Below are 56,361 nucleotides of genomic sequence, written 5' to 3' on the forward strand. Positions count from 1 at the left end.
GGCGCCGGGGCTCGATCCGTCATCAGCCGGTCAGAAGAAGACCGACCGCCGCTTCAGCAGCATCCGGTACAGCTCGTGCTGGATGCTCTCCCGCACCTGGTCCGCCAGGTTGAAGACGACCATCGGATCGTCCGCCGCCCCCTCCCCGTAGCCGTCCGTCGGCACCGGCTCCCCGAACCGGATCGACCACTTGGACGGCAGCGGCACCGCCCCCAGCGGCCCCAGCCAGGGGAACGTCGGCGTGATCGGGAAGTACGGCAGGCCCATCAGCCGCGCCAGCAGCCGGGCGTTGCCGAGCATCGGGTAGATCTCCTCGGCCCCCACCACCGCGCACGGCACGATCGGACGCCCCGTCCGCAGCGCCGCCGAGACGAACCCGCCGCGCCCGAACCGCTGCAGCCGGTACCGCTCGCCGAAGGTCTTGCCGAGCCCCTTGAAGCCCTCCGGCAGCACCCCCACGATCTCGTCGGCCTCCAGCAGCCGCAGCGCGTCCTCCGGGCAGGCCAGGGTGTGGCCGGCCTTGCGCGCCAACTCGCCCAGCACCGGCAGCTGGAAGACCAGGTCGGCGGCGAGCAGCCGGAGCGCGCGGCGCGCCGGATGGTGGTCGCGGAGCGCGACCTGGATCATCAGCGCGTCCAGCGGCAGGGTGCCCGAGTGGTTGGCGACCACCAGCGCGCCACCCTCGTCGGGAATGTTCTCCAGGCCCTCGACGTCGACGCGGAAGTAGTGGTCGTAGAGCGGCCGCACCGCGGAGAGCAGCACGTTGTCGGTGAGGTCCGGGTCGAAGCCGAAGTCGTCGACCTCGTAGCAGCCGGAGAGCCGCCGGCGCAGGAAGTCCACGCCGCGCAGCAGCGCCTCCTCCAGCCCGCCGGGGCCCGGCACGCCGTCGCCCCCGTCGCCGTCCACGCCGTCGCCGTCCACGCCCGTGTCCGCCTCCGCCGCGTCCTCGGGGTCGGGCGCCGGGCGCAGCGGCCGCGGCACCGCGCCGTCGCCCCGGCCGAACGGGATCACCTTCGCATCAGCCACGGATCCAGCCTCGCACGTCCGACCACCCGATCCCCCAACTCCGACCGAGCAGCCCCCGCCCGCGGGCCGCGGAGTAGTCGGCGAGCGTCTCGGCGGTGGTGTACTGCGGGGCGAAGCCCAGCACCTCGCGCATCCGCGTGGTGTCGACGACCCGGCCGTGGGTGAGCAGCCGGATCTGCTCCGGGGAGAAGTCGGTGGCGCCGACCGTCCGCGCCGCCTGCCCGGAGGCGGTGACGGCCGGCAGCGGCAGCGGCAGCATCGGGCGGCCCAGGCGCCGGGCGGCCTGGGAGAGCAGCAGCACGCCGTCCCCGGCGATGTTGAAGGTGCCGTCGGCGGAGGTGGCGGGGACGCCGCGGCGCGGCCGCAGCGCCACCGCGCGCAGCACGTCCACCGCGTCGTCCTCGTGGACGAACTGCAGCCGCGGGTCGAAGCCGAGCACGGTGGGCAGCACCGGCAGGGCGAAGTAGCGGGCGAGCGGGGAGTCGGCGGCCGGGCCCAGCACGTTCGCCAGGCGCAGCACGCACACCGAGACATCGGGCCGGCGCCGGGCGAAGCCGCGGACGTACTCCTCGACCTCCACCGCGTCCCGGGCGTAGCCGCCGGAGGGCAGCACCCGGGCCGGCATGTCCTCGGAGTAGAGCGCGGGGTCGCGGGCGGCCGAGCCGTAGACGCTCGTCGTCGACTTGACGACGAGCCGTTGGACCGACGGGGTGCGGGTGCAGGCGGCCAGCAGCTGCATGGTGCCGATGACGTTGGCCTCCTTGACGGCGCTGCGCACCCGGGGGCCTGCGGACCCCAGCGGGGTGGCGTTGACGTTGAGGTGCACCACGGTGTCCGCGCCGGCCGCGGCGACGGTGGCCGCGATGCCGGGGCGGCGCAGATCGGCGCGGACGAACTCGGCGTCGCCGAGCCCGTCGGGCGGCGGCTCGACGTCCACGCCGATCACCCGCCGCACCCCGGGCGCGCGGACCAGGGCGCGCGCCACCCGGCTCCCCAGGTGCCGTGCGACGCCGGTCACCAGGACCGTGCTGCCCGCCATCCGCCGCTCTCCTCCTCAGGCCGCCTCGCGCGGGCCTCGTGCCGCGCTCGGGAAACACCACAAGCCGCCGACCCCGCTTCTACGGGGCAGGCGGCTCGGGGACGCGATGCGCAGGGCCGACGGGCCCCGTGCTCACTTCTTGTTGCGACGCTGGACGCGCGTGCGCTTCAGCAGCTTGCGGTGCTTCTTCTTGGCCATACGCTTGCGGCGCTTCTTGATGACAGAGCCCACTGACAACCTCGCTCACATCGAGACACGGTGCCCCCGCGCCTCAGGTGCGCGGCACGGGGGAAGTGGTCAGGGGCAGGCGCCCACACGACCGACCCCCGAAGCGTACAGCGGCGCCCGCGGCGCAGGCCAACCGGGGTCGGTCCGCGCCGCGGGCTGGGTGGTGCCGGCTACGCCGTCTCGCTGCCGACGTAGGAATCACGCAGGTAGTCGTGCACGGCCTGCTCCGGAACGCGGAACGAGCGCCCCACCCTGATCGCTGGGAGCTCACCGTGGTGCACCAGGCGGTACACCGTCATCTTGGACACGCGCATGACCGAGGCCACTTCGGCGACGGTCAGGAAGTTGACCTCGTTGAGAGGCCGCTCTGCATCTGCCATGACACACCGAACCTTTCGTGCTCGCCGGGCACCGGCTTCCCCTCCGGTGTCAATATGCCGACATGCACGCCCTCCCCAGACTAGTGGCGCGTGGTACCAGTGGGAAGACGAGTAACCAACGCCTGTTTACGCTGACAATCCGGCAGATTCCAGGATGTACCGGGCAATTGGCGAGTAGAAGTTGGCTGAAAGTCCGTCATCCAGGGGCACGGCAACCGCGACCCGGCCCTCCGCTTCGCCGACGAACAGCGCCGGATCATTGGAGTCCGCGAAGCCGATCGCCTCCACTCCGGCCTGTCCCGCGGCGCACACCCAGCCGTGGTCGCCGATCACCAGGGCCGGCGGAGGGGACCCGTCCGCGGCGAGCGCGGCCAGGGCGGCGCGCACCGGGAGCGGCGAGTGGCTGTGCGCCGGCGCACTCGGACGCGGCCCGTCCGCCTGAGCGCCCGTCAGTTGTCCGAGGTCTTCGGGGCTGGAGTGGTCCGGGTGCCCCGGGGGTGGCGCCGGGGGGTTGGCGAGGTGCAGCACTCCGCGCCGCTGCCGCAGCACCCGGGGCCGCGGCCCCGCCCCGGTGCCCACGGTGAGGACGGTGCCCAGGGCGGGCAGCAGCACCGGGCAGCCGACCCGGGCCAGCGCCCTGACCAGCGACGCGTGCAGGGCGAGGAGGCGGGCGGGATGACCGGTGCCGCAGAGCACCGGCGCGCGGTCGCGGGCGGTGGCGGCGAGGCGCACCGCGAAGGCGTCCAGCGCGTCCAGGGTGCGGTCGGGGTCGATGCGGTCGACACCCGTCCGGTAGGTCGGATCGGGGTGCACGCCCACCCGACGGTGCATCAGATCGAGAATCGCGTCCGGGCCCCAGTCGCCCTGCGGATCGAGGCCGAGGAGATACGCCGGGTCGCGGTCGGCGAACCGTCGGTAGTGCCGGAGGTTGTTCTCGCGCGGCGTGGCGACGTTCCCGGCGAGGCACCGGGAGATCAAGTGGCGCCGGAGGCGAACTCGCGAGGGCACGCCCTCGATTGTGAACGAACTGTGCAGGTCGCACCGGGCCTGCGGCGTGTTTCGGACGGAGTTCGGGAGAACGCGCTCCGTGACCGACGCTCCTGGGGCTGCCGGCTACGGCAGCATCCCGTGGTGCGGCCAGACCGCCCGGCGCACCGCGATGATCGCCTGATCGAGGCGGGAGGCGGGGTCGAAACCGTCCTCGTGGAAGTCGAGATAGGCGGTGTCGCCGCCCTCGCCCATGGTGAACGGGGCCTCCTCGCCGCTGAGTCGGCGGGCCTCCAGCCGCCACTCCGGCGGGACGGAGGTGTCGGCGGCCAGCGGGTGCCCGGCCGCCTCGGCGGTCAGATGCGTCCAGGCCCGGGGGACGGTGCCCACCACGTCGTACCCGCCGCCGCCGAGCGCCACCCACCGCCCGCCGGCGTGGCGGTGCGCGAGGTCGTGGCAGGCGGCGGCCGCGGCGCGCTGCCCGTCGACGGTGAGCATCAGATGCGCCAGCGGGTCGTCGAGGTGGGTGTCGGCGCCGTGCTGGGTGACGAGCACCTCCGGCTGCCACTCCGCGAGGAGCTCGGGGACCACGGCGTGGAAGGCGCGCAGCCAGTCGCGGTCCCGGGTGCCGGGCGGCAGCGCCAGGTTGACGGCGGTGCCCTGGGCGTCCGGGCCGCCGGTCTCCTCGGGCCAGCCGGTCTGCGGGAAGAGCATCGCGGGGTGCTCGTGGAGGCTGATGGTGAGCACCCGCGGGTCGTTCCAGAAGGCGGCCTGCACGCCGTCGCCGTGGTGCACGTCGCAGTCGACGTAGGCCACCCGCGAGACACCGCGCTCGAGCAGCACGGCGATGGCGACGGCCGGGTCGTTGTAGACGCAGAAGCCGGAGGCCTTGGCGGCCATCGCGTGGTGCAGCCCGCCGGCGATGTTGACGGCGTGCGTCGCCTCCCCGCTGCGGACGGCCTCCGCGGCGGCGGCGGACTGGCCGGTGATCAGCGCGGAGGCGCGGTGCATCGCGGGGAAGGCCCAGTTGTCGTCGGTGCCGATGCCGAACTCGGGCGCGGGGGCGGCGGCCTTGACCGCGTCCAGGTAGGCGTCGGTGTGGACGAGCCGCAGGGTGGCGTCGGCGGCGGGCGGCGCGGCGCGCACGTCCACGGGGACGTGCAGGGCGTCGATGAGGTCCATGGTGAGGCGCAGGCGGAGCGGGTTCATCGGGTGGCCGTCCCCGAAGTCGTACTCGGTGACGGCGTCGTCCCACATCAGCACCGCATTGCATGCGTCCTCGCCCATGGGGCAAACCTATCGCCCGGCGGGCGTCCCGAAGGGGCGCGGGGCTCTGCCGACGGGCGGCTCCGCCGCGTGGGCGCGCGCGGGAACAGCGGACCGTTCGCCCGGCGAGCGACCCGGCACCCCGCGGCGCGGCTCCGCGGTCACCTGTCAGACGCGCGCGTTGGCGGCCAGCACGACCTTCGCCTGGTGGGCGACCTGCTGTTCGACGGGGATCCAGCGCGCCCGGGTGGCGCGCCCGTACTCCTCCGCCCACTCCTCCACCAGCGAGCCCACCGCCCGCGGCGCCACCCGCCCCAGCATGGCGGCGGCGCGCAGCGGCAGCCGGTGGGCGATGATCGCCAGGTCGGCGACCCGGCCGCGGGTCGCCGCCGCGCCCGACCCGCCGCGCCGCGGCAGCGCCGACGCCGCGGTGATGCCGATCCGCACCGTCTCGTGGACGGCCCGCAGCAGCTCGCCGTCCTCGACGTCCACCCCGTCGGCGAGCGCGGCGACCCGCGCGCTGCGCTCCCCCAGCATCCGGGCGGCGTCGTGCAGTTCGCGGTGCGGGGCGTGGTGCGGGGCGGGGTCGCCGACCGCGTCGGAGCCCCACATCGGCGCCTCGACGATCGCTGTGACGCCGCCGTAGCGGGCCGGGTAGGTCCAGGTGGGCCCGGAGACCCCGAGGCCGAGCGGCACCACGTTCTGCGGGCGCCCGGCCGGCATCACGTAGTGGCCCGGCCCGGCGGTCGGCCACTGGTGGGCGTCGGGCGCGGCGAGCGCCACCGGCATGTCGTGCTCGGCGGCCGACTTGCCGAGCGGCTCGGCGAGTCCGGGGATGTCGGCGGTGGTCTGCACGAAGGTGCCGCCGACATCCACGCCGTGCAGCGAGCACATCAGCTGCGGGCGGAGCCGGTCCAGGGCGGCGGTGAGCGCCCGGGTCTCGGGGTTGCGCTGCGGCAGCCACTCGGCCTGGTCGGGGAAGGCCGGCCGGTAGAAGTGCCGGTGCATGGAGGCGAGGGTGACGGGCCGGGTGGTCCAGCCCTCGTTGCGGGCCGCGGCGTCCGGGTCGATGCAGGGGACGAGGTGCCAGGCGGTGCCGTCCCGCAGCCGCGGATCGGCGAGCACCGCGTGCGCCAGCCGCAGCGAGGTGGGGCCGCCCACCGGCTCGTTGGCGTGCGGCCCGGCCACCACCAGGACGTTGCGCGGGGCGGGTTCGCCCACCGAGAGCATCGGGATGGGGCGGCCGGCGCGCGAGCGGCCCAGCGTCTCCAGCCGGCACAGCCCGGGGTGGCGGCGCGTCAGTTCACCGGCCTGGTCGGCGAGTTCGACGAGGCTGGGGTAGCGCTGCGAGGGGGCCCCGGCGGCGCGGGGCCCCGGCGGCGGGCACCGTCGCGGACGGTCGGGCCGCGCGCCGCGCGCCTGCGGGGCCTGCCCCGACGGCGCGCGGCGCGCGGCCTGTTCGGGCTGATCGATCCGCCGATCCGATGCGACGCCCACCACGGAACAGCCCGCCCCCTTCGTCATCTCCCACGTCACGGCGGTACCTCGCCCGGCCGATGGATGCCAACGGACTACCTCACCGCGCAGATCGGCAAACGCAGGGCGGCCGTGACCGCCGCCACGCGAGCGACACCGCCACCCGATCGGCGGCCCGCGTGCTGCACATCGGCTCAGTTGTAGTGGGAGGAAAGGAACTTGGCCAGATCCTGCATGTCATCAAATCGCATGTTCGCATCGGACAATCGAGCCGCCGGGGTCATCGCAGTGAAGCCGTACACGTCCATTCCGGCGGCCCGGGCCGCCGCCACACCCAGCGGGCTGTCCTCCACGACCAGGCAGCGCGCCGGGTCGGCGCCCATCTTCTCGGCGGCGTGCAGGAAGAGATCGGGCGCCGGCTTGCCCCGGCCGACGTCCTCGGCGCTGAAGATCCGCGCGTCGGTGAAGTGCGGCAGCAGGCCGGTCCTGGCCAGGGCGACCCGGATCCGCTGGTGCGTCCCGGAGGAGGCGACGCAGTACGGCACGCCGAGCCCGTCCAGGGTGCCGAGGAGCTCGGGGGCGCCGTCGACGGGGGTGAGCTCGCGCGCGAAGGCGTCGAAGACCCGGGCGTGCAGGGTGGCGTCGAAGTCCTCCGGCAGGCGCTGCCCGCTGCGCTCCCGGACCAGGTCGTGGACCCGGTGCACGGCGGCGCCCATGTAGTCGCGCAGCGAGTCCTCGTAGGAGGTGGGGTGCCCCAGCTCGGTGAGGTAGCCGGCGAGGATCCGATTGGAGATCGGCTCGCTGTCGACGAGGACACCGTCGTTGTCCAGGATGATCAGGTCGTAGCGCATGGGGCCACGGTAACGGCGCGGAGGTGTACGGTTGGGCCATGAACGTGTGCATGCTCTCCAAGCGACTCGGCTGGTGGCCCGCCTGACGGCGGCCATCCCCTCGCGCATGCACAGGCCGCCGCTCGACCGGCGGCCTTTTTTTGATGTCCGGCCTCCCGGCGAGCGGCGGTGCGCACCACCCCCCACTCGCCCCCTGACGGGAAGGAACGGACGACATCATGCGGATCTTCAGCGGCGTCAAGCCCACCGGACACCCGACGCTCGGCAACCTGCTGGGCGCGATGCAGCGCTGGGCCCGGATCGACCAGTTCCGCTCGGACGACCCCGGCGACGCGCTGTTCTGCGTCGTCGACCTGCACGCCCTGACGGTCCCCCATGAGCCGGCGGCGCTCCGGGAGCGCACCCGCGAAGTGGCGACGCTGCTGCTGGCGACCGGGCTCGACCCCGAGCGCTGCACGGTCTTCTGCCAGTCGCACGTGGCGGCGCACACCCGGCTGACCTGGATCATGGAGTCCGTCGTCGGCGACGGCGAGCTGCGGCGGATGGTCCAGTACAAGGAGAAGTCGGCGCGCCAGGAGTCGGTCAGCACGGCCCTGTTGACCTATCCGGCGCTGATGGCCGCGGACATCCTCGCCTACGGCGCGGAGGAGGTGCCGGTCGGCGACGACCAGCGGCAGCACGTCGAGCTGGCGCGGGACCTGGCGGTGCGGTTCAACACCCGCTACGGCGAGGTCTTCCCGGTCCCGCGCGCGGTGCGGCCGCCCGCGGGGGCGCGGGTGATGAACCTCCAGGTGCCGACGGACAAGATGGGCAAGTCCGACGACACCGCGGTGCAGGGCATCATCTACCTGCTGGACCCGCCGGACTCGGCCCGCCGCAAGGTGATGCGCGCGGTGACGGACGGCGGCCGGGAGGTCGTCTACGACCCGGAGGCGAAGCCGGGCGTGGCCAACCTGCTGGACATCCTCTCCGCGTGCGGGGACGGGACGGAGCCGGCCGAGCTGGCGACGCGGTACGCGTCGTACGGGGCGCTGAAGTCGGACGTCGCCGACGCGGTGGTCGCGGTGCTGGAGCCGCTGCAGGCGCGCTACCGGGAGTTCGCCGACGACCCGGCCACAATCGACAAGATCCTCCGCGCCGGCGCGGACCGCGCGTCGGCCCTCGCCGACCCCTACGTCTCCGCAGCGTACGACGCCATCGGCCTCCTCCCCCCACGCTGAACACCCCCGGCGCCCTCGCCGCGCCGAGCCCGGGTGGGGTGCCGGGGCGGAGGGGCGGCGGGGGCTAGTCGCCGGCGAGCTCGCGGGAGCGGTCGCGGGCCGCCTCGATGGCGGCGATCAGCGCGGCCCGCACCCCGTGCACCTCCAGCTCGCGCACCGCGGAGATCGTCGTGCCCGCCGGCGACGTCACCGCCTCGCGCAGCTTCACCGGATGCTCCCCCGAGTCCCGCAGCATCGCCGACGCCCCCACCGCCGCCTGCACGATCAGGTCGTGCGCCGCCGCCCGCGGCAGCCCCAGCAGGATCCCCGCGTCCGTCATCGCCTCCACCAGGAAGAAGAAGTACGCCGGCCCCGACCCGCTCAGCGCCGTCGCCGCGTCCTGCTGCGCCTCCGGCACCCGCATCGTCTTCCCCACCGGGGAGAAGATCGCCTCCGTCCGGGCCAGGTGCTCCTCCGCCGCGTGCGCCCCCGCCGAGATCACGCTCATCCCCTCGTCGACGAGGACCGGCGTGTTGCACATCACCCGCACCACCGCCGTGCCCGCCGGCAGCCGCCGCTCGATGTTGGCGGTCGTCACCCCCGCCGCGCCCGAGATCACCAACCGGTCGGCGATACCGTCCACCGGCGCCAGCTCGGCCAGCAGCGCCGCCATGTCCTGCGGCTTCGGCGTCAGGATCAGCGTGTCGGCGCGCTCCACCGCCTCCGCGTTGGAGACCGCCTCGACGCCGTACCGGTCGTGCAGCTCCTTGGCCCGCTCCGGCCGACGCGTCGTCACCAGCACGTCCCCGACCGGCGTCCCGGCCCGCAGCACACCCGAGACGATCGCCTCGCCGATCTTGCCGGTGCCCAGCACCGCCACCCGCTGCCGCTCCATCAACAACCTCTCCTCAGTCTCTCGACGCCGCGGAACGCAGAAAGAACGCCAGATTGGACGGCTGCTCCGCGAGCCGCCGCAGGAAGTAGCCGTACCACTCCGCGCCGTACGGCACATGCACCCGCACCGTCTCGCCGCCCGCCGCCAGCCGGGTCTGCTGCTCCGGCGCCACCCCGTAGAGCATCTGGTACTCGTACGAGCCCAGCGGGCGCTCGTACCGCGCCGCCAGCGCCGCCGAGATCCGCAGCAGCCGGGCGTCATGGGTGGCGATCACCGGGTGGCCGTCGCCGGCCATCAGCATCCGCAGGCAGCGCACGAAGGAGCGGTCCGTCTCGGCGCGGTGCGCGAACGCCACCGACTCCTGCTCGGCGTACGCCCCCTTGGAGAGCCGCACCCGCACGCCCGCGCCGGTCAGCTCGCGGCAGTCGCCCTCCGTGCGGCGCAGCCGCGACTGCAGCACCACGCCCACCGTCGGGAAGTCCGCGCGCAGCTCGCGCGCGATGGCGAGCGTCGACTCGGTGGTGGTGTGGTCCTCGGTCTCCAGGGTGACGGTCGCCCCGGAGCCGGCCGCCGCCGCGCAGATCGCGTGGGCGTTCTCCAGCGCCGTCTTCTCGCCGTGCCGGGGCAGGAACTGCCCCACCGCCGAGAGCTTCACCGAGACGTCCACCGCGCCCTCCGGCGCGCCCAGCGCGCGGGAGCGGCGCAGCAGGTCGACGTAGATGTCCCGGACGGCCGCCGCGCGGTCCCGGCTGAGGGTGTCCTCGACCAGCGGGTCGAGCCCCACGGCGAGGCCGCGGGTGAGCAGCCGGCCGGCCGTGCCGAGCGCGGCGGACGGGGTCTCGCCGGCGACGAAGCGGTGCACCAGCCCCCGGGTGAGGGGCGCGGACTGCACCATCTCCTTGGTGCCGCCGCTGTCGGACAGCGCCAGCAGCATGCGACGCAACAACGTGGACCTCCTTAAGGACCGTCTACGGCACCAGCCTATGGGGTCCGCCGATCACGGGGTGCGTCGGCGCAGGGTGGCGGCCCCGAGGAGGAGGGCGAGCAGGATGCAGCCGGTCAGCACGCCGATGTCCCGCCAGTAGAGCCCGGCGGGGTGCGCCTCGGCGGCGACCCGCTGCATCCCGTCGATGGCGTAGGAGACCGGCAGCGCGTCCGAGACCGCCCGCAGCACGCCGTTCATCTGGTCGCGCGGCACCAGCAGCCCGCCGAGCAGGAACTGCGGGAAGACGAAGGCCGGCATGAACTGCACGGCCTGGAACTCGGTGGCGGCGAAGGCGCTGACGAAGAGCCCGAGCGCGGTGCCGAGGACGCCGTCCAGGACGGCCACCACGCCGAGCAGCCACACCGGCCCGGCGGTCTTCATCCCCAGCCCCCACACCGAGACGGAGGTGACGACCACCGCCTGGACGACGGCGACGGCGCCGAACGCCAGCGCGTACCCGGCGAGCAGGTCGAGCTTGGCGGCGGGCATCGCCAGCAGCCGCTCCAGGGTGCCGGAGCGCCGCTCGCGCAGCGTGGTCACCGCGGTGATCAGGAACATCACGATCAGCGGGAAGGTGCCGAGCAGCGACGGCCCGACGCGGTCGAAGGTGGTCTTGTCGTCGAAGACCCAGGCGAGCAGCGCCTGGAGGACGCACGGGACGACGATCATCAGGGCGAGCGAGCGCGGATCGTGCCGCAGTTGGGTGAGGACGCGGTGGGCGGTGGCGAAGGCGACGGGCGGGTTGAGGAGCATGGCGGGGTGTCTCACTCTCCGGTCCGCGAGCCGCCGGCCGCGGCCTCGTCCACCAGGTGCAGGAAGGCGGCCTCCACATCGGGCGCGCCGGTGCGGCGCAGCAGCGCCGCGGGCTCCTCGTCGGCGAGCAGCCGGCCGTCGCGGAGCAGCAGCAGGCGCTGGCAGCGCTCGGCCTCGTCCATCACATGGCTGGAGACGAGGACGGTGGCGCCGGCCGCGGCGAGGCGGCCGAAGTGCCCCCACAGGTCGCGGCGGAGCACCGGGTCCAGGCCGACGGTGGGCTCGTCGAGGACGAGCAGCTCGGGGCGGTCCGTCCCGGCCGGGCCGCCGCCGAGCAGGGCGGCGGCGAGCGAGACGCGGGAGTGCTGGCCGCCGGAGAGGTCCCGGGCCAGGGCGTCGGCGTGGTCGCCGAGGTCGACCTCCGCGATCGCCCGGTCGGCGGCGGCGCGCCGCCGGCCGCGGCGCACGCCGCGCACCGCGGCGAAGTAGCGGAGGTTCTCGCGCACCGTCAGATCGCCGTAGACGGCGGGGTCCTGGGTGACGTACCCGATGCGGGACCGCAGCGCGGCTGCCCCGGCGGGCGCGCCGAGCACGGTGAGTCCGCCGGAGACGCGCGCCTGGACGCCGACCAGGGCGCGCATCAGCGTCGTCTTGCCGCACCCGGACGGCCCGAGCAGCCCGGTGAGGCTGCCGGCCGGCACCGCGAAGTCCAGCTCCCGCAGCACGCTGCGACCGCCGCGCTCCACGCCCAGCCCGCGCGCCTCCACCGCGATATTCATCACGCGATGAATCTCCCGCCCGGTATTCCCCGCGTCAACGCCCCGGGTCGCCCCGTCGGGGCGGCCTTTCGTCCCGAGGGCCGTGGCCGGACGCGGTGAACGTATCCGGCCACGGCACCGAGCGGGCTTGGCTAAGGCGTCAACCGGTGCAGGTCGCGGGGGAACGCCACCGCGGAGCGGACGTTCTCCGCGCCCACCACCCGCGCCGTCCACCGCTCCAGGCCCAGCGCGAAGCCGCCGTGCGGCGGCATCCCGTGCGCGAACGCCCGCAGGTACCCCGCGTACGGCTCCACCGGCTCGCCCCGCGCCGCCAGCGCCGCCAGGTACTCCTCGTAGCGGTGCAGCCGCTGACCGCCCGTCACCAGCTCCAATCCCCGGAACAGCAGGTCGAAGCTGTTGGAGTGGGCCGGCCGAGCCGGGTCCGGATGGGTGTAGAACGGCCGCTTCGCCATCGGGTACCCGGTCACGAACAGGAACTCGCTGCCGTGCTCGCGCAGCGCCCACGCGCCCAGTTCCCGCTCGTCCGCCGGCGCCAGGTCGATCTCCGTGGCCGGACGCCCCAGCATCTCCAGCGCCTCCGCGAAGTGCACCGACGGGATCTCCGCCGGCACCTCCGGCAGCCGCGCGCCGACCCGGCGCACCGCCTCCCCCGCGCGCTCCCGCACCGAGGCGACCATCCCGACCAGCGCCTCGCGCAGCACCGCCATCACGTCCCGGTGGTCCGCGACGAAGCCCAACTCCGCGTCGAGGCTGGTGTACTGCGCCAGATGGCGGGCCGTGTCGCTGGGCTCGGCGCGGAACACCGGCCCCACCTCGTACACCCGCTCGAAGACGCCGACCATCGCCTGCTTGTAGAACTGCGGCGACTGGGCGAGGAACGCCCGCTTCCCGAACCAGTCCAGACCGAAGACGTTGGCGCCCGACTCGGTCGCCGACGCCGTCACCTTGGGCGTGTGGACCTCGGTGAAGCCCAGCCCGTCCAGCGCCGCCCGGAACCCGGCCGCCGACGCCGCCGAGATCTCCAGCGGCGCCCGCAGATGCGGATGCCGCAGCGCCACCGGCGCGTTGTCGAGGATCGTCGCCAGCCCCGCCTCCGGCGCGGTCGGCCGCCACAGCTCGAACGGCGGCGCCTCGGCCGGCCCGGAGAGGGCCGTCACCTCGGCGTCCACCAGCTCCGCGCCGCCCGGCGCCTGCGGGTTGGCGGAGACCGTCCCGGTCACCGCGACCGGTGTCTCCTCGGGAAGCGCCACCGGCTCCTTGAGCACCACCTGCGCGGTGCCGGAGCGGTCGCGGACGATCAGAAAGGTCACATGCTTCAGCACACGCTGCCGGTGCAGCCATCCGTTCAGCCGGACGAACCCACCGGCGTGCTCCGCCACTTCGGAGGCGAGAACACGCGTCGTCGTCTGCTGGATCATCACAGTCAACCCCTCGGGGTCTCGTAACGATCCCTTGGGGGCGCGGGCGAGAAGGGCACTCGCGGTACCACCGCACCTTCGCCGCCCCCGGCGAGCGGGGGCGACCTCAACGGGCCCGGTGACGGGGGCCGGCCGGCGGGGCATTTCCTCCCCGCACTCGGGAGTGTCTTCGCGCCGGAACCACGGGACCGCCTTCCCAGCTGCCGGCGGCTCTCTTCACCCGCGGACGTCCGCGCTACTCGTCTCCGTCTGCGTTTGACCGGAAGGTACCCCGGGCCGATCGGGGGCGGCAACCGAATACCCCGGTACTACCCCGGATTTCGCCCCGCCGGGCGATGTGCCGCGGCGGCCCCCGCGCGCACCATCGGGGGGTGGCCCCCGACCCCGCGCCCCTCGCCCTCTTCAACCGCATCCGGGCCTTCGCCGTCCCGGAGAGCCCGCTGCGGCAGCTGCACGGGAAGCGGCTGGCGCTGCTCATCGCGCTCGAGGGCCTGATGGTGCTGCTGTGGCTGCCGAGGATCGGCGACAGCTCCGGGGCGGACCCCGGCACCCGGTTCGCCGCACCAGTCCTGCTGGTGATGGCGCTCACCCCGGGGCTGTCGCTGCTGCGGCCGCGCACCGCCTGGTGGATCTCGCTGGCCGGCATGCTCGTCCTCTACCTGGGCTCGGACCTCAGCGGCCCGGACGACCCCTTCGGGCGCGACTTCGGCGGCATTCCGGCGTGGGTGCACGCGGGGACGCTGCTCGCCGTCGCCGTCTCCTGCGGCTGGCGGTTCCAGGCCGCCGCGCTCGCCGTCGAGCTGGGCTGGCAGGCCGTGGTGCCCGCGCTCCTCTCGCTCGTCCTGATGCCCGGCCCCGGCCACCCGATGTCGGCCGACCTGGTCGTCCCGCTGCTGCTCCTCGGCCCCGGCGTCTACCTCGCGGTCCGCCGCGAGATGCGGACCCGGGTGCGGGCCCAGGAGGCGCTCACCGAGGAGGAGCGGGCCGCCCGGATGCTGCTGGAGGAGCGCGCCCGGATCGCCCGCGAGCTGCACGACGTCGTCGCCCACCACATGTCGGTGATCGCGCTGCAGGCCAACAGCGCCCCGTACCGCCTCGACGAGGAGCTGTCGGCGCCGGTGGCCGCGGAGTTCGCCTCCATCACCGAGTCGGCGCGGCAGGGCATCGGCGAGATGCGGCGGCTGCTGGGGGTGCTGCGGGCGGACGGCTCCGCGGCGGCGACGGCGCCGCAGCCGGGGCTCGCCGACCTGCCGGCGATGCTGGACCGCACCCGGGCGGCGGGGGTGGCGGTCGACGCCGAGCTGGTCGGCGCGCAGTCGCCGGCGCTCTCGCCGGTGCTGCAGTTGACGCTCTACCGGCTCGTCCAGGAGGCTCTCGGCAACGCGGTCCGGCATGCGCAGGGTTCGTCCGTCCGGGTCCGCCTCACCGCCAGCCGGGAGGACCTCACCGTGACCGTCGCCAACTCCGCGCCGCTTGCCCCCGTTCCGGTGCCGTCCGATCCGGCCGGCGGGCACGGGCTGCGCGGCATGCGGGAGCGGGTGACGGCGCTGGGCGGCGAGTTGACGGCCCGTCCGACGGCCGACGGCGGGTTCGCCGTCCGGGCCCGGCTGCCGCGCTCATGACGGCGGCGGCCGTGCGGGTGCTGATCGCCGACGACCAGGCGATGGTGCGCGGCGCGCTGGCGGCGGTGCTGGCCGCCCAGTCCGACATCGACGTGGTCGGCGAGGCGGCGGACGGCGAGCAGGCCGTGCGCCTCACCGGCCGCCTCCATCCCGACCTGGTGCTGATGGACGTCCGGATGCCGGTGCTGGACGGCCTTCAGGCCACCGCCCGCATCCTCGGGGACCCGCGCGGCCACCGGCCGCGGGTGCTGATGCTGACCACCTTCGACCTCGACGACTACGTCTACGAGGCGCTGCGGCTGGGCGCGGGCGGGTTCATCCTCAAGGACGCCACCACCGACGACCTGCTCTCCGCCGTGCGCATCGTCGCCTCCGGCGACGCGCTCCTCGCCCCGTCCGTCACCCGCCGCCTCATCGAGGACTTCGCCCGGACGCGGCCCGCGGGGCCGAGGCCGTCGGCGCGGCTGAACGCGCTGACGGAGCGTGAGAGGGAGGTGCTGACGCTGGTCGCCCGGGGGCTGTCGAACCGGGAGATCGCGGCGCGGCTGGTGCTCGCCGAGCAGACCGTGAAGACGCACTTCGGCCGGGTGCTGTCGAAGCTGGACCTGCGGGACCGGGCCCAGGCGGTGGTCTTCGCCTACGAGTCGGCGCTGGTGGCACCGGGCCCGAGGGCGTGACGCGCCCCGTCAGGGGCGCGGGGAACTGCGCGGGTGACCGCGGCCGACCGGCAACGTTCAGCGGCGCTTGGCCTTCGCCTTCGCCTTCACGCGCCTCGCCTTCGGCTTCGCGGCCTTCGCCCGCGCATGCTCCAGCGCGCGCCGCGCGCCCGTCTCGCCGGGGGCCTCGACGAAGCCGTGCACCGCGTGGGCGAGCAGCCAGCCGACGAAGCCGAGGATCATCAGCGGCGTCTGCGGGTTCTTGCGCGCCGACCCCTTCGCGGCCTCCGCCTCGGCCGCCTCCGCCTTCGCCGCCGCGGACTGGCGGACCACCACGCCCGCGGCCGGGCGCGAGCGGCGGTCCGCGTCCAGGCGCGTCCACGTCCGGCCCGCCGCCACCGCCGAGCAGATCCCGACGCCGAGCGTGCCCAGCAGCGACAGCAGCGGGCTGCCCTCGCCGACGCTGAGCCCCTGGAGGCCGAAGCGCAGCACGAACGCCCCGGCCGCCGCGCAGATCAGCACGGCCACGACGAACCCGGTGCGGCGCGCCCAGTACGCGCCGCCGCGATCCACCCACGTCGTGCCGAAGAAGCGCAGCGGCTCGGGCGTGGGCTCAGGGGGAGTCGACATGTCCCTTATGGTAGGCGGCCGCGCGGACCGGTCTCAGCCACCCAGCAGGGTGACGTCCCGCACGGCGCCCTTGTCGGCGGACGTCGCCATCGCGGCGTAGGCGCGCAGCGCGGCCGAGACCGGGCGCTCGCGGTCCTTCGGCCGGTAGCCGCCGCCCGCCTCCAGCGCGGCGCGCCGCGCCGCCAGCTCCTCCTCGGGGACGTCCAGCGCGATCGACCGGCCCGGGATGTCGATGACGACGCGGTCGCCGTCCTCGACGAGCGCGATCAGCCCGCCGCCCGCCGCCTCCGGCGAGACGTGCCCGATGGAGAGCCCCGAGGTACCGCCGGAGAACCGCCCGTCGGTGACGAGCGCGCACGCCTTGCCGAGCCCGCGGCCCTTCAGGTACGAGGTCGGGTAGAGCATCTCCTGCATGCCCGGCCCGCCCTTCGGCCCCTCGTAGCGGATGACGACGACGTCACCCTCCTTGACGTCCTTGTTGAGGATCCGCTCGACGGCCCGCTCCTGGGACTCGCAGACCACGGCCGGCCCGGAGAACGTCAGGATCGACTCGTCGACGCCGGCGGTCTTCACCACGCAGCCGTCGACGGCCAGGTTGCCGGAGAGCACGGCGAGCCCGCCGTCCTTGGAGTAGGCGCTCGGCACCTCGCGGATGCAGCCGGCGGCCGCGTCCTCGTCCAGCGACTCCCACCGCTCGGCCTGGCTGAAGGCGGTGGCCGAGCGGCGCCCGCCGGGGGCGGCGTGCCACAGCTCGACGGCCCGGTCGGACGGCGAACCGCCGCGCACGTCCCAGGTCTTGAGCCACTCCTCCAGCGACGGGGCGTGCACCGCGTGGACGGACTCGTTGAGCAGCCCGCCGCGCTTCAGCTCGCCCAGGATGGCGGGGATGCCGCCGGCCCGGTGCACGTCCTCCACGTAGTAGGTGCGGGTGGGCGCCGCGTTGGGCGCCACCTTGCACAGGCACGGCACGCGGCGCGAGAGCGCGTCGATGTCGTCCATGGTGAAGTCCAGCCCGGCCTCCTGGGCGGCGGCGAGCAGGTGCAGGATCGTGTTGGTGGAGCCGCCCATGGCGATGTCCAGCGCCATGGCGTTCTCGAAGGCGGCGCGGGTGCCGACGTTGCGCGGCAGGACGGAGTCGTCGTCCTGCTCGTAGTAGCGGCGCGTCAGCTCCATGACCGTGGAGGCGGCGTCCTCGTAGAGCGCCTTGCGGCCCTCGTGGGTGGCGACCAGCGTGCCGTTGCCCGGCAGCGCCAGGCCCAGCGCCTCGGTGAGGCAGTTCATCGAGTTGGCGGTGAACATGCCGGAGCACGACCCGCAGGTCGGGCAGGCGTTCTCCTCGATGCGCAGCATGTCCTCGTCGGAGACCGACTCGTCGACGGCGTCGGAGATCGCGTTGACCAGGTCGAGCGTCCGGACGGTGCCGTTGACCAGCGTCGTCCGCCCGGCCTCCATCGGGCCGCCGGAGACGAAGACCGTCGGGATGTTGAGCCGCATGGCGGCCATCAGCATGCCCGGGGTGATCTTGTCGCAGTTGGAGATGCAGACCAGGGCGTCGGCGCAGTGCGCGTTCACCATGTACTCGACCGAGTCGGCGATCAGGTCGCGGGACGGCAGCGAGTAGAGCATCCCGCCGTGGCCCATCGCGATGCCGTCGTCCACCGCGATGGTGTTGAACTCGCGGGGGATGCCGCCGGCGGCGCGGACGGCGTCGGAGACGATCCGCCCGACCGGGGCGAGGTGGGTGTGGCCCGGTACGAACTCGGTGAAGCTGTTGGCGACCGCGATGATCGGCTTGGCGCCGATGTCGGCGCCGGGCACCCCGGAGGCGCGCATCAGCGCGCGGGCTCCCGCCATGTTGCGGCCGTGGGTGACCGTTCGAGACCTCAGACTCGGCACGGCTGCTTCACCTACGTTTCTGTTCTCCTCGAAGGACCAGTGGGTAACGCCCGAGCCTACGCCTTCACGCCCAGCCCCTGATACGAACGTCCACATCCCGGACCTTCGGCCGGCCTCGGCCCCGGCCCGCCGCCTCAGCCCACCAGACAGCTCTGCAGGGCGGGCGCCACCTCCGCGGCGAACGCGGTGCGCGCCCGGTCACCGGCCGATCGCCGCCGCCGGGGTGCCCAGGTTGGCGCGGGCGAAGCGCAGCGCCTCCGCGAGGTCCTCCTCGCGCTCCGGGCGGCTCAGCCGGCGGGTGTTGATCTCGACGACCACCTGACCCTCGAAGCGCCGCGCGCCGAGCCGGCGCAGCACCTCGGCGCAGGGCTGGGTGCCGCGGCCGGGGACCAGGTGCTCGTCCTTGCCGGAGCCGGTGCCGTCGCCGAGGTGCACATGGGCGAGGCGGTCGCCCATCCGCTCCAGCATGGCGAGGGTGTCGGTGCGGGCCGTGGCGGCGTGCGAGAGGTCGAGGGTGTAGTGCGGGTAGTCCTCGGTGGTGGGGTCCCAGTCGGGGGCGTAGGCGAGGGCCGCGCGCTCCCGGTAGCGCCACGGGTACATGTTCTCCACCGCGAACTTCACGCCCGAGAAGCCCGATTCGTCCGACATGCGGCGAATGCCGGAGACGAAGTCGCGGGCGTACTGCCGCTGCCAGCGGAACGGCGGATGGACGACGACCGTGCGCGCGCCGAGCTCCAGCGCGGCGTCCCGGGAGCGCTCCAGCTTCCCCCACGGGTCGCTGCCCCAGACCCGCTGGGTGATCAGCAGGCAGGGCGCGTGGATCGCCGTCACCGGCAGGCCGTGGTACTCCGAGAGGCGGCGCAGCGCCGCGACGTCCTGGCTCACCGGGTCCGTCCACACCATCACCTCGACGCCGTCGTAGCCGAGGCGGGCGGCCAGCTCGAAGCCGGCGATGGTGGACTCCGGATAGACGGACGCGGTGGAGAGGACCACCGGCGGCGAGCCGGGTGCCCCGCCGCCCCCTGCTCCCGCCCCCGCCGCCGGGGCAGCGAGACGGGTGGCGGTCCGTTCCGGTGTGTCAGCCATCCCGTCAGACTAGCCGCCGCGCAAGGGGCGGAAGTCCGCCCCGTGACCCGCCCCACGCGTGGTGAACGGCACATGCCCGAAGGCCGCCAACGGCGGGGCGCGCCCGGTCTGCGGTTTCCTTCTCCTAACCTGTCCGACGTGACAAAGGCGACCAAGGCGGCGGACCCGAGCACCCCGCGCGCCCCCGAAGTGCCCCTGGACTACCCGCGCTTGTGGGTGGAGTTCCCCGACCCCGGCAACGAGGAGCAGGTCTACCGCTGCGACCTGACGTGGCTCACCTCGCGCTGGACCTGCATCTTCGGCAAGGGCTGCCACGGCATCCAACCTGGGCGGGCCTCGGACGGCTGCTGCTCGCTGGGCGCGCACTTCTCCGACGAGGACGACGAGCGGCGCGTGCTGGAGCACGCCGCCCGGCTCACCCCGGAGACCTGGCAGTTCCACGGCCTCGCCGCGGAACTCGGCATCGTCGCCGACGACTCCGAGGAGGAGGACGAGGACCTCGACGAGGACGAGGACGACGACGAGGAGGCGGACGAGGACGACGACGAGCCGACCCGCCGCACCCAGGTGGTCGACGGCGCCTGCATCTTCCTCAACCGCCCCGGCTTCCCGGCCGGCGCCGGCTGCGCGCTGCACACCCTCGCCGTCCGCGAGGGCCGCGAGCCGCTGGAGACCAAGCCGGACGTCTGCTGGCAGCTGCCGGTGCGCCGCACCTTCGAGTGGGTGGACCGCCCGGACGGCACCCAGGTGCTGGTGATCTCCATCGGCGAGTACGACCGCCGCGGCTGGGGCGCCGGCGGCCACGACCTCAACTGGTGGTGCACCAGCAGCCCGGAGGCCCATACCGGCGGCGAGCCGCTCTACGTCAGCTACCGCCCGGAGCTGGTGGAGCTGATGGGGCGGGCCGCGTACGACGAGCTCGTCCGGCTCTGCAAGGAGCGGCTGGCGGCGGGCCGGGACGGCGTCCCGATGCCCGCGCCGCACCCGGCGGACCCGCCGCTGCGGATCGGCTGAGCCCGCGACCACCCCAACGGGCGTACGCCCGAACGCCCGTCCGTCAGCCGGGGGTCACTCCCCCAGCACGGACGGGCGCTTCGCCGCCCAGGCGAGGGAGTCCGCGATGCCCTCGCGGAGCGTCTTCGCGGCCCGCCAGCCGAGCAGCCGCTCGGCCTTGTCGACGCGGGTGTAGCAGCCGATGACGTCGCCCTCCCGGCGCGGGGCCTCGACGACCTCCAGCGTCCCGCCGGTCACCTCGTCGAAGGCGGCGACCAGTTCGCGGACCGTGGTCCCCCGGCCGGTGCCCAGGTTGATCACCGGGTGCGGGCCCTCCTCCGCGACGATCGCGTCGAACCGGTGCAGGGCGGCGGCGTGCGCCTCCGCCAGGTCCCAGACGTGGATGTAGTCGCGGACCGTCGACCCGTCGCGGGTCGGCCAGTCGGTGCCCATCAGCACGTACGGCTCGTGCTTCTCATGGGCCTGGATGAGCCGGCCGAGGGCGTGGCTGGGGTAGGGGTCCTGCAGTCCGGTGCGCAGCTCGGGGTCGGCGCCGACCGGGTTGAAGTAGCGCAGCGAGAGCACCCGCAGCGGCTCGGCCGCGGTGATGTCGGCGAGCGCCTGCTCCAGCATGAGCTTGCTGCGGGCGTAGGGGTTCGTCGGGTTGGGGGCCGACTCCTCGGTGACGGTGAAGTCCTCGCCGGGCTCGTAGAGCGCGGCGGTGGAGGAGAAGAGGAACCGCCGCACGCCGTGCCGCAGCAGGGTGCGGACCAGCGTCAGGGGCTTGGCGACGTTGGTCCGGTAGTACGTCAGCGGATCGGCGACCGACTCCGGGACGACGATCCGCGCGGCGCAGTGCACCACGGCCTCGATGTCGGGGTGCTCGGTGAGGATGCGCTCCACCAGCGCCTCGTCCGCGATGTCGCCGCGGTAGAGGACCCGGCCGTCGCCCAGCGGGTCGCCGAACTCGGCGCGGCCCCGGCTGAGATCGTCGAGCAGGACCGGGACGTCGCCCTCCTGCAGCAGCCGCGTCGCCACGGTGCTCCCGATGAACCCGGCCCCTCCGGTGATCAGAACCTTCATCCCGCGACCCTAACGCGGGCAGGCCGCACGGCGGTCCGGGTGGGGTGCCGGGCTTCAGGGCGGCGGGCCCGTCACCGCGCCGACGGCGACCCCGACGGCGTGGGCGAGGCCGCGGACGGCGTCGGGGTCGGCGTCGGCGGCTCCGTGGGAGGAGCGCTCCGCCCCTCCCCGCTCACCGTCACCGACCGACCGCTCGGCGGGAACTCCACCTCCGCCGACCACTGCCCCGCCGGCGCCGCCTCCCGGTCCGCCGAGATCACCACCCGCACCGCGCCCCCCGGCGCCACCCGCCCCGAGGACGGCTGCACCGCCAGCCACACCGCCGACCCCGCCCGCGGCACCGCCCGCCAATCCACCGCCGCGTCGCCCCCGTTCCGCAGCGTCACCACCGTCCGCCCCCCGGAGACCACCGCGCTCAGCGCCAGCCGCCCCGCCCCCGAGGCCCCCGCCGAGGACGACGCCGACGCGGACGGCGTCGCCGTCGCCGTGCCGTCCGGCCCGCCGGAGGAGCCGCCGGACCCGGCCGACGCGGCCGCCCCCGTCCCGTGCTCCAGCGGCGAGTCTCCCGAGACGTCGCCCACCCGGTCCGCCGAGGAGACCCCCACCCGGGCCCGGAAGATCGACACCTCCGGCGGGTCGTCGGAGAGCCGGAAGGAGCGGTCCACCGCCCAGAGCACCACCAGCGGCGCCGCCACCAGCAGCAGCGTCGCCGTCATCACCAGCGCCCGCCGGAGCACCGGGCGCCCGCCCGGCCCGCGGAAGGCGCCGCGGGCCGGGCGGCGCACCGGAAAGCCGCGCCGGTCGAACTCCGGCGCCGCCGCCCCCTCCTCGGCGGCCCCGGAGTCCGTTCCCGCGCCGCCGCCCCGCCGGCCGCGCCGTCCCGCGCGGCGGGCCAGCCGGCCGCGCCGTCCCGCGCGGCGGGCCAGCCGGGCCCGCGTCGAGGCGGGGCCGCCGTCGCCGCGCGCCTCCTCGGGCGCGGCGATCACCGGCAGCGGCTCGGCCGGCGCGCCGGCCGCCACCCCGGCCTCGCGCAGCGCCGCGCAGCGCGCGCAGCCCTCGGCGTGCCGGACCAGTTCGCGGCGGAGCGCCGCGCCGACCAGCCCGGTGCGGCTGTCCGCGATCCGGGTGAGGCCGGGGCAGCCGCCGCTCTCCGCGACGGCCAGGGTCGCCCGGGTGCGCTCCACCTCCGAGGCGGCGCCCGCCAGCAGCTCGCGCGCCCCCGTGGGGCCGGAGTCCGCCATGCCGAGCACCGCGGCCACCTCGTCGGGCTCCAGGCCGTGCCGCACGGCCAGTTCGAGCGCCTCGCGCTGCCGCGCCGAGAGCCCGGCCGCCTCCGGCCAGGAGAGCAGCCCCAACTCGGCGCGGCGGCGGCGGCGTTCGCCGGGCTCGGCCACCGCCGCGGCGCGGGTCAGCGCGGCCGGGTCTCCTCCGACGGCGGCGAGCCGGCGCAGGCACTCGTCGCGCGCCAGGGCGTAGAGCCAGGCGCGCAGCAGCCGCTCGTCGGCGAGCACGCCGTGGTGCTCCACCGCCAGCCGGAGCACCCGGGACGAGGCGGCGGCGGCCGCCTCGTGGTCGCTGAGCACCGACAGGCAGTAGGTGAACAGCCCGTCCGCGCAGACCGCGTAGGCGGCGCGCACCCGGCTCTCCCCGTCGGAGGGGCCTGGGGAGGAGCCGTCGGGGGCGTCGCCCGACGTGCCGTCCGCCGATCCTTCGGTGCCCGTGCCGGCCGCGTCGTCGGACGCGAGCCGGTCGCCCAGGCGCCCGCCCGGCCGGCCCGTCCGCGCGTGCGCCTGCACATGCACCTTCCCTTGCGCACCAGTCGTCACCGAAGCGACGGTAGTTTCGCAAATCCGTCAAACCCCCTCCGCCGGGCCGACCTTCACACTTTCGTGGGAAGGGTGGAGTCAACCCGTGTCCCCCGGGGGAAGGGCCGGGCCGGCGCCGCGCAAACGCCCCGGCCGGACCGCGGGCGGGGGCTGTCGTACCCCGCCGCTACCGTTGCCCCCATGGCCAAAGCCAAGGACCGCGCCGCGCGCCCGGCATACCGCTGCACCGAGTGCGGCTACTCCACCGCCAAGTGGCTCGGCCGCTGCCCCGAGTGCCAGTCGTGGGGCACGGTCGAGGAGCACGGCGCCACTCCCATCCGCACCACGGCCGCCGGCCCGGTCTCCTCGCCGGCCCGCCCCATCCGGCAGGTGGACGGCACCTCCGCGAGCTTCCGCCGCACCGGCGTCGCCGAGCTCGACCGCGTGCTGGGCGGCGGCATCGTCCCCGGGGCCGTGGTGCTGCTCGCCGGCGAGCCCGGCGTCGGCAAGTCCACCCTGCTGCTGGACGTGGCCGCCAAGGCGGCGAGCGCCGACGGCCCCACCCTCTACGTCACCGGCGAGGAGTCGGCCGGCCAGGTCCGGCTGCGCGCCGACCGCATCGGGGCGCTCGCCGACCACCTCTACCTCGCCGCGGAGACGGATCTCGCCGCGGTCCTCGGCCACCTCGACGACGTCAAGCCCGCCCTGCTGATCCTCGACTCGGTGCAGACCGTCTCCTCCGCCGAGCTGGACGGCGCCCCCGGCGGCATGGCCCAGGTCCGCGAGGTGGCCGGCGCGCTGATCCGCGCCTCCAAGGAGCGCAACATGGCGACGCTGCTGGTCGGCCACGTCACCAAGGACGGCTCCATCGCCGGCCCCCGGCTGCTGGAGCACCTCGTCGACATCGTGCTCGGCTTCGAGGGAGACCGGCACGCCCGCCTCCGGCTGGTGCGCGGCATCAAGAACCGCTTCGGGGCGACGGACGAGGTCGGCTGCTTCGAGCTCACCGACGAGGGCATCACCGGCCTGCCCGACCCCAGCGGCCTCTTCCTGACGCGCCGTGACGAGCCGGTGCCCGGCACCTGCCTGACGGTCACCCTGGAGGGCCGCCGCCCCCTCGTCGCCGAGGTGCAGGCGCTCACCGTGGCCACCGAGATCCCCACCCCGCGGCGCACCACCTCCGGCCTCGACTCGGCGCGGATGTCGATGGTGATGGCCATCGTCCAGAACCACGGCGGCCTCGACCTGGGCAAGCGCGACATCTACACCGCCACCGTCGGCGGGGTGAAGCTCACCGAGCCCTCCGCCGACCTCGCCGCGGCGATGGCGCTCGCCTCCGCGGCGGCCGATCAGCCGCTGCCGTCCAACCTGGTGGCCATCGGCGAGCTGGGCCTCGCCGGCGAGGTGCGCCGGGTGACGGGCATTCAGCGCCGCCTCGCCGAGGCGCAGCGGCTCGGCTTCACCCACGCCCTCGTCCCGCCGGACCCCGGCAAGATCCCCGCCGGGATGCGCGTCAAGGAGGTCCCCGACATCGGCGCGGCCCTCAAGACGCTGCCGCGGCGCGCGGCGAAGCCGCGCCGGGAACCCGCTGCCTGACAACGCTGCCCGCACTCCGCGGAGGAGGGCCGTGCCCGGGTAAACTCTGCCAGGATCCGTCCCATCCGACCGGAGGAGCAGCGGTGCCACCCAACGACCGGGCGGAGAGAAACAGCAGCGCGGAGGACGCCGTCCGCGCGGTCGCCCCCGGAACGGCCCTCCGCGACGGCCTGGAGCGCGTGCTGCGCGGCAACACCGGCGGCCTGATCGTGCTCGGCTTCGACCACGCGGTCGAGGAGCTGTGCACCGGCGGTTTCGTGCTGGACGTCGAGTTCAGCGCCACCCGGCTGCGCGAGCTGTGCAAGCTCGACGGCGCCGTGGTGCTCGACCAGGACATCACCAAGATCGTGCGGGCCGGGGTGCAGCTGGTGCCCGATCCGTCCATCCACACCGACGAGACGGGCACCCGGCACCGCACCGCCGAGCGCGTCAACAAGCAGACCGGCTTCCCGGTGGTCTCGGTGAGCCAGTCGATGCGGCTGATCGCGCTCTATGTGGAGGGCCGGCGGCGGGTGTTGGAGGACTCCGCGGCCATCATGTCCCGCGCCAACCAGGCGCTCGCCACGCTGGAGCGCTACAAGCTGCGGCTGGACGAGGTGAGCGGCACGCTCTCCGCGCTGGAGATCGAGGACCTGGTCACCGTGCGGGACGTCTCCGCGGTCGCCCAGCGGCTGGAGATGGTGCGGCGCATCGCCGTGGAGATCAACTCCTATGTGGTGGAGCTGGGCAGCGACGGCCGGCTGCTCTCCCTCCAGCTGGACGAGCTGATCTCCGGTCTCGACCCGGAGCGCGAGCTGGTCGCCCGCGACTACCTGCCGGAACGCTCCTCCTCGGGCTCCGGCTCGGCGCGCCGCCCGCGGCGGGCCGAGGGCGTCGCCGGCGTGCTGCACGACCTGGACGCGATGGCGCAGACGGAGCTGCTGGAACTGCCCATGGTGGCGCGGGCGCTGGGCCACGGCGGCTCGCCGGACAACCTGGACGACGCGGTGAGCCCGCGCGGCTACCGGCTGCTGGCGAAGGTGCCGCGGCTGCCTCCGGCGATCGCCAAGCGGCTGGTGGAGCACTTCGGCGGGCTGCAGAAGCTGCTGGCGGCGAGCGTCGCCGACCTCCAGGCGGTGGACGGCGTCGGCGAGGCGCGGGCCCGCTCGGTGCGGGAGGGGCTGTCGCGGCTCGCGGAGTCGTCGATCCTGGAGCGCTACGTCTGACGGCGGGGCGTCAGTTCGGCGGGGCGGCTACCACTTCAGGGTGAAGTCGGTGGAGACGGTGCCGAATCCGGCGAGGGACATCTTCACCGTGTAGTCGCCGCCGGGGACGCGGCCGAGCTGCGCCGGGTCGCACTGGCTGCCGTCGGACTGCAGCTTGGCCCACTGGAAGAGCTGCTGGACGGTGGCGTCCGCGCCGACGCCGAGCAGCAGCGTCTGGCGGGTGGCGGCGCACCTCGCGGAGTCCCACAGCACGGTGGAGCCGTTCTTGGCGGTGACGGTGACGTGCGGCGTCAGGTCGATCTTGCACGCCTGGCCGCCGGCGTTCACCGCCTTGAGCAGGAACCGGGCGCGGGTGTCGGGGCCGAACCGGTCCTGCGCGGGGCCGGCGGCGAGGTAGGGGCGCAGGCTGAGGGTGACCTGGGCGGAGGAGCAGGACGTCCACGAGGCGACGTCCTGCGCGCCGGAGCCGCCCATCCCGGCCTGGGCGCCGGAGCCGCCGTTCCCCGTCGACCCGCTCGACCCGCTCGACCCTCCGGCGCCCGAACCGCCGTTCCAGCCCGAGTGGTTGGAGGGCAGCGGCGACGGCGAGCCGGCGCCGGCCGTGCCGGACGGGCTCGGCGACGCTCCGCTTCCGCTGCCGCCGCCTCCGCCGGGCTCGGTGGTGATGGCCGAGCCGGTGGGCGTGGGGCCGGGCGTGATCGAGGCCGTCGGCTTGCGGCCGGGCGGGCCGGAGGCGCCGTCCTTGCCGCCGCTTCCGCCGGACAGCAGGCCCCACACCACCAGCGCGGCGACCAGAAGAAGGACGCTGAGCACGACGATGCGGCGCCGCCAGTAGATCGACGACGGCAGGGGGCCGACAGGGCTGCGGAAGTTGTCCACGGTGCAACTCTACGAGAGTTCGTCATGTGAGGTTTGAGGCACGGCAGTTGTCCACCGTAACGGTTCCCCCACCGCCCGCCCGCGGCGAGCGGGAACCACGACCACCAACCGCCCCCGCCGGTGCCCGCGCGCGACGCGCGGCCGCCGGGGCGTGACAGACTCGGGGGGACATGGACTCCGCCGAACTGCACGCCACCGTCGCCGCCTGGTACCGCGAGAACGCCCGCGTGCTGCCGTGGCGCGAGCCAACCGCCTCGCCGTGGGCCGTCATGGTCAGCGAGTTCATGCTCCAGCAGACGCCCGTCGCCCGCGTGCTGCCCGTCTGGGAGGCGTGGATGGCGCGCTGGCCCACCCCCGCCGCCCTGGCGGCCGAGCCGCCCGGCGAGGCCGTCCGCGCCTGGGGGCGCCTCGGCTACCCCCGCCGCGCCCTGCGCCTGCACGCCGCGGCCACCGCCATCCGCGCCGACCACGGCGGCCGCGTCCCCGACGACCACGCCGCGCTCCTCGCGCTGCCCGGCGTCGGCGCCTACACCGCCGCCGCCGTCGCCTCCTTCGCCTTCGGCCGCCGCCACGCCGTGCTGGACACCAACGTCCGCCGCGTCCTGGCCCGCGCCCTCAGCGGCTCGCAGTACCCGCTGAACGCGGCGACCGCCGCCGAGCGCGCCCTCGCCGAGCAGCTCCTCCCGCATCTGGAGGGCCCCGCCAACGCCCCGGCCGGCGCCCCCGACGCGCCCGTCACCGCCGCCGAGTGGGCCGTCGCCAGCATGGAGCTGGGCGCGCTGGTGTGCACCGCCCGCTCGCCGCGCTGCGCCGACTGCCCGCTCGCCGACGCCTGCGCCTGGACGCGGGCCGGCCGCCCGGCCCACGACGGCCCGCCGCGCCGCGGCCAGAGCTACGCCGGCACCGACCGGCAGGCCCGCGGCCGCCTCCTCGCCGTGCTGCGGGACGCCGACGGGCCCGTCCCGCAGGCCCGCCTCGACGAGGCCTGGGGCGAGCCCGTGCAGCGCGCCCGCGCCCTCGACGGACTCGTCGCCGACGGCCTCGTCGAACCCCTCGACGACGGGCTGTACCAGCTCCCGACCGGCGTCCCCGCGGCGAATCCGACCCCCTGAAACCCGGGCAAACACCCCCAGAAGAACGCCCTTGGTCAACTGTTACCAAACCGCAGGCCGCCTGCCGCCAACCCGTGCGCCCATCACAGAAGTCGCTGTAACCCACCCTCCGTAGCGTCGATCGCGTCAATCGGAACCACTCAAGGGGTGCGGCATGGACGCAACGACCACCGCGGTGCTGGAGCGGCCGGGCTACTTCCCGACCGGCGGCCCCGACCACGCCGACGGCGGCGGCGACCTCTCCGACCGCGAAGAGCCCCGATTCGAGGACTGGGTCCGCGAGCGCCAGGACATCCTGCTGCGCAGCGCCCGCCGGATGACCGACAACCATGCCGACGCCCAGGACCTGCTGCAGACCGCCCTCGCCCGCACCTTCCCGATGTGGGACGGCATCACCGACAAACGGCACGCCGACGCCTACGTCCGGCGCGTCCTGGTCAACACCCGCACCTCGCTGTGGCGTTCCCGCCGCCTCCAGGAGTACGCGGTGGCCACCGACGAGCTCCCCGAGCGCCCCATCGAGGACGGCACCGAGCACCACGCCCAGCGCGACCTGCTGCAGCGCGCCATGGAGCGGCTCAGCGCCCGCCAGCGCCACGTGGTCGAGCTGCGGTACTACCAGGACCTCAGCACCCCGCAGACCGCGTCCGCCCTCGGCGTGTCCACCGGCACCGTCAAGTCCACGCTGCACCGGGCGCTTACCCTGCTGCGAGAGGAGATCCAGCGCCTCGGCGGGGACCTCTCCTACGGCACCGCGCCGGGGAACCTCCGCGCGGGCATCGGAAATGAGTCCGGTGTGCAGCAGAATGGCAGCCAGGAGCACCACCGGCAGGACACCGAGCACCACCAGGACGAGCGAGACCACCACCCGTACGACGAGCGGAACCACGACCACCGGAGCGCGCCCGTGCTGAACCTGGCCACCCTGCCCGGCCAGACCCACCGCGCGCCGGTCTCGGAGCGAGCGGCATGAGACAGGAGCAGATCCGCGCCCCAGGGGCGTTCGGCGGCACCGGCGATCCGCCGTACTCGTCCGCCTACCCCGCCGCGTCCGCATCCGTCTCCGGCTCCTCCGCCGGCCGCGGCGGCGACACCCTTGGCTCGGCGGCCGCCTCCCCCGGCACCGGGCCGGCCGACCGCCGGCGCCGCACCACCCGCACGCTCTCCGCCGTCCTGGTCTCGATCGCCGCGCTCGCCGCCGTGGTCGGCGCCGTCGTGGCCCTCTCCACCGGCAACAGCGGCCGCGTCCGCGTCGAGGGCCCCGCGCCCACCGGCGGGTCCGCCCCGGCCTCGCCGCAGGTCCCCGTCCGCACCATCACCCCGATGACCACCACCGAGCTCGCCCACCTGGTCACCCGCCAGCCCGGCATCCCCGACAGCGTCAAGGACGACGTCAACCTCTGCGGCGACCAGGGCGACCATGTCACCGCCCAGTACGGCGACATCACCAAGAGCGGCGTCAACGAGGTGCTGATCAACATCCGTTCCTGCGCGGACGACACCGGCACCGCCGTCTACGCCTTCGCCAACCGCTACGGCAAGGACGAGATGGTCTTCAGCATCGCCCCGATCGACGGCGTCCGCGCCGCCATCGTCAAGGGCGACATCGTGGTGAGCCGCGACGAGACCGGCGCCACCCCCGCGCCGTCCGACAGCAAGCAGGCGCGCACCTCCGCGGCTGCCACCGAGACCGTCCGCTACAGCTGGAACGGCGTGCACTTCCAACCCGTCGACACCGACACCGAGGACGGCCCCGGCCGCTGACCGGGCCCTCCGTCCCGACGCCCCCTACCCGCCCCGCCCGCCCGAACGAGGAACGACACCACACCATGGCCGAGACCCACGTGCTCTTCGTCGAGGACGACGAGGTCATCCGCGAGGCAACCCAACTCGCGCTGGAACGCAACGGGCTGCGCATCACCGCCGCCCCCGACGGCCTCACCGGCCTGGAGCAGTTCCGCGCGGGCAAGCCCGACATCGCGCTGCTGGACGTGATGCTCCCCGGCATGGACGGCGTCAGCCTCTGCCGCTCCATCCGCGAGGAGTCCACCATCCCGGTCATCCTGCTGTCCGCCCGCGCCGACCCCATCGACGTGGTGCTCGGCCTGGAGGCGGGCGCCGACGACTACGTCACCAAGCCGTTCGACACCTCGGTGCTGGTCGCCCGGATCCGCGCGGTGCTGCGCCGCTTCGACGCGGCCGGCGCCCGCGGCGGCGCCACCGCGTCCGGCACGCCCGGCGCCGCCGGAGACCCGGACGACGGCCCGTCCGTGCTGCGCTTCGGCGAGCTGGAGGTCGACCCGGACGGCATGGAGGTCTCCCGCGCCGGCAAGCCCATCGCCCTCACCCCCACCGAGATGCGGCTGCTGCTGCAGTTCGCCTCCACCCCCGGCACCGTCCTCAGCCGCGAGACACTGCTCCAGCGGGTCTGGGACTACGGCGACTGGGACGGCGACACCCGCGTCGTCGACGTCCATGTGCAGCGCCTCCGCACCAAGATCGGCTCGGACCTGATCGAGACGGTCCGCGGCTTCGGCTACAAGCTCAAGGCCCGCTGAACCGATATCCGAGACGTGAGACCGACGTGACCCCCTCCGCCACCGCGATGCTGCGGCGCCTGACCCGCCGGCTTCCCGCCCGCAGCGGGTCGCTGCGCTGGAAGGTCAGCACCGCCATCGCCGTGGTGTCCTTCCTCATCGCGCTCGCGCTCAGCCTGCTGCTGCACAGCGCCACGCACCGCGCGCTCGACGACAACGTCCGCTCCACCCAGGACGACAGCCTCACCTACGCCATCCGCCTCTACATGGTGACCGGCCAGCCCGGGCTGCACGCCACCCTCGACGACCCCGAGCTGCCGCACGAGCTGCGCCAGGCGATCCGGCCCGGCAAGCGCGCCACCTACATCGACAACTCGCAGAGCCCGCCGGTCGCCTGGGCCGCCGCCGACATCGACGGCCACACGCTCTCCACCGAGGGCGTCATGACCAACACCCAGGACATCCTGGGCGACCTGGACACCTACCTGGTGGGCGGCTCCGCGGCGCTCGTCCTCACCGGCACCGGGCTGGGCCTGTTCATCGGCGAACGGCTCTCCCGCCGGCTGCGGGTGGCCGCCGACGCGGCCCGCACGGTCGCCGCCGGCGACCACTCCATCCGCGTCCGGGACGCGGTCGGCGGCACCGCCCGCGACGAGACCACCGACCTCGCCAACGCCATCGACTCCATGTCCGAGGCGCTGCGGGAGCGGCTGGAGGCCGAGCGGCGGGTCACCGCCGACATCGCGCACGAGCTCCGCACGCCCGTCACCGGCCTGGTGACGGCCGCCGAACTGCTGCCCCCGGGACGGCCGTCGGAGCTCGTCCAGGACCGCGCCAAGGTGCTCCGCACCCTCATCGAGGACGTCCTCGAGGTGGCCCGCCTGGACGGCACCTACGAGCAGCCGGTGCTCTCGGAGTTCTCGCTCGGCGAGTTCGTGGAGAGCCGGCTGGCCGCCTCGCACTCCGGCGCGAAGATCGAGGTGCGGGACGAGGCGCGGGTGCTCACCGATCCGCGGCGGTTGGAGCGGATCATCGGAAACCTTGTCAACAACGCCCGCAAGCACGGCCGACCGCCGATCGAGGTGACGGTCGACGGCCCGGTGGTGCGGGTGCGCGACCACGGTCCGGGCTTCCCGGACGTGCTGATCGCGGAGGGCCCGCAGCGCTTCCGCACGGGCCGCGCGGAGCGCGGCATCGGCCACGGGCTGGGCCTGACGATCGCGGTGGGCCAGGCGCGCGTCCTGGAGGCTCCGCTGGTGTTCCGGAACCATCCGGACGGGGGCGCGCTCGCCATCCTCGACCTGCGGCATGCCCGCGTCGACGTCCCGGAGTGACCCTGATTGCGCCGTTACGCAACCGTGCGCCTTCCGCTGGCGCACCGCGCGTTCCCGGTGCTCCGGCCGCAACCGCGGCACCCTAATGTCCCTTGCGTCGACCGGCGGACGGTGCCCGCGGTTACGGGCCCGCGGCACCGACGGCAGACTGCCGGCCGACGCAGGTAGGGAAGATCGGTACGGGCCGCCGCTCCCGGGGACAGGAACGGCGGCCCGTGTCGTACTCCCCCGCCGGCCGGCCACCGACCCGCCGCGCACCAAGCCCACCCCGGATGGGGTGCCGGGCCGATGGCGCGGCGAGAGCGGGCCCGGCGCACCGGTCAGACCGAGACGCCCCGGCTCCGCAGGAACGCCACCGGATCCACCGCCGACCCGTAGTCCGCCGTCGTCCGCACCTCGAAGTGCAGATGCGGACCGGTCGTGTTCCCCGTCGCCCCCGACACCCCGATCGCCTCGCCCTTCCCGACCGACTGCCCCACGCTGACGCCCACCGACGACAGGTGCGCGTACTGCGTGTACCGCCCGTCCGCGTGCTTCACCACGATCGCGTTGCCGTAGGCGGCCCCGTCCCCGCCCCCGTTCGCGCCGGCCTTCACCACGACGCCCTTCGCCGCCGCCCGCACCGTCGTCCCGCTCGGGACGACGAAGTCCTCGCCGGTGTGCCCGTGCGACCACAGCGAGCCGCCCTGGCCGAACGACGAGCCCAGCGAGTACCCGCCGGCCACCGGCAGCGTCCACCCCGACGCCGCCCGCGCCTTCGCCTCCGCCGCCGCCCTGACGCGGGCCGCGCGGTTCGCGGCGGCGATCCGCTCGCGCTCCGCGGCGCGCTCCCCGGCTGCCTTCTCGGCCCGTGCCGCGGCCGCCTTCGCGGCCCTGGCGGCCCGCGCCGCCTTCTCCGCCCGCGCCACCGCCGCGGCATGCGCCGCGTCCACCCGCGCCTTGTGCGGCGCCGCGGCGGCCATCATCGCCTTCTCCTCGAACGCCTCCGCGGCGTCGCTCTGCCACCCCTCGGGCGCCGTGCTCGCGTGCGCCGCCGGAACGGCCGGCGAGGCCGACGCGGACGAAACCGACGAAGCCGACGACGACGCCGCGAACGCCGTCCCACCGCCCAGCGCGGCCGCGGCCGCACCGGCCGTCAGGGTCAACGTCAGAACGGACTTGGGGAACGGGTACTTCACGATGGATCAACCACTTCACTCGGGGACGTCCGCCGTACCCAACAGGACGAAAGTCCTGCGCTCAACGACTCCGCTACGACCCCGCGTCGTAGTCGGGCGCCCGCCACCGCCCAACTCCCCGCCCGCCCGGGGGAGTCCGACTCCTACCGCCGCCCGTGCGTCCCACGCCACATATGACATGACCCTCATGACGAAGGGCCCCCCGCTCCCGAAGGAGCGGGGGGCCCTGCGCGGTCCTCGGGCCGTCAGGCCCTCGGCCGGGTCAGTCCTTGCTGAGGTTCGGACCGGCCGCCGCCACCGGCGGGGTGTCCGAGACCACGGCCTTCTCCGTGCCCGTGAACGTGAACTCGTCCTCGCCCGACTCGGGGTTGCGGGCGATGTCCACCACGATGATCTGGCCGGAGTGCAGCTCACCCATGAGGATCTTCTCGGACAGCATGTCCTCGATGTCCCGCTGGATGGTGCGGCGCAGCGGCCGGGCGCCCATCACCGGGTCGTACCCGCGCTTGGCGAGCAGGTCCTTGGCGGCGTCGCGCAGCTCCAGGCCCATGTCGCGGTCCTTGAGGCGCTCGTCCACCTTGGCGGTGAGCAGGTCGACGATGTCGCGGACGTTCTGCTGCGTCAGCTGGTGGAACACCACGATGTCGTCGACGCGGTTGAGGAACTCCGGACGGAAGTGCTGCTTGAGCTCCTCCGCGACCTTGTTCTTCATCCGCTCGTAGTTGGTCTGCTCGGTGCCCTTGGACGCGAATCCGAGGTTGAAGCCCTTGGAGATGTCCTTGGTGCCCAGGTTGGTCGTCATGATGATGACCGTGTTCTTGAAGTCGACGACCCGGCCCTGGCTGTCCGTCAGACGCCCGTCCTCCAGAATCTGGAGCAGGGAGTTGAAGATGTCCGGGTGGGCCTTCTCGACCTCGTCGAAGAGCACCACGGAGAACGGCTTGCGGCGCACCTTCTCCGTCAGCTGGCCGCCCTCCTCGTAGCCCACGTATCCGGGCGGGGAGCCGAACAGCCGCGAGACGGTGTGCTTCTCGCTGAACTCCGACATGTCGAGCTGGATGAGCGAGTCCTCGTCGCCGAAGAGGAACTCGGCCAGCGTCTTGGAGAGCTCGGTCTTACCGACACCCGACGGGCCGGCGAAGATGAACGAACCGCCGGGGCGCTTCGGGTCCTTCAGGCCGGCACGGGTGCGGCGGATCGCCTGGGAGAGCGCCTTGACGGCGTCCTCCTGGCCGATGATCCGCTTGTGGAGCTCGTCCTCCATGCGGATCAGGCGCGAGGACTCCTCCTCGGTCAGCTTGATCACGGGGATGCCGGTGGCGATCGCCAGCACCTCGGCGATCAGCTCCTCGTCGACCTCGGCGACGACGTCCATGTCGCCGGCCTTCCACTCCTTCTCCCGCTTCGCCTTGGCCTGCTGGAGCTGCTTCTCCTTGTCGCGCAGCCCGGCGGCCTTCTCGAAGTCCTGCGCGTCGATCGCGGACTCCTTCTCGCGGCGCACGTCGGCGATCTTCTCGTCGAACTCCCGCAGGTCCGGCGGGGCCGTCATGCGGCGGATGCGCATCCGCGAGCCGGCCTCGTCGATCAGGTCGATCGCCTTGTCCGGGAGGTAGCGGTCGGAGATGTAGCGGTCCGAGAGGGTGGCGGCGGCCACCAGGGCGGCGTCCGTGATGGAGACCCGGTGGTGGGCCTCGTAGCGGTCGCGCAGCCCCTTGAGCATCTCGATGGTGTGGGACAGCGACGGCTCCGCGACCTGGATGGGCTGGAAGCGGCGCTCGAGGGCGGCGTCCTTCTCCAGGTACTTGCGGTACTCGTCGAGCGTCGTGGCACCGATCGTCTGCAGCTCGCCGCGGGCCAGCATCGGCTTGAGGATGCTCGCCGCGTCGATCGCGCCCTCGGCGGCGCCGGCGCCGACCAGGGTGTGCAGCTCGTCGATGAACAGGATGATGTCGCCGCGGGTGCGGATCTCCTTGAGCACCTTCTTCAGGCGCTCCTCGAAGTCACCGCGGTAGCGGGAGCCGGCGACCAGCGCGCCCAGGTCGAGGGTGTAGAGCTGCTTGTCCTTCAGCGTCTCCGGGACCTCGCCCTTGACGATCGCCTGCGCCAGGCCCTCCACGATGGAGGTCTTGCCGACGCCGGGCTCGCCGATGAGCACCGGGTTGTTCTTGGTGCGGCGCGAGAGCACCTGCATGACCCGCTCGATCTCCTTCTCGCGCCCGATGACCGGGTCGAGCTTGGATTCGCGGGCGGCCTGCGTCAGGTTCCGGCCGAACTGGTCGAGCACCAGGGAGGTGGAAGGGGTGCCCTCCGCCGGACCGCCGGCGGTGCCGGCCGTCTCCTTGCCCTGGTAGCCGGAGAGCAGCTGGATGACCTGCTGCCGCACCCGGTTCAGGTCGGCGCCCAGCTTCACCAGGACCTGGGCGGCGACGCCCTCGCCCTCGCGGATCAGGCCGAGCAGGATGTGCTCGGTGCCGATGTAGTTGTGGCCGAGCTGCAGCGCCTCGCGCAGCGACAGCTCCAGCACCTTCTTGGCGCGCGGAGTGAAGGGGATGTGCCCGGACGGGGCCTGCTGGCCCTGCCCGATGATCTCCTCGACCTGCTGGCGAACCGCCTCGAGCGAGATCCCGAGGCTCTCCAGGGCCTTCGCAGCGACACCCTCACCCTCGTGGATCAGGCCCAGGAGGATGTGCTCGGTGCCGATGTAGTTGTGGTTGAGCATCCGGGCTTCTTCCTGAGCCAGGACGACAACCCGCCGCGCACGGTCTGTGAACCTCTCGAACATCGTTATCGCTCCTCAGAGCGGTCGGGCAGGAAGGGGACGGTCCCCTCCGTGTCCTTCCGCATGCTAGTCCCGCGTGCAGGACAGCTCACTTCATGCCGGGCGCACCGCCACCGCGCCGCAGGGACTCGGCGGCCGCGTACTCCCCGACACAAACCTCAACCCCGATGGTGCGAGACCATGTTCCCGCATTACCCGCGGATGCACCGAAGCCCGCTACGCCGAGGGCGAACACGTCTCCTGCCGGTGCTCCGGAGGGTGTCCGGCCCCGTCGACGTCGGCGGGCCCGAAGGTGAATCCCCGTGGTCTTCTCCTACCCCGCAACCGTAGCGAACAGGCCCGTCACCGCGGCGTGAACCACCGGGCTTCCGTAACCTGACGCGCCGTCGGGCGGTTGGTCCTGGCATGCCCGAGACACAGGTCGAACTGCTGCAGGTGCCGGCCGCCGCCGGACGCCTCGCGCTGCGCCGACTGGCCGTCCGACCTGCGGCGGGACCGGCCGTGCTGTGCGCGGAGCGGGTCGGCTTCCCGGTCGCGCCCGGCGCCGGCGAGCGGCTGCCGGAGCTGCTGGAGTGGCTCGGATGGGCCGGTGTTCCGCTCGATCTGGGCCTCCGCAAGGCCGCTCAGCTCTCCGCGAACGCCTGTCCGCTCTGCGCGGAACACCACGCGGAGTGGCGTGTCGTACGCCCCGGAGCACCGCTGCCGGACCTCGATCTGGCCGCCCCGGGCCTCGGCGGGCTGCCGGCGCTCGTCACCGTCCTCGCGGACGCCTGCCTGCGGGCCGCGCTCGACGGGACGCGGCCGGCGGGGCGGCCGGCGGAACGACGAGGGCGCGGACCCGCCGGAGCGGGGCCGCGCCCTGCGCAGGCCGTCCTGATTCCCCGTCAGAAACCCCCGAGGGGACGCAAGGGTGCCGACGATCAGGAGTGCGCCTTCTCATAAGCCTCGCGAATCTGGGCGGAGACCCGCCCACGGGCATTCACGGTATATCCGTTCTCCTTGGCCCAGGAGCGGATCTGGGCGGTGTCGTTGCCGCGGATCGCGGCGCCCCCGCCCTTGCCCCGGCCACGCGCCAGCCGTCCGCCGGTCTTCCGTCCGGCGGTGGTGAACCGCTCCAGCGCCTCGCGGAGCTTCGCGGCATTCGCCTCCGAAAGGTCGATCTCGTAGGAAACGCCGTCAAGCCCGAACGTCACGGTCTCGTTCGCCTCGCCGCCGTCAAGGTCGTCGATGAGGAGATACTGCACCTTCTGCGCCACCGGCTTTTCCTTTCCTCAAAACCCTATGGAGGAAAGGTAACCGTATTCCCGACGGAACTTCAAACCCCTTGGACGAGATCGGCCGCCGCCGATCACCTCGCGGATCGGCGATCGCCGTGCCGCGCACGGCCTCCGGGCCGTCACAGATGCAGCAGCATCCGGGTGTTGCCCAGGGTGTTCGGCTTGACATGTTCCAGGTCGAGGAACTCCGCGACACCCTCGTCGGGGGAACGCATGAGCTCGTCGAAGATCCCCGGACCGACTCCGATCTCGTCGGCTTCACCGATCTTCACAAAGCCGTGCCGGGTGAAGAAGTCGACCTCGAAGGTGAGGCAGAAAATCCGACGTACTCCCAGCCAGCGGGCCGTCTCCAGCAGCTTGTCCAGCAGCCGGTGGCCGACGCCGTGGCCCAGGCAGTCCGGGTGCACGGCGAGGGTGCGGACCTCGGCGAGGTCCTCCCACATCACATGCAGCGCCCCGCACGCGACCACTTCCGCGTCCGCGTCGCGCTCGGCGATCCAGAATTCCTGCACGTCCTCGTAGAGGGTGACGGTGGGCTTGTCGAGCAGGATCCCCTGCGTCGCATAGCCGTCGAGCAGCCGGCGCATCGCGCGCACATCACCGATGCGGGCCCGTCGGATCGTCACGTCCATGCCGGGACGCTATCGCGGTTCGGGCTCCGCACCCGAATCGGCCCCTTCCGGCGCGACCACCTTCAGCGCGGCGCGCAGCGCGTCGCGCTCCTCGGGGGACATCATTCCGAAGAAGTGCACAAGGGCGGTGGCCCGGTTGTCGGTGGTGGACCACGCGTCCGCCATCAACTGGGCGGTATAGGCCTCGCGGGAACCGACGGCTTCGTAGACATAGGCGCGGCCGCGCTGCTCGCGGCGGAGCCAGCCCTTCTGATGGAGCTTGTCCATCACCGTCATCACGGTGGTGTACGCGATCTCGCGTTCGGTTCGAAGGTCCTCAAGGACTTCGCGGACGGTGGCGGGCCGGTTCCACTGCCACATCCGGGTCATGACGACGTCCTCGAGATCACCCAGTGGACGCGGCATATCGCACTCTCCGGCGGTTTCCGTCGAATTCCTCGTTCCGGCCCCCAATAGTAGAGCCGGAATGTCGGATTCGCGCCGATTGTGCGTCGGGTTCGCGCGCGCCGGGGAAACGTCGCTCAGGAGCGCTGCTCGGCGCGCTCGCGCTGGGCCGCCTGGTGGGCCTGGATCGCCTGCTGGCGCGCGCTGATCGCGGCGTCCACGGCCGCGTCCTCGCGGCCCTTGTTGGTACCGCCCTGGTTCTTCAGCATCCGCAGGATCACGATGGTGAAGATCGTCGCCAGCGCGATCGACGGGAACAGCGCATCGAAGTACTGCATGCCCACACGATAGCGGGCGCCTCCCCGGCCTCCGCCGGTGGGGCGCCCGTTTCGGGGGTGCGGGGAACTGCGCGAGCGACCGGAAGGGGCCGGGCGCGTTCCCCGCGGCCCCGGACGGCGTCAGCTCGGCTTCACCAGCGGGAACAGGATCGTCTCGCGGATGTTCTTGCCCGTCAGCATCATCAGCAGCCGGTCGACGCCCATCCCCATGCCGCCGGACGGGGGCATCGCGTACTCCAGCGCGCGCAGGAAGTCCTCGTCCAGCTGCATCGCCTCGGGGTCGCCGCCGGCCGCCGCCAGCGACTGCGCGGTGAGCCGCGCCCGCTGCTCGACCGGGTCGACCAGCTCGGAGTACGCGGTGGCGATCTCCGTCCCGAAGATGATCAGGTCCCACTTCTCGGCGACGCCCGGCACGCTGCGGTGGCCGCGGGTGAGCGGGGAGACCTCGGTCGGGTAGTCGCGCAGGAACGTCGGCTCGTCCGAGCGCTCCTCCAGCAGCCGCTCCACCATCTCCAGGATGATCTGGCCGTGGCCCCACGCCTTGTCGTAGGGGATGGACGCCGCGTCGGCGAGCTTCCGCAGCTGCTCCACGGACGTCTCCGGGGAGACCTCCTCGCCGAGCGCCTCGGAGATCCCGCCGTAGACGGTGATGTTCCGCCACGGCGCGGCCAGGTCGATCTCCTTCTCCTGGCCGTCGTGCCCGGTGCCGCGGACCACCGTGGTGCCCAGCACCGCGCGCGCCGCGTTGACCACCAGCTCGCGGGTGAGGTCCGCCATGGTGTCGTAGGTGCCGTACGCCTCGTACGCCTCGAGCATGGTGAACTCGGGGTTGTGGGTGGCGTCCGCGCCCTCGTTGCGGAAGTTCCGGTTGATCTCGAAGACCTTCTCGATCCCGCCGACCACCAGCCGCTTGAGGTACAGCTCCGGGGCGATGCGCAGGAACAGGTCGAGGTCGTAGGCGTTGATGTGGGTGGTGAACGGGCGGGCGTTGGCCCCGCCGTGCACCGTCTGCAGCATCGGCGTCTCGACCTCGGTGAACGTCCGGTCCTGCAGCGTCTCGCGGATGGAGCGGACCATCGCGCTGCGGCGGTGGACCATCTCGCGCGCCTCCTGATTGACGATCAGGTCGACGTAGCGCTGCCGGACGCGGGCCTCGGGGTCGGTGAGGCCCTTGTGCTTCTCCGGGAGGGGGCGCAGCGACTTGGCGGTGAGCGCCCAGTTCTCCGCCATCACCGACAGCTCGCCGCGGCGGGAGGTGATGACCTCGCCCTCGATGCCGACGTGGTCGCCGAGGTCGATGTCGCGCTTCCAGGCGGCGAGGGACTCCTCGCCGAGGCGGTCGAGGGAGAGCATCACCTGGACGTCGCCGCTGCCGTCGCGGAGCGTGGCGAAGCAGAGTTTGCCGCCGGTCCGGCTCAGCACCACGCGTCCCGCGATGCCGACGCGGTCGCCGGTGGCGGTGTCGGGGTCGAGGTCGGGGTACTTGGCGCGGAGGTCGCCGATGGCGATGGTGCGCGGGAAGACGACCGGGTAGGGGTCGGTGCCGGCCTCGCGGAGCCGGTCGAGCTTCTCGCGCCGGACTCGCATCTGCTCGGGCAGTTCACTGCCGTCCGGGGTCTGGTTCTGCTCAGTCACCGTTCAAGGGTATCGAGGGGCGGACGGTGCCCCGGCACACTTTCCCCTCGGGGGATCTGCGATTCCCCATCGTTCTCGCATCGGGACGTGCGCGGCGGCAGCGTCCGGTCCCGCCCCGCGGCGATTCCGGCGAGGGCCATCGGGACCGTCAGGACGAGCAGCCCCAGCATCGGCACCGTCCAGCCGCCGGTGGCGTCCCGGAGCCAGCCCAGGGCGAACGGGCCGACCGCGGCCAGCAGGTACCCGACGCACTGCGCCATGCCGGACATCTCGGCGGCCCGGACGCCGTCCGGCGCGCGCAGCACCACCACGGCGAGCGCCGCGCCGATCAGCAGGCCGCTGCCGAGGCCCATGGCGATCATCCAGACATAGGCGCCCGCGGTGGGCGCGGCCATCAGCCCCGCGAAGGAGACGGCGAACAGGGCGCTGCCGGCGAGTGCGAAGCCGACCTGGCTGCGGGCCCGGCCGATGAGGACGGTGAGCAGCAGCGAGCCGGTGATGCCGGCCAGCGAGGAGAGCGAGAGCATCCAGCCGGCCTCGGCCCGGGCCATGCCGTCGTCGGTGAGGAGGGTCGGGATCCAGGCGGCGGCCGCGTAGTACTCCAGCGACTGCAGGCCCATCAGGAAGGTGATCTGCCAGGCCAGCCGGGACCGCCACAGCGACGGCCCGTCCGCCTCCCGCGCGGCCCCCGGCGCCGCGGAGGTGGCCGCCGCCGGGCGGTCGGCGCGGGCGCCGCGCAGCTGCGGCAGCCACACCGCGAAGGCGAGCGCCGACCACACCGCCCACATCCCGAGCGTCCCCCGCCAGCTCAGCCCGAGCCCGCCGCCCAGCGGGACGGTGACGCCGGCGGCGAGCGCCGCCCCGGTGAAGAGGGCGACGGAGTAGACGCCGGTCATCAGCCCGGCGCGGTCGTGGAAGTCCCGCTTGATCAGCGCGGGGACGAGCACATTGGAGAGCGCGATGGCGGCGCCGACCAGCACCGTCCCGACGAAGAGCGGGACCGTGCCGGGCGCGGTCCGCACCGCTATGCCCGCGGTGAGCAGCAGCATCATCGCGCCCAGCGCGCCGCGGGCGCCGATCCGGCGGGCGAGCCGGGGGGCGAACGGCGCGAGCGCGCCGAAGCAGAGGATCGGAAGGGTCGTCAGCAGCCCCGCGGCGGTGGCCGGCAGGCCCGTCCCGGTGCGGATCGCGTCGAGCTCGGGCGAGACGGAGACCACGCCGGGCCGGAGGTTGGTCGCGATCAGCATCACGCCGACGGTGAGGAGGGTGCGGCCGACCGGAGGGCTCTTTCGATCCATGGGACTCAACCTAACATCCCATATTTCCCCCTCGGATGGGCTGCCGGTACGGCCTGTCGCCCAGCGGTCCGCAGGATGCCGGCCGATATATGGGAGGTATAGGGTGCCAGGCATGACCAGCACTTCTGCTTCGACCACCACCGCCGGCGGCACGCTCGTCCAGCAGACCATCGGCAGGATCGAGCGGTCGATCGAGAGCGGGGAGTGGCCGGTGGGCACCCGGCTGCCGGCCGAGGGCCTGCTGGTCTCCGAGCTCGGCGTGGGGCGGAACACCGTCCGGGAGGCCGTCCGGGCGCTCTGCCACACCGGGCTGCTGGAGGCCCGCCGCGGCGACGGCACCTATGTGCGGGCGGCGAGCGATCTGGGGGCGGCCCTCAAGCGGCGGCTGCGGCGCGCCGAGTTGGGGCACATCCTCCAGGTGCGGCTGGCGCTGGAGCGGGAGGCCGCGGTCGGGGCGGCGGGCGCCCGCAGCGAGGCGGACCTGGCGGCGATCCTCTCGGCGCTGGTGGCGCGGCGGCGGGTGCTGGACTCCGGGGACATCGACGTGATCGCCGACCGGGACCACGAGTTCCACCGCGCGATCGTCCGCGCGGCGGGCAATCCGCTGCTGGCCGACCTCTACGAGTCGATCGCCTCGGCGGTGCGGGACTCCATCGCGGACCTGCACCCGCTCTGGGACGAGGGCGCGCCGGGCGAGGCCGCCCACGAGGACCTCGCCGACGCGATCGCCCGCGGGGACGCGGGCGCGGCGGCGGAGGCGGCCCGTGCGCACGCCGCGGAGGTCGCGGTGACGCTCGAACGGATCGACGCCTCCGGGGCCGACGCCCCGTAAGGGGCGCGCGGGCCGGAACCCGGCCGGGACCCCGGCCGCCGCGACGCGCGACCGCCACCACCCGGGGGCGGGGCCGCCACCGGGCTCACGGCCCCCTGCACTCACTCGCGCGGTTCCCCGCGCCCCTATCGGGGCGCGAGCACCGGCATCGCCGGATGCCTCCGCCGTGCGGCCTCCGCGCGCGACCGCCGCGTCGCGGTGAGCACCGGAACCCCCGCCAGCGGCCGCGGCGTCCCCGGCGCCGGCCGCACCGGCCGCGGCGCCGGCCGCCGCACCGCCGGAGGCACCACGCGGCGGCAGCGCGCCAACAGGTCGGAGCGGCGGAGCCGCTCCGACGGCGCGCAGGGGCGCGCCAGCAGGTCGCGCAGCGCGGCGTGGTCCTCGGGGAGCGGGACGTAGCCGTTGTTGAGCGCGTCCTCCAGCAGGTCGAGGTAGCCGACGGCGCTGCCGGGCAGCGCGCCGCGGTACCGGCCGAGCTCGTCGAGGCGGAAGGCGCGCATCCGGCCCGCCTCGGCGGTGGCCTCCTCGATGCTGGCGGCGAGGCGCAGATAGTCGCCGAGATCGTCGGGGTGGGCGTCCTCGGGATGGGCGAGCGCATGCGTGAGCGCGCGGCGCAGCACCAGCAGTTCGGCGGCGCTGAAGGCCATCCCTCCGCGGTTCCCATGTGGCGTCGGCATGGCGTCACGCTAAGGGCGTCGCGCGCCGTTCTGACGACAACACGCTTGACCCAGTTTCAGTTCAGGTGATTTTGTACCCAGTTGGGGCTATCGCCCGTTGCCGTGGCCGTTCCCATGGCCGTTCCCGTGCCCGTTGCCGGTGTCGACGTTGCGCTCGTAGACCATCCGCAGGCCGATCAGCGTCAGCCAGGGCTCGTGCTCGTCGATCGTCTCGGCCTCGCCGAGGACCAGCGGGGCGAGCGAGCCGGTGGCCACCACCGTCACATCGTTGGGGTCGTCGGCCAGTTCGGCGGACATCCGCTCGACGAGGCCGTCCACCTGGCCGGCGAAGCCGAAGATGATCCCGGCCCGCATCGACTCGACGGTGTTCTTGCCGATCACGCTGCGCGGGCGGGCGAGTTCGATCTTGTGGAGCTGGGCGCCGCGGACGCCCAGCGCCTCCACCGAGATGTCGATGCCCGGCGCGATCGCCGAGCCCGCGTACTCGCCGCGGGCCGTCACCGCGTCGAAGATCGTCGCCGTGCCGAAGTCGACGACCACGCACGGGCCGCCGTACAGCCGGGTGGCGGCCAGGGTGTTGACGATCCGGTCGGCGCCGACCTCCTTGGGGTTGTCGGTGAGGATCGGCACCCCCGTCTTCACCCCCGGCTCCACGAGGATCGCCGGGACGTCGCCGTAGTAGCGGCGCGACATCTCGCGCATCTCGTGGAGCACCGAGGGCACGGTCGAGCAGATCGCCAGCCCCGACACCGGCCGCCCGGCGAGCAGCGGATGAGCCGTCATCAGCCCCTGGAGCAGCACCGACAGCTCGTCGGCGGTGCGCCGCGGGTCGGTGGCGATGCGCCACTGCTCGACGAGGTCCTCGCCGTCGAACAGGCCGAGAACGGTGTGGGTGTTCCCGACGTCGATGGTCAGCAGCATGGGGCGGGCGGTTCCTTCTCGTCAACGGCGTCGGGGAGCGGGCTCCGACGACCCTACGCCCTCAGGTCGAGGCCGATGTCCAGGACCGGGGCGGAGTGGGTGAGCGCTCCGACGGCCAGGTAGTCGACGCCGGTCTCGGCGTAGGCGCGGGCGGTGCCGAGCTCCAGCCCGCCGCTGGACTCCAGCCGGGAGCGGCCGGCCACCAGGGCGACGGCCTCGCGGGTCTCCTCGACGGTGAAGTTGTCGAGCAGGATCAGGTCGGCGCCCTCGGCGAGCACCGGCGGGATCTGGTCGAGGCGGTCGACCTCCACCTCGATCTCCAGGCCGGGGAACTCCTCGCGGACGGCGCGGAACGCCTCGGCGACGCCGCCGGCCGCGACCACGTGGTTGTCCTTGATGAGCGCGGACTCCGACAGCGAGGAGCGGTGGTTGACCCCGCCGCCGGCGCGGACCGCGTACTTCTCCAGGGCGCGCAGGCCGGGGGTGGTCTTGCGGGTGTCCCGGACCTTCGCCGCGGTGCCCTCCAGGGCGTCGGCCCAGGCGCGGGTGGCGGTGGCGATGCCGGAGAGGCGGCCCAGCAGGTTGAGGGCGCTGCGCTCGCCGGTGAGCAGGTCGCGGGTGGGGCCGGTGACGGTCAGCAGGACCTGGCCGGCCTCGACCCGGGCGCCGTCCTCGACGTGCTGCTCGATCTCCAGCTCGTCGCCGCCGATCACGGAGAGGACGGCGACGGCGACGTGCAGGCCGGCGACGGTGCCGTCGGTGCGGGCGGTGAAGTCGGCGGTGGAGGCGGAGTCCTCCGGGACGGTGGCGAGGGTGGTGACGTCCGCGCCGCCGTCGAGGTCCTCCTCGAGGGCGAGGTGGGCGATCTCCTCGACCTGGACGGGGTCGAGGCCGGCCTCGGAGAGCAGCCCGGCGAGCTGCGGGTCGAGGCCGCACTCCATCGGGTCGACGTCGAAGTCGTCGCCGTGGTCGCCGCAGCCGCAGCCGCCCGCGGCGGCGGGGGCGCCGACGGGGATCTGGCCCGGTCGGCCGATCTGGAGGAGGGGAAGGTCGTCGCTCACGGTCGTGTGGTCTCTCTGTCTAGGCCTGGTATCGGGGCTCGGGCGGAAGGGGCGGGCCGGGGCGGACGGCGATCGCGCCGGCCTCGTCGAGGGTCAGCAGCAAGCGGCGGCGCCCCTGGGCATCGTCGCGCTCCGGGTGGTCCTCGCGCCAATGGCAGCCGCGCGTCTCGCGCCGCACCCGGGCGGCCTCGACGAGGGCGCGGGCCACCAGGTGGAGGTTGGCGTTCTCCCAGGTCTCCTGGGACGGCTCGGCGCGCTTGGACGGCTCCGCCGCCAGCCCGGCGAGGATCGCGGCGGCCTCGGCGAGGCTCCGCTCGGTGCGGACCACGCCGGCGCCGGCGCTCATGGCGCGCTGCAGGGTGTCGCGGGCGCCGTCCGGGAGGAGGGGCTGAAGGGGTGACGGCATCGTCGGGTCGGGGCCGAACGGGGCCGGGGCGGTCTCGGGCAGCTCGCCGGCGGCGATCCGCTCGGCGACGTCGTCGGCGATCCGCTCGGCGAAGACCAGCCCCTCCAGCAGCGAGTTGGACGCCAGCCGGTTGGCGCCGTGGACGCCGGTGCAGGCGGCCTCGCCGCAGGCGTAGAGGCCGGGGACGGTGGTGCGCCCGCGGCGGTCGGTGCGGATGCCGCCGCTGAGGTGGTGGGCGGCCGGCGTCACCGGTATGAGGTCGGTGACCGGGTCGATGCCGTGCGCGCGGCAGGCCGCGAGGATGGTCGGGAAGCGGTGCTCCCACATCTCGGCGCCGAAGTGCCGGGCGTCGAGGTAGGCGCAGTCGGCTCCGGTCTCCAGCATCCGGCTCATGATCCCCTTGGCGACGATGTCGCGGGGGGCGAGCTCGCCGAGCGGGTGGCGGTCCGTCATGAAGCGGACGCCGTCGCGGTCGACGAGGTGGGCGCCCTCGCCGCGCACCGCCTCGGAGATCAGCGGCTGGCGGCCGCGGGCCTCCGGGCCGAGGTAGAGCACGGTGGGGTGGAACTGGACGAACTCCAGGTCGGCGAGGTGCGCGCCGGCGCGCAGCGCGAGGGCGAGGCCGTCGCCGGTGGAGACGTCGGGGTTGGTGGTGGCGGCGAAGACCTGGCCGAGCCCGCCGGTGGCGAGGACGACGGCGCGGGCGTGGACGGCGCCGACGCCGTCGTGCTCGCCCTCCCCCATCACGTGCAGGGTGACGCCGGCGGCGCGCCCGGAGGCGTCGGTGAGCAGGTCGAGGGCGAGGGCGTGCTCGATGATCTCGACGTCGGGGTCGGCGGCGAGCGCGGCGAGCAGGGCGCGGGAGACCTCGGCACCGGTGGCGTCGCCGCCGGCGTGGATGATGCGGCGGCGCAGGTGGCCGCCCTCGCGGGTGAGGAGCAGCTCCCCGGAGTCGGGGTCGCGGTCGAACTCGGCGCCGGCGGCGATGAGGCGGCGGACGGCGGCGGGGCCCTCGGCGGCGAGGGCCTCGACCGCCTCGCGGTCGCAGAGGCCGGCGCCGGCGACGAGGGTGTCGCGCAGGTGCTGGGCGGGGCTGTCGGCGAGGTCGAGGGCGGCGGCGATGCCGCCCTGCGCCCAGCGGGTGGAGCCCTCGCCGAGGGTGTCCTTGGTGAGCAGGACGACGCGCAGGCCGTGGGCGCGGGCGCGGAGCGCCGCGGTGAGGCCGGCGACGCCGGATCCGATGACGACGGCGTCGGCGGGGCGGGCGGGGGTGGCCCAGGCGGGCTCGCGAGCGGGAAGGCGGTGCGGCATCGATGACCCCTTTTCGTCAGTAAGACGATACCCCGCTCAGCGCGGAGTGCGGGCGCGGGGGTGGCGCACCTCACGCTCCGCGCGGCGCACGGTCCGGCCCCACCGGCGCGGGCCGCTACAGGTAGAGGTCGTCCCCGGGGACGGTGTCCGTGCCGGGGACCGGCTCCGCGGGGTTCGCGCCCGCGCCCAGCACCCCGTTCGCCGCGTCGACGTGCACGACCCGCGGCGCGTACGTCCGCGCCTCGGCGTCGTCCATCTGCGCGTACGCGCAGAGGATCACCAGGTCCCCCGGCTGCACCAGCCGCGCCGCCGCCCCGTTGATCCCGATGACGCCCGAGCCCCGAGGCCCCTCGATCACATAGGTCTCCAGCCGCGCGCCGTTGGTGATGTCCAGGACGTGCACCAGCTCGCCCGGCAGCAGGTCCGCCGCCTCCATCAGCCCGGCGTCCACCGTCACCGAACCCACGTAGTGCAGGTCCGCCTGCGTCACCGTGGCGCGGTGGATCTTCGACTTCAGCATGGTCCGCAGCATCGCGGTCACACCTCCAGGGGAAGGTTGTCGATGAGGCGGGTCGTGCCCACCCGCGCCGCCACCGCGAGCACCGCGGGCCCGCGGAACGCGTCGGGCGCCGCCGTGAAGTCCGCGGGATCGATCAGCTCCGCGTATTCCACCGTCAGCCCGCCCTCGGCGTCGAGCACCTGACGGGCCGCCGCGCGCACCGCGGCCGCCCCCGCGCCGCCCGCGGCGGCGTTCCGCCCGGCGAAGAGCGCGCGCGACAGCGCCAGCGCCGCCGCCCGGTCGCGCTCGGTCAGGTAGACGTTCCGGCTGGAGCGCGCCAGCCCGCTCGCCTCGCGCTGCGTCGGCACCGCCACGATCTCCGCGGCGAGGTCCAGGTCGGCCGCCATCCGGCGGATCAGCGCCAGCTGCTGCGCGTCCTTCTGGCCGAAGTAGGCCCGCCGGGCCCGGGTCAGCTGCAGCAGCTTGTGCACCACCGTCAGCATCCCGTCGAAGTGCCCGGGACGGGAGGCGCCCTCGAAGCGCTCCCCCATCGGCCCGGCCGTCACCCGCACCTGCGGGCCGTGCTCGGGGAAGCCGGGGTACATCTCCTCCACCGACGGCGCGAACACCAGCTCGACGCCCGCCTCCTGGGCGAGCTTCAGATCGGCGTCCAGCTGCCGCGGGTAGCGCTCGTAGTCCTCGCTGGGCCCGAACTGCAGCGGGTTGACGAAGACCGTGGCCAGCACCACGCCGCCGGCCTCCGCCGCGTCCCGCACCGCGGCGCGGAACAGCTGCTGGTGGCCCTCGTGCAGGGCGCCCATCGTCATCACGGTGTGCACCGGGCGGCCGGGCCGGCCGTCCAGCGCCTCCGCCAGCCGGCGCTTCGTCGCCAGCACGGCGGGCGCCGTCGGGGACGGTGCCGTCGAAGGCGTCGTCATCGCCCCTCCCCCGTCGCGTCGTTGAGCGCGCCGAGCAGCTCCTCGGCCGCCTCGGCCTTCAGCAGCCGCGCGGCCAGCGCGCGGTCCGCGGTGGCGCGGGCCAGCGCCCGGTAGGTCTCCAGCGTCTGCGGGGCGGCCCGGCGCAGCACGGCGACGTGCTCGCGCACCGTGCCGGCGTCGCCGCGGGCGACCGGGCCGGTGAGGGCCTGGTCGCCCTGCCGGAGCGCGTTGTCGAGGGCCGCGCCGAGCAGCGGGCCCAGCATCCGGGACGGCTCCTCGACGCCCGCGGCGCGCAGCGCGTCCACGGTCTGGCCGACGAGCGTCACCAGGTGGTTGGCGCCGTGCGCGAGGGCCGCGTGGTAGAGGCCGCGGGCCTCCTCGGGGACCCACTCGGGCTCCGCGCCCATCTCCACCACCAGCGCCTCGGCGACCGGCCGCAGCTGCTCGGGGGCGGTGACGCCGAAGACGCAGCCGGCGAGCCGGGCGACGTCCACCTGCGTGCCGGTGAAGGTCATCACCGGGTGCAGGGCGAGCGGCAGCCCGCCGGCCCGCAGCGCGGGCTCCAGGACGTCGACGCCGTAGCGGCCCGAGGTGTGCGCGATCAGCTGGCCGGGGCGCACCGCGCCGGTGGCGGCGAGGCCGGAGACCAGGTCGGGCAGCGCGTCGTCGGGGACGGTGAGCAGCACCAGGTCGGCGGCGGCCAGCACGTCCCGCGGCTCGGGGGTGAGCGGCACGCCGGGCAGCAGCTCCTCCGCGCGCCGCCGGGAGGCGTCCGAGACGCCGGAGGCGGCGACCGCGCGGTGCCCGGCGAGTCGGAGCGCCGCGGCGAGGGCGGGGCCGACGCGGCCCGCGCCGACGACGCCCACGGCGAGCCGCCCGGGGCGGTCCTCGGTGTCTCTCAGACCGCTCAGAGGTTCATCGGGTTCGATCGGGTTCATGAAGTGTTCAGCCTTCCGTTCCAGTCCACTGGTGGGTACCGGACGTGTGCGCCGTCCATGGTAGGTGGTTCCCCGAAGGCAAAATCACGGCGCCACGGTGAACCGTTCGCGGCCGCAGCGCCTCTTCATGGGGAAGGGCACCGGTACGAGGGGTTCCGCAGCGGATTCGCCGTGCCGGGCCCGAAACTGCTAATAACTGGCACATCCGCACTCAGTACCCCACAAGGTCGCACGAAGGTCGTATCTGACATGACGGTCAAGGTCAGCGTGGTCGTCCCGGTCTACAACCCGGGCCCGCACATCGAGGACTGCATTGCCTCCCTGCTGCGGCAGACGCTGCCGGACGACGAGTACGAGACGATCTTCGTCGACGACGGCTCGAACGACGGCACCCCCGAGCGGCTCGACCGGCTCGCCGCCGAACACCCCAATGTGACGGTCATCCACCAGGAGCCGTCCGGCTGGTCCGGCAAGCCCCGCAACGTCGGCATCGAGGCCGCCCGGGGCAAGTACATCCAGTTCGTCGACAACGACGACTACCTCGGCGACGAGGCGCTGGAGCGGCTGTGGAGCTACGCCGAGGAGAACTCCTCGGACGTGGTGATCGGCAAGATGGCCGGCATCGGCCGCTCGGTGCCGCGCGAGGTCTTCCGCAAGAACCGCCCGGACGCCACGCTCGCCAACTCGCAGATCATCGACAGCCTGACGCCGCACAAGATGTTCCGCAGGGCGTTCCTCGACGACAACGGCATCCGCTTCAAGGAGGGCCGGCGCCGCCTGGAGGACCACGTCTTCGTCATCGAGGCGTACCTGCGGGCGAAGCGGATCAGCGTGCTCTCCGACTACGTCGTCTACTACCACGTCACCCGCGACGACGTCTCCAACGCGGCGTTCCAGCGCATCGAGCCCGCCGGGTACATGAAGAACCTGGAGGAGGCGCTCGACCTCGTCGACCGGTACCTGGAGCCGGGCGACGTCAAGGACCGCACGCAGCGCCGCTGGCTGCGGGTGGAGATGGTGGAGCGGATGCGGGGCGGCCGGCTGCTGAAGCAGATCGCCCCGGAGGACCGCGCGCTGTGGTTCGACGAGATCTCCCGGGTCGTCAAGGAGCGCTTCGGCTCCGGCGTCGCGGCGGGCCTGCCGCCGGCGCAGCGGGCCATCGCGGAGACCTTCACCCACGGCACCGTCGAGCAGCTGGAGGCGCTCGCCGAGTGGGAGAAGTCCATCGCCTCGCGCACCTACCTGGAGTCGGCGGAGTGGGACGGCGACGCGCTGCGCATCGCCTTCCGCGCCGAGCTGTACGCCGGGCAGGAGCCGCTGACGTTCCGCGCGGAGGGCGAGCGCGACCAGCTGGTGCTGCCCGCGCTCGGCCCGGAGCTGGGCCAGGTGGACGCCACCGAGCGGCTGCGCAAGCACACCAAGGCCGAACTGGTGCTGCGCGACCGGAAGTCGGGAGCCGAGGTGTACGTCCCGGTCTCCGGGACCCGGGTGGAGCGCAGGCCGGCCGGCGACGGGGACGGCGGCCTGTTCCGCGTGGTGGTGCACGGCGAGGCGACGATCGAGCCGGACCGGGCCGGCGGCGTCGCCGGCAAGCGCAAGCCGCTGGCGGAGTCGCCGTGGGACACCACGGTGCGGCTGCACGTCGCCGGGTGGACGAAGGACGCCAAGCTCGGCAAGGGCCGCGACACCTCCAAGCAGGCGCTGCCCGCGTGGATCACGCGCAGCGGGGTCCTGACGCTCAATGTGGGCGGCCGGCCCGCGGCGGGCGCGCCGGACCCGGTGCTGGCCGGCGCCCCGGCGGGCCCGGCGCGGTCCGCGGGGGCGCAGGCGCCGTTCGCGCGGAAGGTGCGCCGCAGGCTCGGGCGCATCGCGCGGGCCCTTAAGCTGCGCTAGTCAGTTCCGAGCAACGAGCACGACGAGCGACAACAGCAACAGGAAGGACGTGGCGCGGATGCGGCCGCTGGGGATCGACGGGGCGTGGGTGCTGGAGCCGAAGATCCACCCGGATGAGCGGGGCAGCTTCCACGAGTGGTTCCGCGGTGCGGAGTTCCGCGAGGCGACGGGCCACGACCTGGACCTGAAGCAGGCGAACTTCTCGGTGTCGAAGCGCGGCACCATCCGCGGCATCCACTACGCGGACGTGCCGCCCGGCCAGTCGAAGTACGTCAAGTGCGGCCGCGGCGCGCTGCTCGACGTCGTCATCGACCTGCGGGTGGGCTCGCCGACGTTCGGCCGCTGGGAGGCCGTCCGGCTGGACGACGAGACGCACCACGCGGTGTACCTCGCCGAGGGCCTGGGCCATGCGTTCATGGCGCTGGAGGACGACACCGTCGCCATCTACCTCACCAGCGAGGGCTACGCGCCGGACCGCGAGCACGGGCTGAACCCGCTGGACGCGGGCGTCGGCATCGAGTGGCCGGCCGGGGTGGAGCCGCTGCTCTCCGAGAAGGACACGGCCGCGCCGGGCCTGGCGGAGGCCCAGGCGCAGGGGCTGCTGCCGAGCTACGACGTGTGCCAGGAGTACTACGCGTCGCTCCGGAGCCGCTGAGTCGGCCCACGGTCTGCCGCCGGCGCCCCGGCACCCCACCCGGCCCTGCGGGCCGAACGGGGTGCCGGGGCGCCGGTGCGTCAGTCCTTGAGCGCGAACGGCTCCAGCCGGCGGCGCAGCGCCGGCCAGCCGCGGCCGCGGCCCAGGCCGAGGTCGCGGGCGCGCACCAGGGGCGCCCACAGCTCGCCGTCGAGCAGGTCCATCGGCTTCACCGCGTGGGTGCGGTCCATCACCTCGGACGGCACCTTCTGCGGATCGTCGTAGACGAACTCCTTGATGATGTCGTCGTAGGCGTCCTCGAGGACCCGGTTGTCCGGGTCGGCGCCGAAGACGACCAGCGTCCCCGTCGGGGCCGAGTCGATCGGCACCAGCGCCAGGTCGGGGCGGTAGCGCCGCAGGACCTCGATCACCTTGTAGACATCGCCCGTCCAGGCATCGGTGTGCCGGTCGCGGGCCGCCTCGGGGACGTTCCGCGGCAGCATGTCGTCAAAGACGATGACGCTGCTCCACTGCGCGTACTTCTCCGTGTTGATGAAGTCGCGCAGGGCGAACTCGAACAGATGCATACCGTCGATGAACGCGAGATCGACGGCCCCGCGCTTCAGCGGGCCCTTCTCTAGGGCCGCCCGCACACGCGGACGGTTCCGGAGGGGGCCGATCTTCAAGGGACTCCGGGCGAAGTGCGCAAGCGGGTCTTTGCGCGCAAAGAAGTCGTCGCTGGTGGCCTTGACCAGCTGCACGTCACACCGGATCGGCTTCACCACCTTGAAGGCCGGATCGACCCCGATCGAAGGGACGCGCGACAGGGCCAGGCTGCGCCCGTCGTTCACCCCGATCTCCATGTAGTTGCGGGGTCGGTAGACCTTGTGCAGGGTGCGGAGGAACTCGTGACGATGCACCGCGGAACTCCCCAATCGGCGCTGACGTTTCGGTCGTTTTCCCTTGAGACGCTCAGACGGCCCTCAGGGTTCAGCCGACTGTAGTGACCAAGCCGTGATCAGACAATCAAAGGTGCGGAAAAGCCTCCGCAAGGGCTTCCCGCCAGTCCCTGATCGGGTCGATTCCTACCGACTTCCAACGGTCGTGGCCGAGAACACTGTATGCGGGGCGCTTCGCCGGTGTGGGAAAGTCCGCACTGGTGATGGCCCCGACACGCTCCGGATCGGCGCCGGCGAGCCGGAAGACCTCCCGGGCGAATCCGCACCAGGTGGTCTCACCCGAACTGGTGGCGTGCCAGACGCCGGCCGCGTCGGCGGCGGGCAGCCGGCCGAGGCGCACCAGGCGGTCGGCGACGTCGGCCGTCCAGGTGGGCTGGCCTCGCTGGTCGTCGACGACGGTGAGGCGCTCCCGCTCGCCCTCCAGCCGCAGCATGGTCTTCACGAAGTTCTTGCCGTGCGCGCCGTAGAGCCACGCCACGCGCACCACGGAGCCGTCCTCGGGCAGCGCCTCCAGCACGGCCCGCTCGCCGGCGAGCTTGGTGCGCCCGTAGGCGGTGACGGGGTCGGGGGCGGCGTCCTCGGCGTACGGCGCCCCGGCGTCGCCGCGGAAGACGTAGTCGGTCGAGACGTGCAGCAGCCGGGCGCCGACGGCCGCGCAGGCGGCGGCGAGGTTGCGGGCCCCGTCGCCGTTGACGGCGAGGGCCTCGGCCTCGTGCTCCTCGGCGGCGTCCACGGCCGTCCAGGCTGCGCAGTTGACGACGACCTTCGCCCGGTGCCGCTCCAGGGCCGCGAGCACGGCAGCCGCGTCGGTGAGGTCGAGGTCGGCCCGGGCGAGGCCGAGGGCCGGCTCGGCGTCGGCGGCGAGGCGGGCGAGGACGTCCCGCCCGAGCATGCCGCCGGCGCCGGTGACCAGCCAATCGGCCCGGGGCGGCACGATGTCGGTGGTCGGGTTCGTCACGTCGTCAGCTCTCCAGCCCGGCGCGGTCCTTGAGCGGCTCCCACCAGGCGCGGTTGTCGCGGTACCACTGGACGACCTCGGCGAGGCCCTCGTCGAAGGGGTGCTTCGGCTGGTAGCCGAGCTCGTCGTGGATCTTCGTCCAGTCGACCGAGTAGCGCAGGTCGTGGCCCTTGCGGTCCTCGACGTACTCCACCGAGTCCCAGTCGGCGCCGCAGGCCTTCAGCAGCAGGTCGGTGAGCTCCTTGTTGGACAGCTCGGTGCCGCCGCCGATGTTGTAGACCTCGCCGGGGCGGCCGCCGCGCAGCACCTTCTCGATGCCCTGGCAGTGGTCGTCGACGTGCAGCCAGTCGCGGACGTTGCGGCCGTCGCCGTAGAGCGGCACCTTCTTGCCGTCCAGCAGGTTGGTGACGAAGAGCGGGATGACCTTCTCGGGGAAGTGGTACGGCCCGTAGTTGTTGGAGCAGCGCGTCACCGCCACCGGCAGCCCGTGGGTGCGGTGGTAGGAGAGCGCGATGAGGTCGCTGGAGGCCTTGGACGCCGAGTAGGGCGAGTTGGGGGCCAGCGGCCAGGTCTCGGGCCAGGAGCCGTCGTCGATCGACCCGTACACCTCGTCGGTGGAGATGTGCACGAACTTGTCGACGCCGTGCCGCAGGGCGGCGTCCAGCAGCGTCTGGGTGCCGACGACGTTGGTCACCACGAAGGCGCGGGCGCCCAGGATGGAGCGGTCGACGTGCGACTCGGCGGCGAAGTGGACGACCGCGTCGTGCTCGGCGACCAGCCGGTCGACCAGCTCGGGGTCGGTGATGTCGCCCTGCACGAAGCGGAATCGGGCGGAGTCGCGGACCGGGTCGAGGTTCGCGGGGTTGCCGGCGTAGGTGAGGGCGTCCAGGACGGTGATCGACTCGGTGGCCTCCGGGTCGGAGAGCACCCGCCGCACGAACTGCGAGCCGATGAAGCCGGCTCCGCCGGTGACAAGGACCTTCTGACTGCTGCTCATGAGGAAATCTGTACCTTGCTGTTGTCGCCGAGCACCAGTCGGTGCGCCTGCGGGACATTGGGGGCGGGCGTGACCTCGGCGCTGCGGCCGATGAGCGAGGACTCGATGCGCCCGTTGACTCCGCGGATCGAGGCGCCCTCCAGCAGGATGGAGTACTCGATCTCGCTGTCCTCGATGACGCAGTCCTCGGCGATCGAGGTGTAGGCCCCGATGAAGGAGCCGGTGACGCGGGCGCCCGCCCCGATGATGGCAGGTCCGACGATCCGGCTGCGCTCCACGACGGCCCCGGGCTCCACGACGACGCGGCCGATCAGCTCGGTCGCGGCGTCGACGCTGCCCTCGACCTTGCCGTCCACGGCCTCCAGGCAGGTGCGGTTCACCTCGAGCATCTCGGTGACGTTGCCGGTGTCCTTCCAGTAGCCGGTGAGCTGGCTGGACTTGACGTTGAAGCCCTGGTCGATCAGCCACTGGATGGCGTGGGTGATCTCCAGCTCGCCGCGCGCGGAGGGCTCGATGGAGCGGACGGCCTCGTGGACGGCGGGCGTGAAGAGGTAGACGCCGACGAGGGCCAGGTCGCTCTTGGGCTGCTGGGGCTTCTCCTCCAGGTTGACGACCCGGCCGTCGGGGGCCAGTTCGGCGACGCCGAAGGCGCGCGGGTCGGGCACCTGGGTGAGCAGGATCTGGGCGTCCGGGCGGTCGGCGTGGAAGCCCTCCACCAGGTTGCGGATGCCGCCGATGATGAAGTTGTCGCCGAGGTACATCACGAAGTCGTCGTCGCCGAGGAAGTCCTTGGCGATCAGGACCGCGTGCGCCAGGCCGAGCGGCTTCTCCTGGGGAATGTAGGTGACGTCGATGCCGAACCGGGAGCCGTCGCCGACCGCGGCGCGGATCTCCGGGGCGGTGTCGCCCACGATCACGCCGACATCGGTGATCCCGGCCGCGGCGATCGACTCCAGGACATGGAAGAGGACCGGCTTGTTGGCGACGGGGACCAGCTGCTTCGCTGAGGTGTGCGTGATCGGGCGCAGACGCGTTCCCGATCCGCCGGAGAGGACCAGAGCCTTCATCCGTCCCACGATATCGATAAGGAAAAAGTAAGGGCGTGTCGGAAGGCTCGGGATGGTTGCCTCTCCGCGCACATTCAGTCGAATTTCATACTGGCAAAGTGCGGGGCGCGCCGTTTCAACGATTCACTTGGGTCCGCCGGCCCGCACCAGCCCCGTCTCGTAGGCCAGCACGACTGCCTGCACCCGGTCGCGCAGCTCCAGTTTGGTGAGGATCCGCCCCACGTGCGTCTTCACCGTCGCCTCCGAGAGCACCAGGCGGGCGGCGATCTCCCCGTTCGACAGGCCCTGCGCCACCAGCAGCAGCACCTCCCGCTCACGGTCCGTCAGCCGCTCCACCGCCCGGTCGGCCGGCGTCGGGCCGGGGCCGGTCGGCATCAGCGGCACGAAGGTGTCGATCAGCCGGCGGGTGGTGGACGGCGCCACCACCGCGTCGCCGGAGTGCACCGAGCGGATCGCGGTGAGCAGCTCCTCCGGCGGCACGTCCTTGAGCAGGAAGCCGGAGGCGCCCGCCTTCAGCGCCGAGAACGCGTACTCGTCGAGGTCGAAGGTGGTGAGCATGAGGACCTTGGGGCCGCCCTCGCGGCTCCTGGGGTCCTCGCCGCAGATCCGGCGGGTGGCGTCCAGGCCGTCCATCCGCGGCATCCGGACGTCCATCAGCACCACGTCCACCGCGGTCGCCCGCAGCACCTCCAGCGCCTCGGCACCGTCCCCCGCCTCGGCCACCACCTCCATGTCGGGCTGGGCGTCCAGCACCATCCGGAAGCCGGTGCGCAGCAGCGCCTGGTCGTCGACGAGCATCACGCGGATCGCCACGGCGGGATTCGCTCCTTCGAGTGAGAGGGGTTCACACACGTACGGGGGACTTCGGATCAAGTGTGCGGTGCGGCGGCCGGCAGCGGGAGCACCGCCCTGGTGCGGAAGCCACCGCCGGGGCGCGGCCCGGCCGAGAAGGTGCCGCCCACCATCCCCACCCGCTCCCGCATCCCGATCAGGCCGTGGCCCAGGCCGTCCGCACCGCCGCGGTCGTGCAGGG

Annotated in this window: 54 protein-coding genes and 1 pseudogene (1 of these 55 only partly in view); 15 read left to right on the top strand and 40 right to left on the bottom strand. The window is 73.7% G+C overall.

What is annotated here, in order from left to right:
- Positions 1–30: 30 nt before the first annotated feature.
- From BIV57_RS11810 to BIV57_RS11845, 8 genes are all read right to left on the bottom strand, one after another.
- Positions 31–1,026 carry a lysophospholipid acyltransferase family protein gene (locus BIV57_RS11810; protein ID WP_071656703.1) on the bottom strand — a complete coding sequence of 332 codons (996 nt, stop codon included), beginning with the start codon at positions 1,024–1,026 and terminating at the stop codon, positions 31–33.
- Positions 1,019–2,065: an NAD-dependent epimerase/dehydratase family protein gene (locus BIV57_RS11815; RefSeq protein WP_071656704.1), complete on the bottom strand. Its 1,047-nt coding sequence runs from the start codon at positions 2,063–2,065 to the stop codon at positions 1,019–1,021. Before BIV57_RS11815 ends, BIV57_RS11810 begins: the two co-directional genes overlap by 8 nt.
- A 132-nt stretch (positions 2,066–2,197) precedes the next feature.
- Complete coding sequence (locus BIV57_RS11820; protein ID WP_003948845.1) at positions 2,198–2,296, bottom strand: 30S ribosomal protein bS22; 99 nt, start codon at positions 2,294–2,296, stop codon at positions 2,198–2,200.
- Between the two features lie 167 nt (positions 2,297–2,463).
- Positions 2,464–2,673 (bottom strand): helix-turn-helix domain-containing protein, encoded by a 210-nt coding sequence (locus BIV57_RS11825; RefSeq protein WP_071656705.1) that lies wholly within the window; start codon positions 2,671–2,673, stop codon positions 2,464–2,466.
- 126 nt (positions 2,674–2,799) lie between these two features.
- Positions 2,800–3,681 carry a phosphatase gene (locus tag BIV57_RS11830; protein WP_071656706.1) on the bottom strand — a complete coding sequence of 294 codons (882 nt, stop codon included), beginning with the start codon at positions 3,679–3,681 and terminating at the stop codon, positions 2,800–2,802.
- 105 nt (positions 3,682–3,786) lie between these two features.
- A complete protein-coding gene (locus BIV57_RS11835; RefSeq protein ID WP_071656707.1) occupies positions 3,787–4,947 on the bottom strand; it encodes an acetoin utilization protein AcuC in 1,161 nt (386 codons plus the stop codon).
- A 147-nt stretch (positions 4,948–5,094) separates the two neighbouring features.
- Positions 5,095–6,426: a M14 family zinc carboxypeptidase gene (locus BIV57_RS11840; RefSeq protein WP_245797582.1), complete on the bottom strand. Its 1,332-nt coding sequence runs from the start codon at positions 6,424–6,426 to the stop codon at positions 5,095–5,097.
- A gap of 170 nt (positions 6,427–6,596) precedes the next feature.
- Positions 6,597–7,253: an HAD family hydrolase gene (locus BIV57_RS11845; protein WP_071656708.1), complete on the bottom strand. Its 657-nt coding sequence runs from the start codon at positions 7,251–7,253 to the stop codon at positions 6,597–6,599.
- 215 nt (positions 7,254–7,468) lie between these two features.
- On the opposite strand from BIV57_RS11845, the gene trpS reads away from it, so the two are divergent.
- The gene (gene trpS, locus BIV57_RS11850) at positions 7,469–8,473 is read left to right on the top strand and encodes a tryptophan--tRNA ligase (RefSeq protein ID WP_107409549.1); all 1,005 of its coding nucleotides are present in this window, start codon (positions 7,469–7,471) and stop codon (positions 8,471–8,473) included.
- A gap of 64 nt (positions 8,474–8,537) precedes the next feature.
- Here trpS and proC read toward each other — a convergent pair whose 3' ends face one another.
- The 5 genes from proC to aspS all read right to left on the bottom strand — a co-directional run bounded on the left by proC (position 8,538) and on the right by aspS (position 13,282).
- Positions 8,538–9,347 (bottom strand): pyrroline-5-carboxylate reductase, encoded by an 810-nt coding sequence (proC, locus tag BIV57_RS11855; RefSeq protein ID WP_071656710.1) that lies wholly within the window; start codon positions 9,345–9,347, stop codon positions 8,538–8,540.
- A gap of 13 nt (positions 9,348–9,360) precedes the next feature.
- Entirely contained in the window at positions 9,361–10,293 is a 933-nt protein-coding gene (locus BIV57_RS11860; RefSeq protein WP_071656711.1) for a proline dehydrogenase family protein, read from the bottom strand.
- 51 nt (positions 10,294–10,344) lie between these two features.
- Positions 10,345–11,085, bottom strand: a complete 741-nt coding sequence (locus tag BIV57_RS11865; RefSeq protein WP_071656712.1) for an ABC transporter permease — start codon at positions 11,083–11,085, stop codon at positions 10,345–10,347.
- 11 nt (positions 11,086–11,096) lie between these two features.
- A complete protein-coding gene (locus tag BIV57_RS11870) occupies positions 11,097–11,864 on the bottom strand; it encodes an ABC transporter ATP-binding protein (RefSeq protein ID WP_071656713.1) in 768 nt (255 codons plus the stop codon).
- 131 nt (positions 11,865–11,995) lie between these two features.
- Positions 11,996–13,282 carry an aspartate--tRNA(Asn) ligase gene (gene aspS / locus BIV57_RS11875; protein ID WP_071656714.1) on the bottom strand — a complete coding sequence of 429 codons (1,287 nt, stop codon included), beginning with the start codon at positions 13,280–13,282 and terminating at the stop codon, positions 11,996–11,998.
- Positions 13,283–13,653: 371 nt separating this feature from the next.
- Here aspS and BIV57_RS11880 point away from each other — a divergent pair, with 371 nt between their 5' ends.
- Positions 13,654–14,904, top strand: coding sequence for a sensor histidine kinase (locus BIV57_RS11880; protein ID WP_175548733.1), 1,251 nt, complete (start codon positions 13,654–13,656; stop codon positions 14,902–14,904).
- A complete protein-coding gene (locus tag BIV57_RS11885; protein ID WP_071656716.1) occupies positions 14,901–15,581 on the top strand; it encodes a response regulator in 681 nt (226 codons plus the stop codon). The genes BIV57_RS11880 and BIV57_RS11885 overlap by 4 nt, the downstream gene beginning before the upstream one ends.
- 57 nt (positions 15,582–15,638) lie before the next feature.
- Here BIV57_RS11885 and BIV57_RS11890 read toward each other — a convergent pair whose 3' ends face one another.
- From BIV57_RS11890 to BIV57_RS11900, 3 genes are all read right to left on the bottom strand, one after another.
- Positions 15,639–16,190, bottom strand: coding sequence for a hypothetical protein (locus BIV57_RS11890; protein WP_071656717.1), 552 nt, complete (start codon positions 16,188–16,190; stop codon positions 15,639–15,641).
- A gap of 33 nt (positions 16,191–16,223) precedes the next feature.
- On the bottom strand, positions 16,224–18,086 hold the full coding sequence (gene ilvD, locus BIV57_RS11895; RefSeq protein WP_071656718.1) for a dihydroxy-acid dehydratase: 1,863 nt from the start codon (positions 18,084–18,086) through the stop codon (positions 16,224–16,226).
- Between the two features lie 198 nt (positions 18,087–18,284).
- A complete protein-coding gene (locus BIV57_RS11900; RefSeq protein ID WP_079170247.1) occupies positions 18,285–19,172 on the bottom strand; it encodes a sugar phosphate isomerase/epimerase family protein in 888 nt (295 codons plus the stop codon).
- Positions 19,173–19,244: 72 nt separating this feature from the next.
- Here BIV57_RS11900 and BIV57_RS11905 point away from each other — a divergent pair, with 72 nt between their 5' ends.
- Positions 19,245–20,186, top strand: a complete 942-nt coding sequence (locus BIV57_RS11905; RefSeq protein WP_419185704.1) for a DUF3109 family protein — start codon at positions 19,245–19,247, stop codon at positions 20,184–20,186.
- A 54-nt stretch (positions 20,187–20,240) separates the two neighbouring features.
- Here the strand turns inward: BIV57_RS11905 and galE are convergent, their stop codons facing one another.
- On the bottom strand, positions 20,241–21,248 hold the full coding sequence (gene galE / locus BIV57_RS11910; RefSeq protein WP_071656720.1) for a UDP-glucose 4-epimerase GalE: 1,008 nt from the start codon (positions 21,246–21,248) through the stop codon (positions 20,241–20,243).
- A 71-nt stretch (positions 21,249–21,319) separates the two neighbouring features.
- The gene (locus BIV57_RS25130; RefSeq protein WP_175548734.1) at positions 21,320–23,074 is read right to left on the bottom strand and encodes a sigma-70 family RNA polymerase sigma factor; all 1,755 of its coding nucleotides are present in this window, start codon (positions 23,072–23,074) and stop codon (positions 21,320–21,322) included.
- Positions 23,075–23,254: 180 nt separating this feature from the next.
- Here BIV57_RS25130 and radA point away from each other — a divergent pair, with 180 nt between their 5' ends.
- On the top strand, positions 23,255–24,649 hold the full coding sequence (radA, locus tag BIV57_RS11920) for a DNA repair protein RadA (RefSeq protein WP_071656722.1): 1,395 nt from the start codon (positions 23,255–23,257) through the stop codon (positions 24,647–24,649).
- An 83-nt stretch (positions 24,650–24,732) separates the two neighbouring features.
- Positions 24,733–25,854, top strand: a complete 1,122-nt coding sequence (gene disA, locus BIV57_RS11925; protein ID WP_071656723.1) for a DNA integrity scanning diadenylate cyclase DisA — start codon at positions 24,733–24,735, stop codon at positions 25,852–25,854.
- Positions 25,855–25,881: 27 nt separating this feature from the next.
- Here disA and BIV57_RS23525 read toward each other — a convergent pair whose 3' ends face one another.
- Entirely contained in the window at positions 25,882–26,733 is an 852-nt protein-coding gene (locus BIV57_RS23525) for a hypothetical protein (RefSeq protein WP_079170249.1), read from the bottom strand.
- A gap of 170 nt (positions 26,734–26,903) precedes the next feature.
- On the opposite strand from BIV57_RS23525, the gene BIV57_RS11940 reads away from it, so the two are divergent.
- The 5 genes and pseudogenes from BIV57_RS11940 (at position 26,904) to BIV57_RS11960 (ending at position 31,716) form a co-directional block, all read left to right on the top strand.
- Positions 26,904–27,845 carry an HhH-GPD family protein gene (locus BIV57_RS11940; RefSeq protein ID WP_071656726.1) on the top strand — a complete coding sequence of 314 codons (942 nt, stop codon included), beginning with the start codon at positions 26,904–26,906 and terminating at the stop codon, positions 27,843–27,845.
- Between the two features lie 292 nt (positions 27,846–28,137).
- Positions 28,138–28,569, top strand: a pseudogene (locus BIV57_RS26020) (SigE family RNA polymerase sigma factor); the annotation flags it as partial.
- A gap of 245 nt (positions 28,570–28,814) precedes the next feature.
- Positions 28,815–29,609, top strand: a complete 795-nt coding sequence (locus BIV57_RS11950) for a hypothetical protein (RefSeq protein WP_071656728.1) — start codon at positions 28,815–28,817, stop codon at positions 29,607–29,609.
- 65 nt (positions 29,610–29,674) lie between these two features.
- Complete coding sequence (gene cseB, locus BIV57_RS11955) at positions 29,675–30,403, top strand: two-component system response regulator CseB (RefSeq protein WP_071656729.1); 729 nt, start codon at positions 29,675–29,677, stop codon at positions 30,401–30,403.
- 26 nt (positions 30,404–30,429) lie between these two features.
- On the top strand, positions 30,430–31,716 hold the full coding sequence (locus tag BIV57_RS11960; protein WP_245797584.1) for a sensor histidine kinase: 1,287 nt from the start codon (positions 30,430–30,432) through the stop codon (positions 31,714–31,716).
- A gap of 320 nt (positions 31,717–32,036) precedes the next feature.
- Here the strand turns inward: BIV57_RS11960 and BIV57_RS11965 are convergent, their stop codons facing one another.
- The gene (locus tag BIV57_RS11965; RefSeq protein WP_245797586.1) at positions 32,037–32,894 is read right to left on the bottom strand and encodes a M23 family metallopeptidase; all 858 of its coding nucleotides are present in this window, start codon (positions 32,892–32,894) and stop codon (positions 32,037–32,039) included.
- Between the two features lie 262 nt (positions 32,895–33,156).
- A complete protein-coding gene (locus BIV57_RS11970) occupies positions 33,157–35,676 on the bottom strand; it encodes an ATP-dependent Clp protease ATP-binding subunit (RefSeq protein WP_071656730.1) in 2,520 nt (839 codons plus the stop codon).
- Between the two features lie 402 nt (positions 35,677–36,078).
- Here BIV57_RS11970 and BIV57_RS11975 point away from each other — a divergent pair, with 402 nt between their 5' ends.
- Positions 36,079–36,615 (top strand): hypothetical protein, encoded by a 537-nt coding sequence (locus BIV57_RS11975; RefSeq protein WP_071656731.1) that lies wholly within the window; start codon positions 36,079–36,081, stop codon positions 36,613–36,615.
- On the opposite strand, the gene BIV57_RS11980 is transcribed toward BIV57_RS11975, so the two are convergent.
- The 6 genes from BIV57_RS11980 to BIV57_RS12005 all read right to left on the bottom strand — a co-directional run bounded on the left by BIV57_RS11980 (position 36,594) and on the right by BIV57_RS12005 (position 41,237).
- Entirely contained in the window at positions 36,594–36,929 is a 336-nt protein-coding gene (locus BIV57_RS11980; RefSeq protein ID WP_071656732.1) for a histone-like nucleoid-structuring protein Lsr2, read from the bottom strand. The two genes, BIV57_RS11975 and BIV57_RS11980, sit on opposite strands and share 22 nt — an antisense overlap.
- A 140-nt stretch (positions 36,930–37,069) precedes the next feature.
- Entirely contained in the window at positions 37,070–37,582 is a 513-nt protein-coding gene (locus tag BIV57_RS11985; protein ID WP_071656733.1) for an amino-acid N-acetyltransferase, read from the bottom strand.
- A gap of 9 nt (positions 37,583–37,591) precedes the next feature.
- Complete coding sequence (locus tag BIV57_RS11990; protein ID WP_071656734.1) at positions 37,592–37,987, bottom strand: BlaI/MecI/CopY family transcriptional regulator; 396 nt, start codon at positions 37,985–37,987, stop codon at positions 37,592–37,594.
- A gap of 116 nt (positions 37,988–38,103) precedes the next feature.
- Positions 38,104–38,304: a hypothetical protein gene (locus tag BIV57_RS11995; protein WP_071656735.1), complete on the bottom strand. Its 201-nt coding sequence runs from the start codon at positions 38,302–38,304 to the stop codon at positions 38,104–38,106.
- Positions 38,305–38,424: 120 nt separating this feature from the next.
- Positions 38,425–39,939: a bifunctional lysylphosphatidylglycerol synthetase/lysine--tRNA ligase LysX gene (lysX, locus tag BIV57_RS12000; protein WP_071656736.1), complete on the bottom strand. Its 1,515-nt coding sequence runs from the start codon at positions 39,937–39,939 to the stop codon at positions 38,425–38,427.
- A complete protein-coding gene (locus BIV57_RS12005; RefSeq protein WP_071656737.1) occupies positions 39,936–41,237 on the bottom strand; it encodes a CynX/NimT family MFS transporter in 1,302 nt (433 codons plus the stop codon). The genes lysX and BIV57_RS12005 overlap by 4 nt, the downstream gene beginning before the upstream one ends.
- A gap of 112 nt (positions 41,238–41,349) precedes the next feature.
- On the opposite strand from BIV57_RS12005, the gene BIV57_RS12010 reads away from it, so the two are divergent.
- Complete coding sequence (locus BIV57_RS12010; RefSeq protein WP_071656738.1) at positions 41,350–42,069, top strand: FadR/GntR family transcriptional regulator; 720 nt, start codon at positions 41,350–41,352, stop codon at positions 42,067–42,069.
- A gap of 125 nt (positions 42,070–42,194) precedes the next feature.
- Here the strand turns inward: BIV57_RS12010 and BIV57_RS12015 are convergent, their stop codons facing one another.
- From BIV57_RS12015 to BIV57_RS12045, 7 genes are all read right to left on the bottom strand, one after another.
- Positions 42,195–42,746 carry a hypothetical protein gene (locus tag BIV57_RS12015; RefSeq protein ID WP_139275615.1) on the bottom strand — a complete coding sequence of 184 codons (552 nt, stop codon included), beginning with the start codon at positions 42,744–42,746 and terminating at the stop codon, positions 42,195–42,197.
- An 87-nt stretch (positions 42,747–42,833) separates the two neighbouring features.
- On the bottom strand, positions 42,834–43,667 hold the full coding sequence (locus tag BIV57_RS12020) for a type III pantothenate kinase (RefSeq protein WP_071656740.1): 834 nt from the start codon (positions 43,665–43,667) through the stop codon (positions 42,834–42,836).
- A gap of 53 nt (positions 43,668–43,720) precedes the next feature.
- Complete coding sequence (nadC, locus tag BIV57_RS12025) at positions 43,721–44,728, bottom strand: carboxylating nicotinate-nucleotide diphosphorylase (protein ID WP_071656741.1); 1,008 nt, start codon at positions 44,726–44,728, stop codon at positions 43,721–43,723.
- A gap of 19 nt (positions 44,729–44,747) precedes the next feature.
- Positions 44,748–46,445, bottom strand: coding sequence for an L-aspartate oxidase (locus BIV57_RS12030; RefSeq protein WP_071656742.1), 1,698 nt, complete (start codon positions 46,443–46,445; stop codon positions 44,748–44,750).
- Positions 46,446–46,560: 115 nt separating this feature from the next.
- Positions 46,561–46,977, bottom strand: coding sequence for an aspartate 1-decarboxylase (gene panD / locus BIV57_RS12035; protein WP_071656756.1), 417 nt, complete (start codon positions 46,975–46,977; stop codon positions 46,561–46,563).
- Between the two features lie 5 nt (positions 46,978–46,982).
- Positions 46,983–47,882 (bottom strand): pantoate--beta-alanine ligase, encoded by a 900-nt coding sequence (gene panC, locus BIV57_RS12040; RefSeq protein WP_071656743.1) that lies wholly within the window; start codon positions 47,880–47,882, stop codon positions 46,983–46,985.
- Positions 47,879–48,820: a Rossmann-like and DUF2520 domain-containing protein gene (locus BIV57_RS12045; RefSeq protein ID WP_071656744.1), complete on the bottom strand. Its 942-nt coding sequence runs from the start codon at positions 48,818–48,820 to the stop codon at positions 47,879–47,881. Before BIV57_RS12045 ends, panC begins: the two co-directional genes overlap by 4 nt.
- A gap of 249 nt (positions 48,821–49,069) precedes the next feature.
- Here BIV57_RS12045 and BIV57_RS12050 point away from each other — a divergent pair, with 249 nt between their 5' ends.
- Together BIV57_RS12050 and BIV57_RS12055 are read left to right on the top strand one after the other, a co-directional pair.
- Positions 49,070–50,713: a glycosyltransferase family 2 protein gene (locus BIV57_RS12050; RefSeq protein WP_071656745.1), complete on the top strand. Its 1,644-nt coding sequence runs from the start codon at positions 49,070–49,072 to the stop codon at positions 50,711–50,713.
- Positions 50,714–50,771: 58 nt separating this feature from the next.
- On the top strand, positions 50,772–51,368 hold the full coding sequence (locus BIV57_RS12055; protein WP_071656746.1) for a dTDP-4-dehydrorhamnose 3,5-epimerase family protein: 597 nt from the start codon (positions 50,772–50,774) through the stop codon (positions 51,366–51,368).
- A gap of 80 nt (positions 51,369–51,448) precedes the next feature.
- Here BIV57_RS12055 and BIV57_RS12060 read toward each other — a convergent pair whose 3' ends face one another.
- The 6 genes from BIV57_RS12060 to BIV57_RS12085 form a co-directional block, all read right to left on the bottom strand.
- The gene (locus tag BIV57_RS12060; protein ID WP_071656747.1) at positions 51,449–52,267 is read right to left on the bottom strand and encodes a class I SAM-dependent methyltransferase; all 819 of its coding nucleotides are present in this window, start codon (positions 52,265–52,267) and stop codon (positions 51,449–51,451) included.
- Between the two features lie 106 nt (positions 52,268–52,373).
- Positions 52,374–53,264 (bottom strand): dTDP-4-dehydrorhamnose reductase, encoded by an 891-nt coding sequence (rfbD, locus tag BIV57_RS12065; protein WP_265736989.1) that lies wholly within the window; start codon positions 53,262–53,264, stop codon positions 52,374–52,376.
- A gap of 4 nt (positions 53,265–53,268) precedes the next feature.
- Entirely contained in the window at positions 53,269–54,261 is a 993-nt protein-coding gene (gene rfbB / locus BIV57_RS12070; protein ID WP_071656748.1) for a dTDP-glucose 4,6-dehydratase, read from the bottom strand.
- On the bottom strand, positions 54,258–55,328 hold the full coding sequence (locus BIV57_RS12075; RefSeq protein WP_071656749.1) for a glucose-1-phosphate thymidylyltransferase: 1,071 nt from the start codon (positions 55,326–55,328) through the stop codon (positions 54,258–54,260). Before BIV57_RS12075 ends, rfbB begins: the two co-directional genes overlap by 4 nt.
- A 123-nt stretch (positions 55,329–55,451) precedes the next feature.
- Positions 55,452–56,141, bottom strand: coding sequence for a response regulator (locus BIV57_RS12080; RefSeq protein WP_071656750.1), 690 nt, complete (start codon positions 56,139–56,141; stop codon positions 55,452–55,454).
- A 56-nt stretch (positions 56,142–56,197) separates the two neighbouring features.
- Positions 56,198–56,361: the 3' end of a sensor histidine kinase gene (locus BIV57_RS12085; RefSeq protein WP_071656751.1), read on the bottom strand. It continues 1,081 nt past the right edge of the window; only the last 164 of its 1,245 coding nucleotides appear in the window; the start codon falls outside the window, past its right edge; it ends in the stop codon at positions 56,198–56,200.

This window comes from Mangrovactinospora gilvigrisea (assembly GCF_001879105.1).
Classification (GTDB): Bacteria; Actinomycetota; Actinomycetes; order Streptomycetales; family Streptomycetaceae; genus Mangrovactinospora; species Mangrovactinospora gilvigrisea.

Coding starts and splice junctions, on each gene's coding strand:
- BIV57_RS11845 (WP_071656708.1), bottom strand. CDS start 7,253: ATGCGCTACGACCTGATCATCCTGGACAACGACGGTGTCCTCGTCGAC.
- BIV57_RS11970 (WP_071656730.1), bottom strand. CDS start 35,676: ATGTTCGAGAGGTTCACAGACCGTGCGCGGCGGGTTGTCGTCCTGGCT.
- BIV57_RS11890 (WP_071656717.1), bottom strand. CDS start 16,190: ATGTCGACTCCCCCTGAGCCCACGCCCGAGCCGCTGCGCTTCTTCGGC.
- BIV57_RS11870 (WP_071656713.1), bottom strand. CDS start 11,864: ATGAATATCGCGGTGGAGGCGCGCGGGCTGGGCGTGGAGCGCGGCGGT.
- proC (WP_071656710.1), bottom strand. CDS start 9,347: ATGGAGCGGCAGCGGGTGGCGGTGCTGGGCACCGGCAAGATCGGCGAG.
- BIV57_RS11900 (WP_079170247.1), bottom strand. CDS start 19,172: ATGGCTGACACACCGGAACGGACCGCCACCCGTCTCGCTGCCCCGGCG.
- BIV57_RS11835 (WP_071656707.1), bottom strand. CDS start 4,947: ATGGGCGAGGACGCATGCAATGCGGTGCTGATGTGGGACGACGCCGTC.
- BIV57_RS12010 (WP_071656738.1), top strand. CDS start 41,350: ATGACCAGCACTTCTGCTTCGACCACCACCGCCGGCGGCACGCTCGTC.
- BIV57_RS11990 (WP_071656734.1), bottom strand. CDS start 37,987: ATGCCGCGTCCACTGGGTGATCTCGAGGACGTCGTCATGACCCGGATG.
- BIV57_RS12005 (WP_071656737.1), bottom strand. CDS start 41,237: ATGGATCGAAAGAGCCCTCCGGTCGGCCGCACCCTCCTCACCGTCGGC.
- BIV57_RS12075 (WP_071656749.1), bottom strand. CDS start 55,328: ATGAAGGCTCTGGTCCTCTCCGGCGGATCGGGAACGCGTCTGCGCCCG.
- BIV57_RS11885 (WP_071656716.1), top strand. CDS start 14,901: ATGACGGCGGCGGCCGTGCGGGTGCTGATCGCCGACGACCAGGCGATG.
- BIV57_RS12020 (WP_071656740.1), bottom strand. CDS start 43,667: ATGCTGCTGACCATCGACGTCGGGAACACCCACACCGTTCTCGGCCTG.
- panD (WP_071656756.1), bottom strand. CDS start 46,977: ATGCTGCGGACCATGCTGAAGTCGAAGATCCACCGCGCCACGGTGACG.
- cseB (WP_071656729.1), top strand. CDS start 29,675: ATGGCCGAGACCCACGTGCTCTTCGTCGAGGACGACGAGGTCATCCGC.
- BIV57_RS11985 (WP_071656733.1), bottom strand. CDS start 37,582: ATGGACGTGACGATCCGACGGGCCCGCATCGGTGATGTGCGCGCGATG.
- BIV57_RS12055 (WP_071656746.1), top strand. CDS start 50,772: ATGCGGCCGCTGGGGATCGACGGGGCGTGGGTGCTGGAGCCGAAGATC.
- BIV57_RS12030 (WP_071656742.1), bottom strand. CDS start 46,445: ATGCCGCACCGCCTTCCCGCTCGCGAGCCCGCCTGGGCCACCCCCGCC.
- BIV57_RS12045 (WP_071656744.1), bottom strand. CDS start 48,820: ATGAACCCGATCGAACCCGATGAACCTCTGAGCGGTCTGAGAGACACC.
- BIV57_RS11975 (WP_071656731.1), top strand. CDS start 36,079: ATGCCCGAGACACAGGTCGAACTGCTGCAGGTGCCGGCCGCCGCCGGA.
- BIV57_RS11825 (WP_071656705.1), bottom strand. CDS start 2,673: ATGGCAGATGCAGAGCGGCCTCTCAACGAGGTCAACTTCCTGACCGTC.
- panC (WP_071656743.1), bottom strand. CDS start 47,882: ATGACGACGCCTTCGACGGCACCGTCCCCGACGGCGCCCGCCGTGCTG.
- aspS (WP_071656714.1), bottom strand. CDS start 13,282: ATGATCCAGCAGACGACGACGCGTGTTCTCGCCTCCGAAGTGGCGGAG.
- BIV57_RS11995 (WP_071656735.1), bottom strand. CDS start 38,304: ATGCAGTACTTCGATGCGCTGTTCCCGTCGATCGCGCTGGCGACGATC.
- galE (WP_071656720.1), bottom strand. CDS start 21,248: ATGAAGGTTCTGATCACCGGAGGGGCCGGGTTCATCGGGAGCACCGTG.
- BIV57_RS11905 (WP_419185704.1), top strand. CDS start 19,245: ATGCCCGAAGGCCGCCAACGGCGGGGCGCGCCCGGTCTGCGGTTTCCT.
- rfbB (WP_071656748.1), bottom strand. CDS start 54,261: ATGAGCAGCAGTCAGAAGGTCCTTGTCACCGGCGGAGCCGGCTTCATC.
- BIV57_RS11865 (WP_071656712.1), bottom strand. CDS start 11,085: ATGCTCCTCAACCCGCCCGTCGCCTTCGCCACCGCCCACCGCGTCCTC.
- BIV57_RS11940 (WP_071656726.1), top strand. CDS start 26,904: ATGGACTCCGCCGAACTGCACGCCACCGTCGCCGCCTGGTACCGCGAG.
- BIV57_RS12050 (WP_071656745.1), top strand. CDS start 49,070: ATGACGGTCAAGGTCAGCGTGGTCGTCCCGGTCTACAACCCGGGCCCG.
- BIV57_RS12015 (WP_139275615.1), bottom strand. CDS start 42,746: ATGCCGACGCCACATGGGAACCGCGGAGGGATGGCCTTCAGCGCCGCC.
- radA (WP_071656722.1), top strand. CDS start 23,255: ATGGCCAAAGCCAAGGACCGCGCCGCGCGCCCGGCATACCGCTGCACC.
- BIV57_RS11950 (WP_071656728.1), top strand. CDS start 28,815: ATGAGACAGGAGCAGATCCGCGCCCCAGGGGCGTTCGGCGGCACCGGC.
- BIV57_RS11815 (WP_071656704.1), bottom strand. CDS start 2,065: ATGGCGGGCAGCACGGTCCTGGTGACCGGCGTCGCACGGCACCTGGGG.